The sequence below is a fragment of the Nocardiopsis sediminis genome, assembly GCF_042650565.1.
Taxonomy (GTDB): Bacteria; Actinomycetota; Actinomycetes; order Streptosporangiales; family Streptosporangiaceae; genus Nocardiopsis_B; species Nocardiopsis_B sediminis.
This window is the reverse complement of the sequence record NZ_JBHSBH010000003.1, coordinates 91,684-147,490: the sequence shown is the minus strand read 5'-3', so window position 1 is coordinate 147,490 and position 55,807 is coordinate 91,684. Positions and strand designations below refer to the sequence as shown.

The following is a 55,807-nucleotide window of genomic DNA, read 5'->3' as shown; positions in this document are numbered from 1 at the left end:
CCGCCCGGTTCCGCCGGGGTCCGGCGGCGTACCGCCGGTGCCGGGCGGCCGGTCCCCGCCCGGGGGAAGGTCCTGGTCCATGGCGTCGACCTCCGTCCTGCCCGGCGGCCGACGATTTCGGCACGCGATTTAATCGCTTGATTAAACCATATGATGAAGCCGCGGCGGGCGGCCGCCCGCCCTTCGGACATCGCATGGGGGACACCGTGGCCAAGAGCGCCCCGCACACCAGGCGGAGCAGCGAGGAGACCCGCGACCGCCTCATCACGGCGGCCGGGAAGGTCCTGCGCGCGGAGGGCTACGCCGCGGCGTCGGCGCGGGCCATCGCCGCCGAGGCGGGGGTCAACTCCGCGCTGGTCTTCTACCACTTCGGCGGCGTCGACCAGCTGCTGCTCGCGGCACTGGACCGCTCGTCGGAGGAGCGCATGGCCCTGCACAGCGCCACGGCCGCCCGAGCGACATCGCTGGAGGAGCTGGTCGAGGCGGCGGTGGAGATCTACCGCACCGACCTGGAGGGCGGCTACCTCGCCGAGTTCTGCGAGCTGGTCGCCGCCGCCGTCGCCAACCCCGACCTGCGCGCGGAGATCAACGCGCGCGCCGAGCCCTGGATCGCGCTGATCGAGGAGAACTGGGAACGGGTCCTGGGTGGTTCGCCGCTGGCCCGGCTGCTGCCGGCACGGGAGGTCGCCTACGGCGCGATCACCTACTACCTGGGGGCGAACCTGTTCTCCGTGCTCGACGCCGACCACAGCCGCACCGAGGGCGTGTTCGACCTGGCGGGGCGGCTGGCCCCCCGCGCGAAGCTGCTCACCCTGCGGCTCCCCCGGCGCTCCTCGGGGGCGGGCGGGGTGTAGCGTCGGTCGCGCCGGCGGCCGGGGCATCGGCGCCGGCCGGAACGCCGGGGTGGTCACGTGGCCGGAGCACCGGTGTGGTCACGGCGGGGGCTTCGGGGGCGAGGAGGCGGCCTATGGGCGCGGACGTGCGGGTGGCGGAGGACATCGAGTTCCCCGCGACCGATGACGGGCACCTGTGGGTGGCCGGAGCGGTGATCGTGGACGACAGCGGGCGGGCCTTCGCCCAGCGGCGCTCCCCCGACCGCCGGGTGTTCCCCAACTGCTGGGACGTCGTCGGCGGGCACGTCGAGCCGGGCGAGACCATGGCGGACGCGCTCGCCCGGGAGATCGCCGAGGAGACCGGGTGGCGGCTCACCGCGGTGCTCGCCGAGGTCTACCGGCTCGTGTGGACCCCCGACGACGGCATCGAACGCCACGAGGCCGACTACCTCGTGCGGGTCGAGGGCGACCTGTCGGCCCCGCGGCTGGAGCCCGGCAAGCACACCGAGTTCATGTGGGTCGGCGACGGCGACCTGCACCTGCTGCACGACCACCGCGACCCGGGCGACTACTTCATCGCCGACATCGTCGGCATCGCCCTGCGCCGCGACCGCGAACTGCGCGCCCGACCGGCACCGCGACGGGCGCCGTCACCGGGCGGCGAGCACCGTGCCGATCGCCTCGGGGACGGCGGGCAGCAGCGCCGACGCCGAAATCGGGGCACCGTCGTAGGCCAGCCGGGCCGCCAGGCCGTGGATGTAGGCGCCGCACATCGCCGCCTCGCGCGGGGCGAGCCCGCCCGAGAGCAGCGCGCCGGTCAGCCCCGCGAGCACGTCGCCGCTGCCCGCGGTCGCCAGCAGCGGCGTCCCGGTCGGGTTGGCCACAGCGGGCCGCCCCGGCTCGGCGATCACGGTCGTGGACCCCTTGAGCAGCACGGTGCAGCCGTACTCCTCCGCTGCGCGGACGGCGTGCTCCAGCCGGTTCGCCTCGATGTCGGCCCGGTCGGTCCCACGCAGCAGCCGGGACATCTCGCCCGAGTGCGGGGTGAGCAGGGTGGGCGCGGTCCGCGCGCGCACCAGGTCCGGGCTGCGACCGACCAGGGTCAGCGCGTCGGCGTCGATGAGCACCGGCAGCGTGGTGTCGAGCACGGCCTCCAGCTCCAGGACGGCCATGGGGTGCAGCCCGCGGCCAGGGCCGATCACCCACGCGGCCACCCGCCCCGGAAGGGAGGAGAGCGGGTCCACCGGGTCGAGTTCCGACGCCACCGCCTCGGGCCAGTGGTGCAGCACCTCGGCGACGGCGTCGCGGTGGCCCGCATAGCGGACCATGCCCACGCCCCCGCGCAGCGCCCCGCCGACCGCCAGGACCGCCGCCCCGCGGTAGCGCTGGGAGCCCGCGGCCATGCCCAGGACCCCGCGGCGATACTTGTCGGCCTCACCGCCCGGTTCCGGCAGCAGGGCGGCGATGTCCGCGGCCTGCGGGACCTCCAGCCTGGGGTCGGGCAGCTCCGGGCCCAGCCCGATGTCGGCGAACTCCACGACCCCCGCCCGTTCGGCGCCGGGGTCGACGAAGAGGCCGGGTTTGTGGGTGCCGAAGGTGACGGTGGCATCGGCGCGCACGGCCGCGCCCTCGACGGCCCCGGTGTCGGCGTCGACGCCGCTGGGCAGGTCCACCGCTACAACGGGCGCCGGCGAACTCTCGGCGCAGGCGGCGAGGCCGGAGTGGGGCGCGCGCAGGCCGCCGCGCCCGCCGATGCCCAGCAGGCCGTCGACGATCAGGTCCGCGGCGGCGATCTCGGCTTCGGCGTCGGCGCCCGCCTGCGGCTCCTCGCCGCGCACGAACAGCGCCCGGCCGCCCGCCGCCCGCAGGGCGGCCAGCCCGGCCTCGTGCACCCGCGACCCGGCGATCACCGCACGCACCGACGCGCCCCGGCGCGCGAGGCCCACCCCGGCGTAGAGGGCGTCACCGCCGTTGTCGCCGCTGCCGACCAGGAGGACGACGCGGGATCCGTAGACACGGGGGAGCATCCGGGCGCACACGGTGGTGAGCGCCCCGGCCGCGCGGCGCATCAGGGCGCCATCGGGCAGCCGCGCCATCAGCCGCTGCTCGGCGGCGCGGACCGTGTCGACCGTGTGTGCCTGGCGCACCCGGGCCTCCTCGTGCGTCGTGGCGGCCGATGCGGCCTTCGCCCGCCCCTTCTGAGAGCATGCCCCACACCACTGACGGGCGGAATACGGCCCGCCGAAAACGCACTACAGCCGATCGATCGCCGTCAGGTCGATCTCGATATCGAAGGACACACTGAGCTTCAGCTCCTTGCGGTGGATACCCGTGGCGACATAGGTGCGGGTGACGGAATCCAGCTCGTAGACGTGGACGACCGACTCTCCCTGGTCCTCGACCCGCCAGAAGTGCGGGATCCCCGCCTCGGCATAGAGCTGCGGCTTGCGCACGCGATCGCGTTCGATGGACCCGGGGCTAGCGACACATGGCGTTGCGTATCGGTCGTTCCGTGAAGTCCCGGGCACAGCGCCCCGGGCCGCGGCGTCATCCGAAGATGCCCGGCCGCCATTACCTGCACGAACCCACCGTGGTGGCCCTCAGCGGTACCCCGGGTGGCGTACGGTCGAAGCAGCCCTCCCCCATCGTCGCCCGGGCGAACCCCCGGGCACTGGTTTACTAGCCTGAATGCCACATTCCAGGCACGGACAGCAGCACGGGACTCGCCGCATGACCTCTACGGACGACCGCATCGCGACCGACGACGGGCTGTCGAAGCGTGTCGCGCACCTCCAGAACGCCATGCACAAGCTGGGGGCAGACGTCATCAGGCTGCAAACGCAGCTGACCGACCTGGCAGCGGCCGCCCCGCCACAGCCCGACCCCGATGACTCCACCCCGTTCATCTTCAACATGTCCCGCGACACCTACCGCGGCGAACTCGCCTCGCTGGTGAGCTGGGTGAACGACTTCCTGGTGCCCGTCTACGTCGGCGAGGCCGCCGGCTGGTGCCCGGTGTGGTGGGAGCACCACGAGGCGGTGGGCCGGCTGCACGCGCTGCGGCTGGCCTACGACGAGCTCACCGACACCGCCGCCGTGGGCGCCTCGGGCCCGGGCCGGTGGCACAGCGACCACCTCGACCCGTTCCTGGACCGGGTCTGCTCCGCCAACGGGCCGTTCGCGGCCTGCCTGACCCCCGCCGGCCACGTCGAGCGGCGCCGCCTCGCGCCCGCACGCACGCCCGCCCGCTGATCCGCCTGCGCACACGCTGACCGCGCCCCCGCCGCTCCGAAGCCCGCCGATCGCCGCCCGCTGACCGGCGCCTCAGGTCTTGCGCAGCCGCACCCGGCGGATCCGGTGGTCCTCGCCCTTGTAGAGGACGAGCGTGGCCCGGCCGCGGGTCGGCAGGATGTTCTCCACGAGGTTGACCTCGTTGACGGTGCGCCACGTGTTCAGCGCGAACTCCTTCGCGCGCTCCTCCTCCACCGTGGTCGCGATGGCGTGGAAGTAGGAGCGGGGGTCGGAGAACGCGGTCCGCCGCAGCTCCAGGAACCGGTCCAGGTACCAGGAGCGGATGTGCTCCACCTTGGCGTCGACGTAGATGGAGAAGTCGAAGAAGTCGGCCACCGCCAGCCGCCCGGGCAGCGGGGGCTGGAGCACGTTGATGCCCTCCAGGACCAGGATGTCGGGGCGGTACACGGTCTGGACCGCGCCGGGCAGAATGTCGTAGGCCAGGTGCGAGTAGACGGGGATGTCCATCCGCGGGGCACCGGCCTTGGCCTCCGAGACGAACCGCACCAGCGCCCGCCGGTCGTAGCTCTCGGGGAACCCCTTGCGGTTCATGATCCCGCGGGCCTTCAGCACCTCGTTGGGGTAGAGGAAGTTGTCGGTGCTGACCAGCTCCACGTTGGGGTGGTCGGGCCACTGGGCGAGCAGCGTCCGCAGCAGCCGGGCGGTGGTGGACTTGCCCACCGCGACGCTGCCCGCGACGCCGATGATGAACGGGGCGGGCCGGTCGTCCTCGCCGAGGAACCCCCGCACCGCCGCGTGCCGCTGCCGGGTCGCCTTGACGTAGAGGTTCAGCAGCCGCGACAGCGGAAGGTAGATGTCGCGGACGTCATCGAGCGACGTGGGGTCGGTCGTCCCGCGCAGGACCTCGAGCTCGGCTTCGGTCAGGGCGAGCGGGGTGGAGTCGCGCAGAGCGGCCCATGCCTGCCGGTCCAGCTCCACATACGGCGATGAGACGCCGTTCTTCGTCGTCGCTTGATTGGCCACGTTTGTCCACACTAGACGAGCGCGATCAGCGGACCTCGCACCGCCCCGGAGGCGGACGCGGACCGCGGGACGGCCCGGGGCGAGCGGCGGGCGGGGACGCGGACCCGGAGGGAGGAATCAGACACGCCGGGAGATTTTTTTTCGCGGCGGCCGACGCCTCCGCGGGGGCCGCACCCGGGGCCGCCGATGGCCCCCTGACGTGCGCGGTCTACCCGCCCGCCACCCAGTGGTCTATACCGTTACCTGGGAAAACGACGAATGGTCTGGTTCGGTGGAAGGTCGGAGAACGGCCGATCATTGGCTACGCTGGCGGCCATGTGCGGAATCGTTGGCTACGTCGGGCCGCAACCGGCGCTAGAGGTCGTCGTGAACGGCCTCGCAAGGTTGGAGTATCGCGGATACGACTCCGCGGGGATCGCCGTCCTCTCCGACGGCCGGCTGGAGACCGAGAAGCGCGCCGGCAAGCTCGCCAACCTCCGGGCCGCCCTGGACCAGGCGCCGCGCGCCGCCGACGGCATCGGGATCGGGCACACGCGCTGGGCCACCCACGGCGCGCCCAACGACGTCAATGCCCACCCGCACACCGACGGCGACAACCGGGTCGCCGTGATCCACAACGGCATCATCGAGAACTTCGCCCCGCTCCGCCTGGAGCTGGAGGAGCGCGGCTGCAAGTTCACCTCCGAGACCGACACCGAGGTCTCCGCCCACCTCCTCTCCCAGGAGCTCAAGGCGCAGGGCGACACCCCCGACCTCGCCGCGGCCATGCGCGCGGTCTGCCGCCGCCTGGAGGGCGCGTTCACCCTGGTCGCCATGTCGGTCGACGACCCGGAGCTCGTGGTCGCCGCGCGCCGCAACTCCCCGCTGGTGGTGGGGCGCGGCGAGGGCGAGAACTTCCTCGCCAGCGACGTGGCCGCGTTCATCGCCCACACCCGCGACGCCATCGAGCTCGGCCAGGACCAGGTGGTCGAGCTGCGCCGCGACTCCGTCACCGTGACCGACTACGACGGCAACCCCGCCGACGTGCGCGAGTTCCACGTCGACTGGGACGCTTCGGCCGCCGAGAAGAGCGGCTACGACTACTTCATGCTCAAGGAGATCGTCGAGCAGCCGCAGGCGGTCGCCGACACCCTCCTGGGCCGGGTCGGGGTCGACGGCACGCTGACCCTCGACGAGATGCGGCTCGCACCGTCGGAGCTGCGCGAGATCGAGAAGATCGTGATCATCGCGTGCGGCACGTCGTACCACGCGGGGCTGATCGCCAAGTACGCCATCGAGCACTGGTGCCGCATCCCCTGCGAGGTCGAGGTCGCCAGCGAGTTCCGCTACCGCGACCCGATCCTGGACCGGCAGACCATGGTCATCGCGATCTCCCAGTCGGGCGAGAGCATGGACACCCTGATGGCCGTGCGCTACGCCCGCGAGCAGCGCGCCCGCGTGCTCGCCATCTGCAACGTCAACGGCTCCACGATCCCGCGCGAGTCCGACGGCGTGCTCTACACCCACGCCGGGCCCGAGGTGGGCGTGGCCGCCACCAAGACGTTCCTGACCCAACTGGTGGCCTGCTACCTGGTGGGCCTGTACCTGGCGCAGGTGCGCAGCCTCAAGTTCGGCGACGAGATCAACGCGGTCATCGCCCAGCTGGCGAACATGCCGGCCCAGGTCGAGCGGGTCCTCGCGACCGTCGGCCCGGTCCGCGAGCTGGCGCACTCGCTCGCCGACTCCGGCACGGTGCTGTTCCTGGGCCGCCACGTGGGCTACCCGGTCGCCCTGGAGGGCGCGCTCAAGCTCAAGGAACTGGCCTACATGCACGCCGAGGCGTTCGCCGCCGGCGAGCTCAAGCACGGCCCGATCGCGCTGATCGAGGAGGGCCTGCCGGTGGTGGTCGTGGTGCCGTCCCGCGAGGGCCGCGGCGTGATCCACGACAAGATCGTCTCCAACATCCAGGAGATCCGCGCCCGCGGCGCCCGCACCATCGTGATCGCGGAGGAGGGCGACGAGACCGTCCGCCCGTTCGCCGACGAGCTGATCGAGATCCCCGCCGTCCCCACGCTGCTCCAGCCGCTCGTGGCCACGATCCCGATGCAGGTGTTCGCCTGCGAGCTGGCCCTGGCCAAGGGCAACGACGTCGACCAGCCCCGCAACCTCGCCAAGAGCGTGACCGTGGAGTAGGCGGCCGCCGCAGCAGCACCGACCCGCGAAGGGCGGGCCCGCATCCGCGGGCCCGCCCTTCGCCGTGTCCCCGCTGTGACGCCGATCCCACCCGCCGGCAGCGGGCCGGCAGCGGACCTGCGGGGTGGCCGCATCCGGCCGCCCGCACGCGGACACGGCCGGGCACACGGGTCTTGACTCCGCGGGCGGCGAGGTATCGCATGGTGATCTCCCGGCACGGCGCGGCGCATGAGGCACAGGGATGGTGCGGCCCACCACCGGGGTCCGAGTGAACGGGGCGCGCGATCCGTGCCGCCCCCACCGGCGCCCACGGCGCCCATCCACATGGAAGGACCACCCACATGCCACGACGTCGGCTCCGACACGGCGGCACGGCCCTGGCAGCGCTCCTGCTGGCCGCGGCGCCCGCGACCACGGCGGCCGCGGCCCCCGGCGACGGCATCGGCGACCCCTACTTCCCCTCGTACGGCAACACGGGCTACGACGTCGAGCACTACGACCTGCGGCTGGGCTACACCCCCGACTCCGACCGGCTGACGGGCACCGCCACGCTCGTCGCCGAGGCGACCGAGGACCTCGACTCTTTCAGCCTGGACTTCCTGCTGGACGTCGACTCCGTCCGGGTCAACGGCACCCCGGCCGACTTCGAGCGGAGCGGCGAGCACAAGCTCGTCATCACCCCCGCCCGGCCGGTCGCCGAGGGCGGGCAGCTCACCGTGGTCGTCAAATACGCCGACGTGCCCTCGACCGTGCAGTGGGGCGACGGCTCGGTCACCGGGTGGAACCGCACCCCCGACGGCGCCATCGCGCTCGGCCAGCCCGAAGCCTCCTGGTGGTGGTTCCCCGCCAACGACCACCCGCGCGACAAGGCGACCTTCGACGTCGCGGTGACCGTCCCTGAAGGCACCAGCGCGGTCAGCAACGGCGTCCTCACCGGCGAGACCACCCGCGCCGGGAAGACCACCTACACCTGGCGGCAGGACCGGCCGTCGACCACCTACCTCGCCACCCTGGCCGTCGGGGACTACGAGACCCACGAGGACGAGACCGGCTCCGGGCTGCCCGTCTACAACGCCTACAGCGACGACCTCGGGTCGCTGGCGGGGCCGGCGAAGGCCAGCATCGAGCGCGGCGAGGAGATCGTCGAGTTCCAGGAGGAGACCTTCGGGCCCTACCCCTACAACGCGCTGGGCGGCGTGGTCGCCGGGCAGGCGGCCGACCTCGGCTTCGCACTGGAGACCCAGACCCGGCCGGTCTACAGCCACGCCTTCTTCGAGCGCGGCTCCAACCCCTACGTGGTGGCCCACGAACTCGCCCACCAGTGGTGGGGGGACAACGTGTCGGTGGCCGGCTGGCAGGACATCTGGATCAACGAGGGCTTCGCCAGCTACGCCGAGTGGATGTGGTCGGAGCACGAGGGCGAGGGCACCGCCCAGGAGCTGGCCGACTACACCTACCACCTCTACCCGGAGGACGACCCGTTCTGGGAGGTCGCCCCTGGCGACCCCGGCCCGGAGAACGTCTTCCACTCCGCGGTCTACGACCGCGGCGCCCTGGCGGTCCACGCCCTCCGCCAGGAGATCGGCGACGACGCGTTCAGCGAGCTCCTCATCGCCTGGCAGGAGCAGTACGCGCACGGCAACGCCTCGGTCGAGGAGTTCATCGCCCTGTCCGAGGAGGTCTCCGGCCAGGACCTCGGCGACCTCTACGACACCTGGCTCTACACCCCGGGCCGCCCCGCACTCGACACCGCCGCCGCCGACGCGTCGATCACCACCCGCACCACCCCGAAGGAACCCGCCTCCTGGGAGCGGATCCACGACAACCACGACCTGCTGCACACCACCGCCACGGAGTAGCCCGGCACACCGCGTCGACTGCCGAGAAGCCCAGGTCTCATGGCATGTGACCTGGGCTTCTTGTTGTATTCCGGTGACCGACTTCCGTGTGCCATCAGGGTCTTGCGTGGTGTCATGCGCAAGCGAGTGTGCACGCGCTCTGCATGCGTCAGACTTTCCTGACCTCGATGGCCGGGCCGCAGAGCAGGCTGACGTCCTCGGTGTCGGAGGTGAGGACCGTGACCGGCCCCGGCGCGGAGCGGGCGATGGCTGCGAGAACGGCGTCGATGGCGTACTTGTGGCCGCTGAGGCGGTGGTCGCGCAACAGTGCCGCGGCTTCGTCGGCGACGTTCTTGGTGACGTCATGGACGTCGATCCGAGAGAGCACCCACCGGATGCGGGCGGGATGGATGCGTTCGTAATCCGCCTCAAGGGTGGTCATGGCCGTCGTGGCCACCCGGATGCCTTCTTCCGAGGCCGTCTGGACGAGGGTCACGACGGTTCGGTCCTTGAGGTAGAGCCTGGACAGGCCCTCACAGTCCAGGAAGAGCGTGCCGGGCATCAGGCTGCGGCACCGCCCGAGTCACGCTGATCGTGGCGAAGCACGGCACGGGCCGCTTCGATCTCTTCGCGGGATATCGGCTCGTTATCGGTCTCGAAGTCGGCGACGATCTCGCGGAGCTTGTCCATGGCCACACGCTGCTCCAGAGCCTCGGCCACGTAAGCGGAGAAACCGCCGGGGCCCACATGAGCGCGTACATCCTCAGCGAGGTCTTCGGGGAGGCTGATGGAGTACTTTCTGCTACCACTCATGATTCTGATCCTACCAGTGGTAGGAGAACTGTGCCCCCGAAAAGATGAACGTGCGGCGCGTCCCCCTCAGGGTGCGCCGCACGTTGTCGCTGCGGATAGGGCTCAGCCCTCGGCGGCAGGCCTTAACCCAAGGCCGTGCGCACTACCCCCGCGAGGCGTTCGGCCACCTCGTGGGCGTGGGGTTCAGCGGCGGCCTCTACCATTACGCGGACCATGGGCTCGGTGCCGCTGGGGCGGATCAGGACGCGGCCGGACTCGCCCAGCTCGGCCTCTGCCGCGCGGACCGCATCGGCCAGTTCCTCCGAGGTGGCGGCGCGGGTCTTGTCGACGTCGCGGACGTTGATGAGGACCTGCGGCAGCCGGGTCATGACCTTGGCCAGCTCGCCCAGCGCGAGGCCGCGCCGGCTCATGGCCGACAGCAGGTGCAGCCCGGTGAGCAGGCCGTCGCCGGTCGTGGCGTGGTCGAGCAGCACCACGTGCCCCGACTGCTCGCCGCCCAGGGAGAAGGACCCCTCGCGCATGGCCTCCAGGACGTAGCGGTCGCCCACCGGGGTCTCCACCACGGTGATCCCGGCCTCGCGCATGGCCAGTTTCAGGCCCAGGTTGGACATGACGGTCACGACCAGCGTGTCCTTGGCCAGGCGGCCCGCCTCCTGGAGCTCCAGCGCCAGGATGCCGAGGATCTGGTCGCCGTCGACCACCGAGCCGTCGGCCGCCACCGCCAGGCAGCGGTCGGCGTCGCCGTCGTGGGCGATCCCCGCGTCGGCCCCGTGCCGGCGCACCGCCTCTTGGAGCTCCTCCAGGTGGGTGGAGCCGCAGCCCTTGTTGATGTTGAGGCCGTCGGGGGCGTCGCCGATGGTGATGACGTCGGCCCCCGCGCGGCGCAGCGCCTCGGGGGCGACGGACGACGCCGCCCCGTTCGCGCAGTCGACCACCACGCGCAGGCCGTTCAGCGACTGGCCGAGCGAGGCCACCACGTGGCCGATGTAGCGCTCGGCGCCGTCGCCGGCGTCGGTGACGCGGCCGACCGCCGCACCCACCGCGCCCTCATGGGCGGCCGAGATGGCCTCTTCGATCTCGTCCTCGGCGGAGTCGGCGAGCTTCTGCCCGCCCCGGCCGAAGATCTTGATGCCGTTGTCGGGCGCGGGGTTGTGGCTGGCCGACAGCATGACCCCGAAGTCGGCGTCCAGCTCCGCGGTCAGGTACGCCACCGCCGGGGTGGGCAGCACCCCGAGACGGACGACGTCGACGCCGGCGCCCGCCAGGCCCGCCACAACGGCCGCCTCCAGGAACTCCCCGGAGGCGCGGGGATCCCTGCCCACCACCGCCTTCGGCCGCGCCCCCTCCTCACGCCCCTCGGGGGTGAGGACCCGCGCCGCCGCCGCGGCGAGATCGAGCGCCAGGGTGGCGGTGAGGTCGCGTCCGGCGACCCCCCGGACTCCGTCGGTACCAAACAGCCGAGCCACGGACCATTCGCCCCTTACGTATATGCAGACAGCTAAGCGGACAGCATCGAGTTGAGAAGCCGCGTGCGGTCCGCGGGGCCGCGGCCGTTGTTCCACCCCGGCCCCGCACCATGCGCACCCGGAAACAGCTGTGGCCCGCACAGGCCACCCCCTGAGCGGGGGGACCGGCGGGCCCTAGCCTGCCGCGCGGACCATGATCTGCGCGGATCCCGGCGGGATGGTTACCGCTTGGAGTACTGCGGAGCCTTACGGGCCTTCTTCAGACCCGCCTTCTTGCGCTCGACCTCGCGGGCGTCGCGGGTGAGGTAGCCGGCCTTCTTCAGCGGCGGCCGGTTGTTCTCGGGGTCGAGCCCGGCGAGCGCACGGGCGATGCCGTGGCGCAGCGCGCCGGCCTGGCCGCTGGGGCCGCCGCCGTTGAGGCGGGCGAAGACGTCGTAGGCCCCCTCGAAGCCCAGGGTGACCAGGGGCTCCTTGATGAGCTGCTGGTGCACCTTGTCGGGGAAGTAGTCCTCCAGCGACTTGCCGTTGACCTTCCACTCCCCGGAGCCGGGGGTGATGCGGACGCGGGCGATGGCCTGCTTGCGGCGGCCGGTTCCGGCGCCGGGGCCGGACGCGGTGGGGACGTATCCCTCGACGGCCCCCTCGGGCGTCTGGGTGGTGTACTCAGCGGGGAACTCCTCGGAGTTCTCCTCGAAGTCCTGTGCGGCGGCGTCTTCGATGCCGGTGGGCTCGACCACGGTTCTCCTCGTAATTCCTTGACTCTCGCGAACGCCTAAGCGGGCTGATCGATCTTCTTGATTTCGAACGGCACCGGCTTCTGGGCCTGGTGCGGGTGCTCCGCGCCGGCGTACACCTTGAGCTTCTTGGCCATCTGGCGGCCGAGGGAACCCTTGGGCAGCATGCCCTTGACGGCCTTCTCGACGGCGCGCTCGGGCTGCTTCGCCATCAGTTCGCTGTAGGCGACGGAACGCAGACCGCCGGGGTAGCCCGAGTGCCGGTAGGCCCGCTTCTGCTCCAGCTTGCGACCGGTCAGCGCCACCTTGTCGGCGTTCACGATGATCACGAAGTCGCCGGTGTCGATGTGGGGCGCGTAGTAGGTCTTGTGCTTGCCTCGGAGCAGCGTGGCGACGTGGCTGGCCAGCCGACCGAGCACAAGGTCGCTGGCGTCGATGACGTGCCACTGACGCTGGACATCGTTGGGCTTGGGGCTGTATGTGCGCACGATCGTATGCCTTCGTCTCAGTCGGCGGGGTCCATCCCCGCGAACGGAGATGGAGAACTCGTAATTTCCGGGCCGGCGGTTCGTCGTATGAGGGACGTACCGACGATTGAGTGCGCAGACGGTGATGCGTGATCGGCGCCCAGCGGAAAGCGCGGGAACCCACGGCAACTCAACGCACAACGACGGAGTATCATACCGACCGGAGACACCACAGGTCAAAGCGGCCCATGATCATACTCTGCCTGATCCTGGACCGACCCATAGCGGCACCGCGATCCGTGATTACTCCACTCTCATTATGCCCTGCCCGGTGAGTGGTTTGGCCGGATCACAGAGCCGCCCGCCCGCGGCGGCGGGGCTGGGCCGGGCGGGATCGGCGCAGGGGCACGGGGGTCAGGCCACGGTGCGAACCGGATATCGGGACTTGGGAGATTACCGTCATAGTCGACCACCCGCGTCGAAGCGGGCGCTAAAGTCGGGTGTGAGCATAGCGCGTGCGCGCCGCGGCCTCGCCCGGCGCGCCGCACCCACCGCCCCGGCCCCCGGTGGATCGGCCCGCCCGCCCCCTCCGCCACGGGCGCCTCCCGCGTCGAGCGGATATTCTCGGCCCGCACGGCCGATACCCGGGGTGGGAACGCGCCGCGGCCGGCCGCTTCGGCGGGCCGCCCGCAGTCCGACACCGACGGCCTCAGCTGGAGCCACATGGACGGGTCCCGCCAACGAAGTCCCGGGGGCCGGCCATCGCCCCGCATCCGCACGGCGCCCCTCCCCTGTGAACGGAGGATCCGCGCCCCCGCGGGCACCGATGCCGTGTCCCGCAGCCCGCAGCCACCCCCGAACCGAGGCAATGGACGGTGTAGCGCCCAGTGGTCGCACCCGAGACACCTAGACATCACTCGCCGCCGCCCCGGCGGTAGACCCGGATACCTTGGATTTCGCTAACCGAGCGTGTTGAAGCTATCACACGTGTCTGTCCCAGGATGTGTTCGCCCTCCGGCCGTGACCGGGGGTTCCACGCAAGGAGTCTTCAGATGATCCCAACCACGGCCGCCCTGGCCCCGACGGCCGACCGCAGCGCCAAGGTGACGCCATGAGCCAGGGACCCGACGACTCCACGCACCCCTTCCCCGTGGCCCCGCCGCCCGACCCGGGGCCGGTGCCCCCGCACGGGGGTCCGGCCGACCCCGCCCACGGGGGGCAGGCCCCCTATCCACCGGGACAGGAACACGCCGCCCCCGGCCCCTATACGGTTCCGGGCGCCGCGCCCGCCGGGCCGCACGGCTACGGCGCGCCGCAGGCCCCCTCGGGCCCGCAGTTCCCCCCGCAGGGGCAGGCGGCGGGACCGCACGGACCGGTGCAGCAGGGAACCCCGGGCGCGCCGCCCGCGGCGGCCTACCCGCAGGGGCGCACGCCCACCGGCGGGCAGTACCCCGTGGCGGGCCCCACCGGGAGGCAGCCCCCGCTGCACTCGCCCACCGGCGGCCAGTACCCGATGACCGCGCCGCCCGCCCGGCAGCAGCCGGGGGGCCCGCAGGGGCCCTACACGCCGCAGCCCGCCCCCCAGGGACAGCCCACCGGCGGCCACCCCCCGATGCCGCCGGCAACCGGTGCGCCCTCATACCCCGCGGCCGCACCCGCCGAAGCCCCGTGGTCCCCGGCCGGGCAGCAGCCCGCCGGCGCCCCCGACCCCAACCAGTACCAGGTGGGCGCGTCGTCGGGCGGCCAGCAGCCCCCCATGGGCCACCCGGGCGCCGGCCAGGACCCCATGGCCCCTCCCTCCGCCACGGGCGGGCAGCAGCCCTACGGCGCCCCCGGGCAGCAGCAGGGCGTCCCCCAGCCCCCGGCCTACGGCGGCCCGAGCCCGGCGAACGGGCAGCCGGCCTACCCCGGTGGCCCCTATGGGGCCCAGGCACCGGGGCCGGTCCAGCCGCCGCAGGCGGCGCCCCCGGCCACCGGGACGGGCCCGCAGGGCCCCTACCCCGGGCCCGGCGGGCCGGGCCACGCCCAGCAGGGCGGGTACCCCGGACACACGCCCGACCCCGGCCGGCCGGGCCTGCCCGCCGCGCCGCTCCCCATCGGGGCGGCCCCGGCGACCGGCCCGCAGCAGCCGCCCCCGGGCACGCCGACGGGCGCACCGACCTACCCCGGCGCGACCCCCACAGGCGGGCAGCAGCCGATGGGCGGGCCCGCCGGCGCACCGGCCGCCTACCCCGGCGGGCCCATGGGCGGGCACCCGCCCATGGGCGGTCCCACGGGGGGCCAGTACCCCATGGGCGGCACCACGGGCGGACAGCAGCCCATGGGCGGCCCGGGCACCATGGGCGGCGCCCCCACCGGCGGGCAGCAGCCCATGGGCGCGCCCTGGCCGTCGGCCGACCCGCACCAGCCGCTCCAGGGCCGCATCGTGCAGCCCGGCACGGCCGTTCCCGACTCCGTCGAGGACGCGCCCATGTTCCCGCCCGATGCCGGGGCGGCCACCCAGAACATGAACGCCGTCGTCGACGACGGCGCCACCCAGGCCATCCCGCCGGTGTCCGCCGAATACGGCGGCCGGCAGATGTTCCGCGACGAAGCGCCGCGCGGCGGCGACGCCACGGCCCAGTTCGACCTGGCGGGCATGGAGGACTACACCCGCCCGCCCGGCCCCGGCCCCAAGCGCGAGTCCCGCGGCGGGCTGAGCACCACCACGAAGGTGCTGATGGGCGTCGGCTTCGTGGTGCTGCTCCTAGCCGGCGGCGGCGGAGCGTTCTGGGTGGCCACCAGCGGGGGTCCCGGTGGCTCCGCGGTCGCTGGGGGCGACGCCCCCAGCGCACCCGAAGCGCTCGAATCCGGCGATCTCTTCCCCGGCGACGTCGAGGTCGGGGGCCAGCCCTACACGCTGGCCATCACCGACGACACCACCGACTGCGACACCGTCGCCCACGGCGACTACGGCCAGGTGCTCGCCGACAACGACTGCCGGCAGATCGTCCGCGCGACCTACGTCAACGAGGACGCCACCCGGGCGGTCACCGTCGGCATCGCGGCCATGGGCACGCCGGAGGACGCCGGTGCGGCGCTCGAGGCGCAGGACCCCGGCGCCGGCGAGTGGTTCGCCGGCCTCTCCGGCCAGGAGGGCACCGGGGCCGAGCGCATGGCCTTCGCGGCCGGCCACGGCTCCGGCGGGCAGTGGGGCCCCTACCTGGTGTACTCCCTGGCCGCCAACAGCGACGGCCGCGCCGCAGCGGGCCAGGCCGACGAACTGTCCGAACTCAGCGACGGCTTCGTCGAGATCCCGATGGAGCCGCTGGCCGCGCAGTCCGGCTGACCCCCCGGCCCGGGGCACCGCCCCGGGCCGGGCACCGCCGTCGCACTCACCGGGACCCCCGCTCTGCGGGGGTCCCGGTGGTGTGTCCGGCCCCGCTCACACCCCCGGGAGGGTGCGGACGCGGCGGGTGGCGGTGGCGCGGGCGGCGAGGTCGGTGTCGGCGGGGTAGCGGATCTCCTCCAGGGTGAGGCCGTGCGGGGGAACGACGTGGACCGCGGAGTCGCGCACGCCGGCGGTCAGCACCTTGCGCGGCCAGTCCGGGCCGCGGCGGCCGTCGCCCACCGCCAGCAGCGCCCCCACCAGGGCACGCACCATGTTGTGGCAGAACGCGTCGGCCTGAACGGTGCCCGCATACAGGTGGTCGCCCTCACGCTCCCACGACAGCCGCAGCAGCTCCCGGATGGTCGTCGCACCCTCGCGCCTGCGGCAGAACGCCGCGAAGTCGTGCTCGCCGATCAGCTCGGCCGCGGCGGCGTTCATGCGGTCGATGTCCAGCGGGCGCTTGTGCCACAGGACGTCGTGCCGGCGCAGCGGGTCGACCCCGCCGGGGGCGTCGCTGACCCGGTAGACATAGCGGCGGAACATCGGGGAGAACCGCGCGTCGAAGCCCTCCGGGGCGCGCCCCACCGACCGCACCCGGACATCGGCGGGCAGCACCCCCGCCAGCCGGCGCAGCAGCCGCTCCCCCTCGGCCTCCCACACCTCCCCCGGAAGGTCCACGTGCGCCACCTGGCAGCGCGCGTGCACGCCCGCGTCGGTGCGGCCCGCGACGGTCAGCTGCGCCGCGTCCACGCGCAGGACGCGCGCCAGCGCCGCCTGCACCTCGCCCTGGACCGTCCGCCGCCCCGGCTGCTCGGCCCAGCCGGAGAACCCCGTGCCGTCGTAGCCGATGTCCAGCCGCACCCGGACCGTTCCGGCCCCGCTCATGTCCCCACCCCTCTACGACAGAGTGCCCGACCCCCATGAGGGGATCGGGCACCGGATGACCACGACGCGAAGGCTACTTGTCCTCGCCCTTGTCCTCACTGGTCTCCGCGGCCGGGGTGTCACCCTCGGCCTTCTCGTCGGCGGCTTCGGCGACCGGGGCGGCGGCGGTGTCCTCCGCCGTCTCCTCGGCCTGCTCCGCGGCGGGGGCCGGGGCCTCCTCGGCGGGGGCGGCCGCCGCACGCGGCGCGGCCGGGGTGGCCGGGCCTGCCTCGACCAGCTCGATCACGGCCATGGGCGCGTTGTCACCCTTGCGCGGACCGATCTTGGTGATCCGGGTGTAGCCGCCCGCGCGGTTCTCGTAGCGGGGGCCGATCTCGGTGAACAGCTCGTGCACGACCGACTTGTCCGCGATCTTGGTCATCACCTGGCGGCGGGCGTGCAGGTCGCCGCGCTTGCCCAGGGTGATGAGCTTCTCCGCGTAGGGGCGCAGGCGCTTGGCCTTGGCCTCCGTGGTCTTGATGCGGCCGTGCTGGAACAGCGAGGTCGCCAGGTTCGCCAGAATGTGCCGCTCATGAGCCGGGCCGGAACCCAGGCGAGGCCCCTTCGTTGGCGTGGGCATGGTGTCGTTCTCCTAGGGGTGCCGGTCCCCGGCGTGTTTTCCCATAGCGCCGGGGACCTTGGGCGACGAAGGTCTTCTAGTACTGCTCGGTCTCGACGAAGGACTCGTCCTCGTCGTCGGAACCGTAGGAGTCGGCCGCGCTGCTCGGGTCGAATCCGGGCGGGGAGTCCTTCAGCGACAGCCCCATGTCGATGAGCTTCTGCTTGACCTCTTCGATCGACTTCGCACCGAAGTTGCGGATGTCGAGCAGGTCCTGCTCCGAGCGTGCGACCAGTTCGCCGACGCTGTGGATGCCCTCGCGCTTGAGGCAGTTGTAGGACCGCACCGTGAGGTTCAGGTCCTCGATCGGCAGAGCGAGGTCGGCGGCCAGCGCGGCGTCCGTGGGCGACGGGCCCATGTCGATGCCCTCGGCGTCGACGTTCAGCTCGCGCGCCAGGCCGAACAGCTCGACCAGCGTCTTGCCGGCGCTCGCGACGGCGTCGCGGGGGCGGATGCTCGGCTTGGTCTCGATGTCCACGATCAGCCGGTCGAAGTCCGTGCGCTGCTCGACACGGGTGGCCTCGACCTTGTAGGTGACGCGCAGAACCGGCGAGTAGATCGAGTCGATCGGGATGCGCCCGATCTCCTGACCCGGCTGCTTGTTCTGGGTCGCCGACACGTAGCCGCGGCCGCGCTCGACCGTCAGCTCCATCTCCAGCTTGCCCTTGCTGTTGAGCGTCGCGATGTGCAGGTCGGGGTTGTGCACCTCGACCCCCGCCGGCGGCGCGATGTCCGCGGCGGTGACGACGCCCGGTCCCTGCTTGCGCAGGTACATGAGCACCGGCTCATCGTGCTCGGAGCTGACGACCAGCCCCTTGAGGTTCAGGATGACCTCGGTGACGTCCTCCTTGACGCCGGGCACGGTCGTGAACTCGTGCTCGACGCCCTCGATGCGGATGCTGGTGACAGCGGCACCGGGGATGGAGGACAGCAGGGTGCGGCGCAGGGAGTTGCCGATCGTGTACCCGAAGCCCGGCTCGAGGGGCTCGACGACGAACTTCGAGCGGAACTCCGAGATCGATTCCTCGGTGAGCGTTGGACGCTGAGCGATCAACATGGTCCGTGATTCCTTTCCCACGGCCGCCCGCTATTTGACGGCCACTGGACGGCCCCGCGGTCGCGGGGCCTCATCATCGTGCTATCCGGTCTCTACCCGGCCGCGCGGGCCAGCCGACATCGGCGGCGGACCCGCGTGGCGGCGCGGCGTGTGCTCGGTCAGACCCGGCGGCGCTTCGGCGGGCGGCAGCCGTTGTGCGGGACCGGGGTGACGTCCTGAATGGAGCCGACCTCGAGCCCGGTGGCCTGGAGCGAGCGGATGGCGGTCTCGCGGCCGGAGCCGGGGCCCTTGACGAAGACGTCCACCTTGCGCACCCCGTGCTCCTGCGCGCGGCGGGCCGCGGCCTCGGCGGCCATCTGCGCGGCGAACGGGGTGGACTTGCGCGAACCCTTGAAGCCGACCTGCCCGGAGCTCGCCCACGAGATCACCGCGCCGGTGGGGTCGGTGATGCTCACGATCGTGTTGTTGAACGTGCTCTTGATGTGAGCATGCCCGTGGACGATGTTCTTCTTTTCCTTGCGGCGCACCTTGCGTGCGGCGCCCTGACGGCCCTTAGGCGGCATACCTCAAAACTCCCAAGATCATCGGTCCGTTGGCGTTCCGGACACTGGCGTTGCGTCCGGACGGACTACTTCTTGCCGGCCTTCTTCTTACCGGCCACGGTCTTCTTCTTGCCCTTGCGGGTGCGCGCGTTGGTCTGCGTCCGCTGACCGTGGACCGGGAGGCCGCGGCGGTGCCGGATGCCCTGGTAGCACCCGATCTCCATCTTGCGGCGGATGTCGGCCTGGACCTCGCGGCGGAGGTCACCCTCGACCTTGTAGTTGGCGTCGATCCAGTCGCGCAGGCTGACCAGCTCGTCCTCGGAGAGCTGGTGGACACGGGTGTCGGGGTTGACGCCCGTGTTCTTCAGGGTCTCGATGGCGCGGGTGCGCCCGATCCCGAAAACGTAGGTGAGAGCGATCTCCACCCGCTTGTCGCGGGGGAGGTCGACGCCGGCAAGGCGTGCCATGTGGGCGAACTCCTTCGTGCTTGTGCGGAGGTCTCACCCGTCCCACTGTCCTCTCGTCGCCCAATCGACGAGGCCCCGGCCTCCGACCGGGGGTGGTCCCCTCCCGCAGGGAGAGGATCGGAACGGGTCTCTTCATCTTCCGCCGGGGGCGCTGTGGCCGCGCGGCGGTCCTGCTGTCGCGAAGTCGGCGTCAGCCCTGACGCTGCTTGTGACGCGGGTCCGAGCAGATGACCATGATCCGGCGGTTGCGGCGGATCACTCGGCACTTCGCGCAGATCTTCTTGACGCTCGGCTTGACCTTCATGGTGGCTCCGGACTCAGCCGTCACCGTGGCCGCCGACAAGGCCGGCCGCGCGTGACGGACTACTTGTAGCGGTAAACGATGCGCCCGCGCGTGAGGTCGTACGGGCTCAGCTCCACGACGACGCGGTCGTCGGGGAGGATACGGATGTAGTGCATCCGCATCTTGCCGCTGATGTGGGCAAGGACCTTGTGCCCGTTGTCGAGCTCCACTCGGAACATGGCGTTGGGTAGGGACTCGATAACGGAGCCCTCGATCTCGATGGCGCCGTCTTTCTTTGCCATATCCTCCACGCTTCGGGATCACCCCCGCCTGCGCGGGGTAACAACGAGTCAGGGGCCGACGTAAGGCGGCCCCGGACCTTTGAGCTGGGTTTCGAACACTGACACTGAGAAATCAGGTCAACTGCGACAGCATACGCCGAGAGCGAGGCGCATGCGAGCAAAGGCAGCCTGACCCAACAGCCCGAGTGTGGGCATCGCCATCTTACCCGCCCCGCGTCACCACTTCCGACGCGCCGCCGCCGGCGAGGCCGGGATCACCTGTGGCCGTCGGTGCGGCGGTCGGTCGCGCCCACCGCCAGGGTGATGAAGCCCATCACGATCCCCCACGGGCCGAGCACCCACAGGAACCACGGGTAGGTGGCCCCCTCGGCCAGGTAGAGGATCAGCCAGATCGTGAAGCAGAGGGTGTTGACCCCGGCCCACAGCCCCCACGGGATGAGCAGGGCGGGGTCGCGCAGCAGCGGGGGCTGGTCGCCCCGCGCGGCCGGGCGGGCGGGTTCGTCGGGCGGGAGGTCGGCGAGGTCGCGCTCGGGCAGGTCCTCGGTGAGCGGGGCGAGGTCGCCGTGGGTGCGCGCCTTGTAGGCGCTCTCCAGGCGGCCGCTGAACTCCTCGCTGTCGAGCCTGCCATGGGCGAAGTGCTCCTGGAGCAGCTTGGCCACACGGTCGCGGTCGGAGTCCGAGGCCCTGATCTCAGGCGATTGCTCGGACATCGCCCACCTTCCTCACCGATGTCGTGTCGGGCCGGACGGCCGCACGGTCCATCGTAAGGGGTTCCTCACCCCGTGCCATGGGGTCCGGCTCAAGGGGGCGCTCGAACGGTGCGCGCTCAGAACCCGGGGTCGGGCAGGCCCATGGCGGCTATCTTGTCGCGGTTCTCGGTGCGCGCGGTGAGCACCCGCGGGCCCTCGGCGGTGATGGCGACCGTGTGCTCGAAGTGCGCCGAGCGCTTGGAGTCGCGGGTGACGACCGTCCAGCCGTCGTCGAGCTGGAGCACGTGCCGGGTGCCCAGGTTGGCCATCGGCTCGATCGCCAGGCACATCCCCTCGACCAGCTCCAGCCCGCGGCCGCGCTTGCCGTGGTTGAGGACGTGCGGCTCCATGTGCATCTCGGTCCCGATGCCGTGGCCGCCGTACTCCTGGACGTTGCCGTAGCGGCCCTGGGAGCGCATGTGGCCGTCGATGGCGTACCCGATGTCGCCCAGGCGGTTGCCGGGGCGCAGCTGCGCGATCCCCTGCCACATGGCCTCTTCGCACACCTCCATCAGCCGACGGTCGTCCTCGGACGGGTCGCCGACGGCCACCGTGATCGCGGAGTCGCCGTGCCAGCCGTCGAGGATGGCGCCGCAGTCGATGGAGATGAGGTCGCCGTCGGCCAGCACCCGTTCGGCGCTGGGGATGCCGTGGACGACCTCCTCGTTCACCGAGGCGCAGATGGAGCCGGTGAAGCCGTGGTAGCCCTTGAAGGACGGCACGGCGCCCGCTGCGCGGATGCTGCGTTCGGCGATGGTGTCGAGGTCCAGCGTGCTGATCCCCGGGCGCACCGCGGCGCGCAGCTCATCGAGGGTGCGGGCGACGATCTGCCCCGCCGCCCGCATCTTCTCGATCTCCGCCGAGGTCTTCAGCTGGATCTCGGGTTCGGCTTTCCGGAACATCAGGAGGCGCGCCCCAGCGCCGCCTTCGCCCGCGCGGTGACGTCCTTGACGTCGCCCACGGCGGCGATGGTGACCAGGATGCCCTCGCTCTCGTAGAACTGCACGAGAGGCGCGGTCTGCTCGCGGTAGACGTCCAGCCGGTGCCGGATCGTCTCCTCCTTGTCGTCCTCGCGCTGGAACAGCTCGCCGCCGCAGGAGTCGCAGACGCCGTCGGTCTTCGGCGGATCGAAGACGACGTGCTGGGCGTGCCCGCAGTTGCGGCAGGAACGCCGGCCGGAGAGCCGCTTGACGACCTCCTCCTCGTCGACCCGCAGTTCGAGCACGACGTCGAGGCGGGTGCCGAGGTCGTCGAGCATCTTCTTCAGGGTCTCGGCCTGGGCCACATTGCGCGGGAAGCCGTCGAGCAGGAAGCCGCGCTGGGCGTCCTGCTGTGCCAGGCGGTCGCGCACCATGGCGTTGGTGACCTCGTCGGGGACGAGGTCACCGGCGTCCATGTAGGACTTGGCCTGCTTACCGAGCTCGGTGCCACCGCTCACGTTGGCCCGGAAGATGTCGCCCGTGGACACCTTCGGGATGGACAATTCTGACGCCAGGATCTGGGCCTGGGTGCCTTTTCCGGCCCCAGGCGGTCCCACCAATACGGCACGCACTATCGCAGAAAACCTTCGTAGTTCCTCTGCTGGAGGTGACTCTCGATCTGCTTCACCGTGTCCAGCCCGACACCGACCATGATCAGGATGCTCGTGCCGCCGAAGGGAAAGTTCTGGGACGCGCCGGACGCGCCCATCGCGATCATCGGAAGCAGAGCGATCACACCCAGGTACAGCGAACCAGGGGTCGTCAGCCGGGTCAGGACGTAGTCGAGGTACTCGGCGGTCGGACGCCCCGGACGGATACCCGGGATGAACCCACCGTACTTCTTCATGTTGTCGGCCACTTCAGTGGGGTTGAAGGTAATGGCCACGTAGAAGAAGGCGAAGCCGATGATGAGGACGAAGAAGGTCGCCATGTACACCGGGTGCGAGCCGCTGACGAAGTACTCGTTGAGGAACCGCACCACCGCGTTGTCGGAGTCCTGCCCGAGGAGGCCGACACCGAGCTGCGGCAGGTAGAGCAGCGAGGACGCGAAGATCACCGGGATGATGCCGGCCTGGTTGACCTTCAGCGGGATGTAGGTGGAGCTGCCGCCGTACATGCGCCGGCCCACCATGCGCTTGGCGTACTGCACCGGGATACGGCGCTGCGCCTGCTCCATGAAGACCACGCCGGCGATGAGCACCAGGCCCGCGATGCAGATCAGCGCGAAGACCCAGGTCTCCTGCTCCTGGTACATCGTGGCGATGGACGAGGGGAACATGGCGATGACCGTGGTGAAGATCATCAGCGACATGCCGTTGCCGACGCCGCGCTCGGTGATGAGCTCGCCGAACCACATGATGACGCAGGTGCCCGCGGTCATGGTGAAGACGATGGTGACCAGGGTGAGGATGTCCTGGTTGGGCATGTACGCCGACACCGGGATCTGGTTCTGGAACAGCTGGCCGGTGCGGGCCATGGCGACGATGCTCGTGGATTGCAGAACGGCCAGGGCGAGGGTCAGATAACGCGTGTACTGCGTGATCTTCGACTGCCCCGCCTGCCCCTCCTTCTTCAGCGCTTCGAGGCGCGGGATCACCACGGTGAGCAGGTTGATGATGATGCTCGCCGTGATGTAGGGCATGATGCCCAGGGCGAAGACGGCGAGCTGGAGGAGCGCGCCGCCGCTGAAGAGGTTGACCAGCGCGTAGACACCGGTGGTGTCCGCGTTCTGCACGGCTTCGAGCTGATCCCTGATCGCCGCGGAGTCGATGCCCGGTGCCGGGATGACCGACCCGAGCCGGTAGATGGTCAGGATGAACAGCGTGAACAGCAGCTTGTTACGCAGGTCAGGCGTGCGGAACGCACGGACGAACGCACCTAGCACGTCTCCTCCTGCGAGGCTTCGGCGGCGGAACCGGTTCGAGACATCGCGGCCGATCCTGAATCGTCGTAGAGCGTCAGCGCCGGGCGTCCGCCCGGTGCTCGGAAGTCATCGGTGAAGCAGTATCGCACTGTAACAGTGATTCGGCGGGTAAGCAGGATCACGTGGGTAACAACCGGTACCCGCCCGATCGCACCCGCACACCGTCCCCGCAGGGAACAGCGCAGACGTCGAAACCGGCCGGAACCGGCGCGGACCGCCCCGCATATGGCGCAGGGGCGCCCGCCGGCATCCCCACCTCGTGGGTACTGCCTGCGGACGCCCCTGCAACGCCACGTCGAACCGGCCCTACAGCTCGGTGACGGTGCCGCCGGCGGCCGTGATCTTCGCCTTGGCCGACTCGGAGAACGCGTTCACGCTCACCTGGACGGCCACCGAGATCTCGCCGGTGCCCAGCACCTTGACGAGCTCGTTCTTGCGGACCGCGCCCTTGGCGACGAGCCCCTCGACGGTGACCTCGCCACCCTCGGGGTAGAGCTCGCTCAGCTTGTCCAGGTTGACGACCTGGTAGACGGTCGTGAACCGGGCGTTGCTGAAGCCCTTGAGCTTGGGGACCCGGCGGATGAGCGGCATCTGGCCGCCCTCGAAGCCGACGGGCACGGTGTTGCGAGCCTTGGTGCCCTTGGTACCGCGACCCGCGGTCTTGCCCTTGGACGCCTCGCCGCGACCCTTGCGGATCTTGGCCTTGTTGGCGCCCGGGGCGGGCCGCAGGTGGTGGAGCTTGAGCAGCTCGTCGGGGTTGTAGTCGCTCATTCGCTGACCTCCTCGACAGTCACGAGGTGCGCGACGACGTTGATCTGCCCGCGGACCTCGGGGCGGTCGTCACGGACGACCGAGGTGCCGATCCGGCGCAGACCGAGGGACTGCAACGTCTCGCGCTGCTTGCGCACCCCGCCGATCTTGGAACGGACCTGCGTGATCTTCAGCTTCGCCATGGTCAGGCCCCCGCCTTCGCTTCCGCACGGGCCCGGAGCATGGCCGCCGGAGCGACGTCCTCGATCGGCAGGCCGCGGCGGGCCGCGATCTCCTCGGGACGGTTGAGCCCCTTGAGCGCCGCGACGGTCGCGTGCACGATGTTGAGCGGGTTGGACGAGCCGAGCGACTTGCTCAGCACGTCGTGGATGCCCGCGCACTCCAGCACCGCGCGCACCGGACCGCCGGCGATGACACCGGTACCGGGGGCGGCGGGACGCAGGAGGACGACGCCGGCGGCGTCCTCACCCTGGACCCGGTGGGTGATGGTGCCCTGGATGCGGGGGACGCGGAAGAAGTTCTTCTTCGCCTCCTCGACACCCTTGGCGATGGCCGCGGGGACTTCCTTGGCCTTGCCGTAGCCGACGCCCACCATGCCGTTGCCGTCGCCGACGACGACCAGCGCGGTGAAGCTGAAGCGCCGACCACCCTTGACGACCTTGGCGACCCGGTTGATGGTCACGACCTTTTCGATGTACGAGACACCCTTGTCTGCGGCGCCGCCGCGGCGATCGTCACGGCGGTCACGCCGCTCGCCACCGGCGCCGCGGCGCGGAGCTGCGGCCATCAGTGGTTCCTCTTCCCGTCGATGTTCATATCGCTAGAACTCCAGCCCGGCGTCACGCGCACCCTGGGCGAGCGCCGCGATACGGCCCTGGTACCGGAACCCGCCGCGGTCGAACACGACGGCGGTGATGCCGGCGTCCTGGGCGCGCCGCGCCAGGAGCTCGCCGACCTTCTGCGACTTCTCGGACTTCTTGCTGTCGTCGGTGCGCACGGACGGGTCGAGGGTCGAGGCGGACACCAGGGTGTGGCCCTTGGTGTCGTCGACGATCTGCGCGACCATGTGCTTGGACGAGCGGGTGACGACCAGGCGCGGACGCTGCGCCGTACCCGAGATCTTCTTGCGGACCCGCAGGTGCCGCCGCGCACGGGAAGCCGTGCGCGATGCCGTCCCCTTGCGGACCGGCGTCGAGCTCTTGCCCATGCTACTTACCAGCCTTTCCGGCCTTGCGGCGGATGTGCTCGCCCTGGTAGCGCACGCCCTTGGCCTTGTAGGGGTCGGGCTTGCGCAGACCGCGGATGTTGGCGGCGACCTGGCCCACAAGCTGCTTGTCGATGCCGTCCACGTGCAGCAGGGTCGGCTTCTCGACGCGGAAGGTGATGCCGTCCGGCGGCTCCACCACGACGGGGTGGCTGTAGCCCAGCGAGAACTCCAGGTTGGAGCCGCGCGCCTGGACACGGTAACCGACACCGTGGATCTCCAGGGTCTTGCTGTAGCCCTTGGACACGCCCTCGATGAGATTCGCGATCAGCGCGCGGGTCAGCCCGTGCAGCGAGCGGTTCTCGGGCTTGTCGTCCGGACGCGCCACCTGGAAGGTGCCGTCGTCCAGGGAGACGGTGATCGGAGCGGCGACGGTGTGCTTCAGTTCGCCCTTCGGCCCCTTGACGGTGACGTCTTGCCCGTTAATCGTGACTTCGACGCCCTTGGGGACCGAGATCGGCAGTCGACCGATACGCGACATGCGGAAATCTCTCCCTTTACCAGACGTAGGCGAGGACTTCGCCGCCCACGCCGCGCTTCTTGGCCTGCTTGTCCGTCATCAGGCCGCCGGACGTCGAAATGATGGCCACGCCGAGGCCGCCCAGGACCCGCGGAAGGTTGTCCTTCTTCGCGTAGACCCGGAGACCGGGCTTGGAGACCCGGCGGACGCCGGCGATGGAACGCTCACGCGTGGGCCCGTACTTCAGGTCGACGACGAGGTTCTGGCCCACGGGGGCCTCCTCGGTGCGCCAGCCCTGGACGTAGCCCTCCTGCTGGAGGATCTCGGCGATGTGCGCCTTGATCTTGGAATACGGCATGGTCACGGTGTCGTGATACGCCGAATTCGCGTTACGCAGACGCGTGAGCATGTCTGCGATCGGGTCGGTCATCGTCATGGCCGATTGGCCCTTCCTCACCGCGGTTTCCCCAAGGGCAGGCCATTCCCTCATGGCCTGGTCCCGCGCGCCAGGCGCGGATTCCTCTAGGACCTACGGCGTGGTCGTGGGCACCGTGCGGGGTGTTCCGCACCGTGCCCGGTCGGTTCTTGTGGTTCGCGGCGGTGTCCTACCGGCCGCTTCGATGTTGCGGTCGCGCCATGGCGGGGCTATGGCGGCGACCCCAAGCCGGGGCCGGCCGCGGATGACCGCGGCCGGCCCTGCCGGCGGCTACCAGCTCGACTTGGTGATGCCCGGCAGTTCGCCCCGGTGCGCCATTTCGCGGAAGCAGATACGGCACAGGCCGAACTTCCGGAAGACGGCGCGCGGACGGCCGCACCGCGAGCAACGAGTATACGCGCGAACAGCGAACTTGGGCTTCCTGTTCGCCTTGGCGATCAGCGCCTTCTTAGCCATCGTCGATCCCCCTAGGCTTCCTTGAAGGGGAAACCGAGCCGCTTGAGCAGGCTGCGCCCCTCATCGTCGTTGGTCGCCGTGGTGACGACAGTGATGTCCATGCCCCGCTGGCGGTCGACCTTGTCCGGGTCGATCTCGTGGAACATGACCTGCTCGGTCAGGCCGAAGGTGTAGTTGCCGCGGCCGTCGAACTGCTTCGGGGAAAGCCCGCGGAAGTCGCGGATCCGGGGCAGCGCCAGCGAGAGCAGGCGGTCGAGGAACTCCCACATCCGGTCGCCGCGCAGCGTGACGCTGGCCCCGATCGGCTGGCCCTCGCGCAGCTTGAACTGCGCGATGGAGTTCTTCGCCCGGTTGATCTTCGGCTTCTGCCCGGTGATCGCCGACAGGTCGGCGATCGCGCCCTGGATCAGCTTGGCGTCGCGCGCGGCCTCACCGACACCCATGTTGACCACGATCTTCGTCAGACCGGGGACCTGCATGATGTTGCCGATGCCGAACTCGTCGCGCAGCCCGGCGATGATCTCGGTGCGGTACTTCTCCTTGAGCCGCGGCAGCGCCGGGGCGGCGGTGTCAGTGGTGACCGTCATCAGATGTCCTTACCGGTACGGCGGGAGACCCGAACCTTGGTTCCGTCTTCCTCGAAGCGGTAACCGACACGGGTGGGCTTGCCGTCCTCCACGAGCGCGACATTGCTCACGTGGATGGGGCCCTCCTTGGTGACGACCTCACCCTGCTGGCCGCCCGCCGGGTTGGCCTTCTTGTGCTTCTTGATGAGGTTGACGCCCTCGACGACGACACGCTGCTCCTTGGGAATGGCCCGCAGGACCTTCCCGGTCGCACCCTTGTCCTTGCCGGCGATGACGATGACCTCGTCGTCCTTTTTGACCTTCATCGCCTAAAGCACCTCCGGCGCCAGCGAGATGATGCGCATGTACTTCTTGTCCCGCAGCTCGCGCCCGACCGGGCCGAAGATGCGGGTGCCCCGCGGATCCCCACCGTCCTTGATGAGCACGGCGGCGTTCTCATCGAAGCGGATGTAGGAGCCGTCGGGCCGGCGGCGCTCCTTGGTGGTGCGCACGATAACGGCCTTGACGACATCGCCCTTTTTCACGCCCGCGCCGGGAAGGGCGTCCTTCACCGTCGCCACGATGGTGTCGCCGATGCCCGCGTAGCGCCGACCCGAGCCGCCGAGGACACGGATGGTCAAGATCTCCTTGGCCCCCGTGTTGTCGGCGACCTTGAGTCGCGACTCCTGCTGAATCACGTCTGCTCCTGATATGTGCGCGCGAACTCACTCCGCTCGCGCGCTAGGTGGTCTCACCCCCCGGCGACCGATCTCCACGAACCGGCCGCCGGACGGGGGTCTACTTAGCCTTCTCCAGGATCTCCACGACGCGCCAGCGCTTGGTCGCGGACATCGGACGGGTCTCCATCAGGCGGACCCGGTCACCGATCCCGCAGGAGTTCGCCTCGTCGTGGGCCTTGTACTTGGTGGTGCGGCGGATGACCTTGCCGTACAGCGCGTGCTTGACGCGGTCCTCCACCTCGACAACGACGGTCTTCTCCATCTTGTCGCTGACGACCAGGCCCTCGCGGACCTTGCGGTAGTTGCGCTCCTGGTCGCGGGTCAGAGCCTTCTCTTCGCTCATTCGGCTGCTTCCTTCGTCTCCTCAGCCGACGCCAGCGGCATGATGCCCAGCTCGTGCTCGCGCATGACCGTGTAGATCCGCGCGATCTCGCGCTTGACCGTGCGCAGCCGGTTGTGGTTGTCGAGCTGCCCGGTGGCGGCCTGGAAGCGGAGGTTGAACAGCTCTTCCTTCGCCTCCTTGAGCTTGGTGACCAGGTCCTCCTGGGACTCGGTCCGCAGCTCCTGGGCGGTCAGGGACTTCGCCATCACGCCTCCACTTCGCGCTTCACGAACTTGCACTTCATAGGGAGCTTGTGCATCGCACGCCGCAACGCCTCCTTGGCGATGGGCTCCGGCACACCCGAGAGCTCGAACATCACGCGGCCCGGCTTGACCGGGGCGACCCACCACTCGGGGGAGCCCTTACCGGAACCCATGCGGGTCTCGGCCGGCTTCTTGGTGATGGGGCGGTCCGGGAAGATGTTGATCCAGACCTTGCCGCCGCGCTTGATGTGGCGGGTCATGGCGATACGAGCGGACTCGATCTGCCGGTTGGTGACGTAGGCGGACTCCAGTGCCTGGATCCCGTACTCACCGAAGTTGACCTTGGTGCCACCCTTGGCGCGCCCGCTCAAGGACGGGTGGTGCTGCTTGCGGTGCTTGACCTTGCGGGGAATGAGCATCGGTCAGCTCCCCTCGTTCCCGGACTTCTCGCCGCCCTGGCCGGCCTCGGCCGACGCGGGCTTGCCTTCGGCCTGCTGGTTCTGGCCACCGGGCTGACCGCCGCGGCGACGCCGCTGCGGGCGCTCGCGCCGCTGGCCGCCGCCACCGCCGCCGCCCGGCGCGCGCTGGGCGGCCTGGGCCGCCTCGCGCTCGGCGCGGGTCGCGGGGGCGTCTCCCTTGTAGATCCAGACCTTCACACCGATGCGGCCGAACGTCGTGCGGGCCTCGAAGAACCCGTAGTCGATGTCGGCGCGCAGGGTGTGCAGGGGCACGCGGCCCTCGCGGTAGAACTCCGAGCGCGACATCTCGGCGCCGCCGAGACGGCCGCCGCACTGGATGCGGATGCCCTTGGCGCCGCTCTTCATCGCGCTCTGCATCGCCTTGCGCATGGCCCGGCGGAACGCGACCCGGCTCGACAGCTGCTCCGCCACACCCTGGGCGACGAGCTGGGCGTCGGTCTCGGGGTTCTTGACCTCGAGGATGTTGAGCTGGACCTGCTTCTTGTTGGTCAGCTTCTCCAGGTCCGCGCGGATGCGGTCGGCCTCCGAGCCGCGGCGGCCGATGACGATGCCCGGCCGGGCGGTGTGGATGTCGACGCGGACGCGGTCACGGGTGCGCTCGATCTCGACCTTGGAGATCCCGGCGCGCTCCATGCCACGGTTCAGCATCCGGCGGATGGCCACGTCTTCCTTGACGTAGTCCTTGTACATCTTGTCGGCGTACCACCGGGTCTTGTAGTCGGTGGTGATGCCGAGCCGGAACCCGTGCGGGTTGACCTTCTGCCCCACTATCGGGTCCTTTCCTTCGTCTTCTTGGACGAGGCGCCCGCGCTTTCGCGCGGCTCAACGACCACGGTGATGTGGCTCGTCCGCTTGGTGACGCGGAAGGCGCGGCCGAAGCCCCGCGGGCGGATGCGCTTCAGGGTCGGACCCTCGTCCACCCACGCGCTTCCGACGATCAGCGTCTCGCGGTCCAGCTTGTCGTTGTGCTCGGCGTTGGCGATGGCGCTCGCGAGCACCTTGCCCACCGGTTCGCTCGCCGCCTGGGGCGCGAACCGGAGCACCGCCTGTGCCTCGTCAGCGGGCAACCCGCGAATAAGGTCCACCACCCGGCGGGCCTTTCGGGGCGTAACACGGACGAACCGTGCCTGTGCCCTCGTTCCCATCGCTTTTCCCTCGCTCACGGAATTCATCACCCCCACACACCGCGGGGGTATTGGCTTCTACTCCTACTGCAACCGCTAACGGCGGCTACGGCGGTCTTCCTTGACGTGGCTCCGGAAAGTGCGCGTGGGAGCGAACTCGCCGAGCTTGTGGCCGACCATCGACTCGGACACGAACACCGGGACGTGCTTGCGACCGTCGTGGACGGCGATCGTGTGGCCGATCATCTCGGGGATGATCATGGACCGCCGCGACCACGTCTTGATGACGTTCTTGGTGCCCTTCTCGTTCTGCCCTTCCACCTTCTTGATGAGGTGGTGGTCGACGAAGGGACCCTTCTTAAGGCTACGTGGCATCAGACGTGCTCCTTACCGCTTCTTCTTGCTACGCCGACGCACGATGAGCCGGTCACTGCCCTTGTTCGGCTTGCGGGTACGCCCCTCGGGCTTGCCCCACGGGCTGACCGGGTGACGGCCACCCGAGCTCTTGCCCTCGCCACCGCCGAGCGGGTGGTCGACCGGGTTCATGGCGACACCGCGGACGGTCGGGCGCTTGCCCTTCCACCGCATGCGGCCGGCCTTGCCCCAGTTGATGTTGGACTGCTCGGCGTTGCCGACCTGGCCGACGGTCGCGCGGCAGGTGACCTCGACCTGGCGCATTTCGCCGGAGGGCATGCGCAGCGTGGCGTAGGCGCCCTCCTTGGCCAGCAGCTGGATCTGCGTGCCGGCGGAGCGGCCCAGCTTGGCGCCGCCGCCCGGCTTCAACTCGACCGCGTGCACGAACGTACCCGTGGGGATGTTGCGCAGCGGGAGGCAGTTGCCCGGCTTGATGTCGGAGGTCGGCCCGTTCTCGACGCGGTCGCCCTGCTTGAGGCCGGCCGGAGCGAGGATGTAGCGCTTCTCGCCGTCGATGTAGTGGAGCAGCGCGATCCGCGCGGTGCGGTTCGGGTCGTACTCGATGTGGGCGACCTTGGCGGGGATGCCGTCCTTGTCGTGGCGGCGGAAGTCGATCACGCGGTAAGCGCGCTTGTGACCCCCACCCTGGTGGCGAGCGGTGATACGGCCGTGGCCGTTCCGCCCGCCCTTGGAGTGGAGCGGACGCACCAGGGACTTCTCGGGCTCCGAGCGCGTGATCTCGACGAAGTCGCTCACGCTGGAGCCGCGACGACCCGGTGTCGTCGGCTTGTACTTACGAATGCCCATCTTCTTCGCGCATTCCTTTACGTGATACTCGGTGTGAAGCGGTCGTGCGGGCGCGGGGCGCCGCGGATCAGACGCCGAAGATGTCGATCCGGTCGCCGTCCCGCAGGCTCACGATCGCGCGCTTGGTGTCGGGACGCTTCCCGAAACCGAACCGCGTGCGCTTGCGCTTGCCCTGACGGTTGATCGTGTTCACGCTGGTGACCTTCACCTCGAAGATCTTCTCCACCGCGATCTTGATCTGCGTCTTGTTGGCATCGGGCTGCACCAGGAACGTGTACTTGTTCTGGTCCATGAGCCCGTAGCTCTTCTCGGAGATCACCGGTTCGATGATGATGTCCCGAGGGTCGGGGATCCTCACTGGTCGTCCTCCTCAGACGTCTCAGCCTGCGAGGTGCCGGTGGCGTGCGCCACGAACTCGTCGTAGCCGGCCTCGGTGAAGACCACGTCGTCCGCGTAGAGGACGTCGTAGGTGTTCACCTGGTCGGCGTCCAGGACGTGCACCTCGGGGAGGTTGCGCAGCGCCAGGCGGTTCGCCTCGTCGGCGCGCTCCAGGACGACCAGCACCTTGGTGGAGTCGGTGACCTGGCGGAGCGCCTTCAGGGCGGTCTGGGTGCGCTTGGTCGTGGTGTCCTCGGCGACGAAGGCGCTGATGACGTGCACACGGCCGTGGCGGGCCCGGTCGGACAGGGCGCCGCGGAGGGCGGCGGCCTTCATCTTCTTGGGCGTGCGCTGCGAGTAGTCGCGCGGCTTGGGGCCGTGCACGGTGCCGCCGCCGGTGAACTGCGGGGCGCGGGTCGAACCCTGGCGGGCGCGGCCGGTGCCCTTCTGGCGGTAGGGCTTCTTGCCACCGCCGCGGACCTCGCCGCGGGTCTTGGTGGAGTGCGTCCCCTGGCGGCCGGCGGCCTCCTGCGCGACGACGACCTGGTGGATCAGCGGGATGCTGACCTTCTGCTCGAAGATCGACGCCGGGAGCTCGACGCTCCGCCCGGCCGCGCCCTCGGGGTTCTTGACCTCGATGGTCGCCATGGTTACTTCTCCCCCTTCGCGGCCGTGCGGACGAGCACCAGACCGCCGTTGGGGCCGGGCACCGCGCCCTTGACGAGGATGAGGCCCTTCTCGGCGTCCACGGCGTGGACGGTGAGGTTCTGGATGGTCTTGCGCACGTTGCCCATGCGCCCCGCCATCCGCAGGCCCTTGAACACGCGGCCGGGCGTGGCGCAGCCGCCGATGGAACCGGGCGAGCGGTGCTTGCGCTGGGTACCGTGCGTGGCGCTGAGGCCGCGGAACCCGTGGCGCTTCATGACGCCGGCGAAGCCCTTGCCCTTGCTCTTGCCCGTGACGTCGACCTTCTGGCCGGCCTCGAACGAGTCGGCGGTGACCTCCTGGCCGAGCGTGTACTCGGTGGCGTCGGAGGTGCGCACCTCGACGTAGTGGCGGCGCGGGGTCAGGTCGTGCTTGCGCAGGTAGTCGCCGAGCGGCTTGTTGACCTTGCGCGGGTTGATCTGCCCGTAGCCGAGCTGGACGGCGGTGTAGCCGTCGGTCTCCGGAGTGCGGACGCGCGTCACGACGCACGGACCGGCCTTCAGGACCGTCACGGGCACGATCTTGCCCGAGTCGTCGAAGACCTGGGTCATGCCGAGCTTCTCGCCCAGGACTCCCTTGATCTGCTTGGTGGCCATGTCTGTGCGTCCCTTAAAGCTTGATCTCGATGTCGACGCCGGCCGGAAGGTCGAGCCGCATGAGCGAGTCGACGGTCTTCGGCGTCGGGTCGATGATGTCGATCAGCCGCTTGTGCGTGCGCATCTCGAAGTGCTCGCGCGAGTCCTTGTACTTGTGCGGCGAGCGGATGACGCAGTAAACGTTCTTTTCCGTCGGCAACGGCACCGGGCCAGCGACCTGCGCGCCGGTCCGCGTCACGGTCTCGACGATCTTTCGAGCCGAGCTGTCGATGACCTCGTGGTCATAGGCCTTGAGCCGAATGCGGATCTTCTGTCCCGCCATGGTGGCCTTTTCGTCCTTCGCTTAGTGTCCGTAGAGGCGCCGTGCCAGTTGACCGGCCCTGTGCCCGCAGGGGGATGCCCTTGTCTCTTCGAGGCCCTATTCACCTGAGAAACCACTACAGGGCTGTCCCCTGAGGTGCATCACCGCTACAGAGCCCGATGACGTCGTTCATGGTGTGGCGGCCGGGCCGGCATGCGGCCCGACCGCCACCCAGGGACGGTTCCGGGGTCGCCCCCGGCGCCGTCCCTGCGCGCTCGTGCTACTTGATGATCTTGGTAACGCGGCCCGCGCCCACGGTCCGGCCACCCTCGCGGATGGCGAACTTCAGGCCGTCCTCCATGGCGACCGGCTGGATCAGGTTGACGGTCATCTCGGTGTTGTCACCGGGCATGACCATCTCCGTGCCCTCCGGCAGCGTCACGACGCCGGTGACGTCGGTGGTGCGGAAGTAGAACTGCGGACGGTAGTTGTTGAAGAAGGGCGTGTGGCGGCCACCCTCGTCCTTGGACAGGATGACGACCTGCGCCTCGAACTCCGTGTGCGGGGTCGTGGTGCCCGGCTTGATGACGACCTGGCCGCGCTCGACGTCCTCGCGCTTGGTGCCGCGCAGGAGCAGGCCGACGTTGTCGCCCGCCTGGCCCTGGTCGAGCAGCTTGCGGAACATCTCGACGCCGGTGACCGTGGTGGTCTGCTTCTCGTCCTTGATACCGACGATGTCGACGGTCTCGTTGACGTTGATGACACCGCGCTCGATGCGGCCGGTCACGACGGTGCCGCGGCCGGTGATCGAGAAGACGTCCTCGATCGGCATCAGGAACGGCTTGTCGATGTCGCGCTGCGGCTCCGGGATGCTCTCGTCCACGGCGTTCATCAGCTCGAGCACGGAGTTGCCCCACTCGGCGTCGCCCTCGAGCGCCTTGAGCGCCGAGACCTTGACGACCGGGACGTCGTCGCCCGGGAACTCGTACTCGCTGAGGAGCTCGCGCACCTCGAGCTCGACCAGCTCGAAGATCTCCTCGTCGTCGACCATGTCGGCCTTGTTCAGCGCGACGACGATGTAGGGAACGCCGACCTGGCGGGCCAGGAGCACGTGCTCCTTGGTCTGCGGCATCGGGCCGTCGGTCGCGGCCACCACCAGGATGGCGCCGTCCATCTGCGCCGCACCGGTGATCATGTTCTTCACGTAGTCGGCGTGCCCGGGGCAGTCGACGTGCGCGTAGTGGCGCGCCTCGGTCTGGTACTCGACGTGGGCGACGGAGATGGTGATACCGCGCTCGCGCTCCTCAGGAGCGTTGTCGATGTCCTCGAACGGCGTGAAGGGGTTGAGGTCCGGGTGCGCGTCGTGCAGGACCTTGGTGATAGCCGCGGTAAGGGTGGTCTTACCGTGGTCAATGTGACCGATGGTGCCGATGTTGACGTGCGGCTTGGTCCGCTCGAACTTGGCCTTCGCCACTGGATTTCTCCTAGACGTACAGGGTTGCTAGCTGACTTTGGTTACGTGTCGCGGTTATTCGCCGCGGGCCTTCGCCACGATCTCTTCTGCGACGTTGGACGGGACCTCCGCGTAGGAGTCGAACACCATCGTGTAGTTGGCTCGACCCTGCGTGCGGCTGCGCAGGTCACCCACGTAGCCGAACATCTCCGACAGGGGCACCTGGGCCTTGACGACCCGCGCGCCGGCGCGCTCGTCCATGGACTGGATCTGCCCGCGCCGACTGTTGAGGTCGCCGATCACGTCTCCCATGTAGTCCTCGGGAGTCGTGACCTCGACCGCCATGACCGGCTCCAGCAGGACGGGCTTCGCCCTGCGGGCCGCGTCCTTGAACGCCATGGAGCCGGCGACCTTGAACGCGAGCTCCGAGGAGTCGACATCGTGGTAGGCGCCGTCCTGGAGCGTCACCTTCACGCCGACCAGCGGGTACCCAGCGAGCACGCCGAACTCGGCGGCCTCCTGGCACCCGGCGTCGACGGAGGGGATGTACTCCCGCGGGATCCGGCCGCCGCTGATGTTGTTGACGAACTCGTAGCCGGCGCTGTCGCCATCGGCATCGGCCACGATGGGCTCGAGGTCGATGATGACGCGGCCGAACTGGCCGGAGCCACCCGTCTGCTTCTTGTGGGTGTACTCGACCTTCTCGACCTTCTTGCGGATGGTCTCGCGGTAGGCCACCTGCGGCTTGCCGATGTTGGCCTCGACCTTGAACTCGTCGCGCATGCGGTTGACGAGCACCTCAAGGTGCAGCTCGCCCATACCGGAGATCACGGTCTGGCCGGTCTCCTGGTCGGAGGACACCTGGAAGGAGGGGTCCTCCTCGGCCAGGCGCTGGATCGCGGTGCCCAGCTTCTCCTGGTCGCTCTTGGTCTTGGGCTCGATGGCGACCTCGATGACCGGGGCCGGGAAGGTCATCGACTCCAGCACGATCGGCTGCGCGGGGTCGCACAGCGTCTCGCCGGTGGTCGTGTCCTTCAGGCCCATGACGGCGATGATGTCGCCGGCGCCCACCTGCGGGATCTCGGTGCGCTTGTTGGCGTGCATCCGGTAGATCTTGCCGATGCGCTCCTTGCGGCCCTTCACGCTGTTCAGGACCTGCGAGCCGGCCGTCAGCACACCGGAGTAGATGCGCAGGTAGGTCAGCTTGCCCAGGTGCGGGTCGCTCATGATCTTGAACGCCAGCGCGGAGAGGGGCTCCTCTTCGCTGGGCCGGCGGACCAGGTCGGGCGCCTCGGTCTCGTCCTTGGGGTCGTGGCCGGCGATGGCCTCGACGTCCAGGGGCGAGGGGAGGTAGGCGACGACCGCGTCGAGCAGGGGCTGGACGCCCTTGTTCTTGAACGCGGTGCCGCACAGCACCGGGATGGCGGTGCCGGCGATCGCCACGCGCCGGATGGCGGGCACGACCTGCTCGACGGTGGGCTCGACGCCCTCCAGGTAGAGCTCCATGATCTCGTCGTCGGCCTCGGCCAGCGTCTCGATCATCTTGTCGTGCGCCTCACGGGCGGCGTCGGCGTGGGTGTCGGGGATGTCGATCGTGTCGTACATCTCGCCCTTGGTGGCCTCGTCGCTCCAGACGTAGGCCTTCATGCGGACGAGGTCGATGACACCCTTGAAGTCGCCTTCGGCACCGATCGGCAGCTGGATCGCCAGCGGGGTGGCGCCCAGTCGGTCGGTGATCATGTCGACGCAGCGCTGGAACTCCGCGCCGATCTTGTCCATCTTGTTGACGAAGCAGATCCGCGGAACGCCGTAGCGGTCCGCCTGGCGCCACACCTGCTCGGACTGGGGCTCGACCCCTTCCTTGGCGTCGAACACCGCGACCGCGCCGTCGAGCACGCGCAGGTTCCGCTCGACCTCGATGGTGAAGTCGACGTGGCCCGGCGTGTCGATCAGGTTGATCGTGTGGTCGTCCCAGTGAGTGGTGGTCGCGGCGGACGTGATCGTGATGCCGCGCTCCTGCTCCTCTTTCATCCAGTCCATGGTGGCTGCGCCCTCATGGACCTCACCGATCTTGTAGTTCACACCGGTGTAGAAGAGGATCCGCTCGGTCGTGGTGGTCTTGCCCGCGTCGATGTGCGCCATGATCCCGATGTTGCGGACCCTGGCAAGGTCAAGAGCAGTGGTAGCCATCTGGCTCGTCTTCTCTCGGTCTCTCGTATCGATTCAGCCGCGGGGGTTACCAGCGGTAGTGGGCGAAGGCCTTGTTGGACTCCGCCATCTTGTGGGTGTCCTCGCGACGCTTGACGCTGGCGCCGAGACCGTTGCTGGCGTCGACCAGCTCGTTCATCAGGCGCTCGGTCATGGTCTTCTCGCGGCGCTGGCGGGAGTAGCTGACCAGCCAGCGCAGAGCCAGGGTGGTGCTGCGGGACGAACGGACCTCGACCGGCACCTGGTAGGTGGCGCCACCGACACGGCGGCTGCGCACCTCGAGGGCGGGCTTCACGTTGTCCAGCGCACGCTTCAGCACGACGAGCGGGTCCTGGCCGCTCTTCTCACGGGCGCCCTCGAGGGCGTCGTAGACGATGCCCTGGGCGATGGAGCGCTTGCCGTCGAGCAGCACCTTGTTGATCAGTGAGGTGACCAGCGGCGATCCGTAGACCGGGTCGGTGATCAGCTGGCGCTTCGGCGCCGGGCCCTTGCGCGGCATGCTTACTTCTCCTTCTTCGCGCCGTAACGGCTGCGCGCCTGCTTGCGGTTGCGGACGCCCTGGGTGTCGAGCGAGCCACGGACGATCCGGTAACGGACACCGGGCAGGTCCTTCACACGGCCGCCGCGCACGAGCACGATGGAGTGCTCCTGGAGGTTGTGCCCGATGCCGGGGATGTAGGCCGTGACCTCGATCCCGCTGCTGAGCTTCACACGGGCGACCTTGCGCAGAGCGGAGTTCGGCTTCTTGGGCGTAGTGGTGTAGACACGCGTGCACACACCACGACGCTGCGGACTCCCCTTCAGCGCCGGGGTCTTGTTCTTCGAGACCTTGTCCTGTCGGCCCTTTCGGACCAGCTGCTGGATGGTGGGCACCGCGTCTCCGTCTTTCTCGTGACCTACGCCGGTTCTGTTAGCCGTTAGCCGATGTCGCTGCTGACCTGCTGTTCCTCTGGTTCCCGCCGACCCCCGTATCCGGGCGTGTCGCGCTCTACCTGAAGCATGGCGGAACCGATCGAGCCCGGCCGCGGTGGCCGAAACATCTTGGGAGGAGGTTTACGCGCCGCTCTCACTCGCCGCCCGGCGTACGGGTCCGACCTAACAGCGCGCGCGTATGACCCGTCGACTCACGGGCACGAAGTTGAAGAGTACCGAACCGGCGAGAGCCGGTCAAAACGACAGCGGCCGCCCATGGTACCCGTGCTTCGCATCCTCGATCCGTCGAAGGCCACTACATAGTGTACGCGGTCCCAAGGGATGCCCAAACGAAATTCAGGAGAACCCGGGTGGGAGAGCGTCCGTCTCCGGCCACCGCCCGATGGCACCTGGTCGCCCGGCCCGGGTATTCGTTGGTGCAGGCGTGGACGACGGCTTCGTCGCGCCCGTCGGGGGTCACGCCGTCGTCGTTGGGCATGCCGTCCTCGGTGAAGAGGACGAGGACGCCGCGCATCACCGGATCCGTCGGGTGGCCACCTTCACATTCGACCGTGGGGGTGGGATCGGGGCGAGGCGGCCGGACGCTCGACCCCGCTCCACCGACCGGGCTCAGGACGTCGGCCGCGCCGGCGGAGCCTTCGCCGCTGCGATGGCCGCGGCCACGCCGTCGAGGACGAGTTCCAGGCCGAACGCGAAGTCGGGGTCCTCGGCTCCGGCGGCCGGCTGCTCCGCGGGTGCCTCGAAGACATCCGACGCGAAGAGGGCCGCGGCGTCGGGGAAGCGCTCCGGGTCGACGAGGCGGGCGAGCGACCTGCCGTAGTCCCGCTCGACCTGCGCCTGGTCCAGGCCGGTCCCCCGCCGGCCCTCCTCCATCTGGCGCGCCATCGAGCTCATGGTGCGCACGTACCCGGAGAGCACGGACACGATGCCCACCTTGTCGCCCCAGCCGAGCCCGGTGCCGCGCAGGGCGCGCAGGCCCGCGTCGAGCCAGGCGACCGCGTTGGGGCCGCTCGGCGGGCCGGAGACCGGGAGGTCGGCCAGCCACGGGTGGCGCACGAACCGTTCCCGCAGCGCGAAGGCCCACTGCCGGGTGCCCTCGCGCCAGTCGCCGGGGGCGGGGCCGGACTCCGGGGGCGTGCCCTCAGCGGCGTCGCCCATGAGGACCAACAGCTCGTCCTTGGATCCGACGTGGCGGTAGAGCGACATCGCCGTGTAGCCCAGCTCCTTGGCGACCTTCGCCAGCGACACCCCCGACAGGCCTTCGCGGTCGGCCACGGCGACGGCCGCGCCGACGATGCGGTCGATGCCGAGCTCGGCGGGGCGGCCGACGGGCGCCGCCGCCGGCAGCCGCCACAGCCGCCCCAGCTCGGCGGGCACGTCGTCCTGGGCCATGCGCACACGCTACCGCGCCGGGCACGGGCCCGTTCTCGCCGTACGTCGGCCTTCCCCGCTTGCATTACTTTAGTTTCGCTCATAAATTAACACCATCAGCCGACAGGAGGATCCGTGTCCGTCGACGACCACATCCACGCCCCGCGTCCCGGAGCGGGGGCCCAGGGCCCCGCCGCCCATCGGCGGCTGCTGCTGTGGACCGCCACCATCGGCATCGGCATCGGCATCGCGGGCGGCCTGCCGATGGGCCTGTTCAGCGCCGGATGGCTGCACGCCGACGTCCCCGCGGCGGGGACGATCAAGTACCTGTACGAGGCGTCCGGCCAGTTCGGCGGCGTCGGCTACGTGGCACTGTTCGGGCTGATCGCACTGGCCCTGTCGAAGCGCCGCCCGGCCCGGCGGCCGGGCGTGGTCGTCGATGCGCTCACCGCGCTGGGGCAGCGCTCGCTGAGCGGCTACCTGGTCCAGTCGGTCGCGTGGGTGGTGCTGGTGTCTCCGTTCGCCCTGGCACTGGGGGACTCTCCCGGCAGCATCGCCTTCATCGCGGCCGGCTGCGCGGTAGGCGTCTGGGTGGCCACGGTGGTCGCCGCCTACTTGATGCACCGCCGATCCCTCCGCGGTCCCGCCGAGGTGCTCTTGCGCCGGCTCACATACGGCCGCAGGGGGTGACCGGCCGACCGGAGGTGTGCGTCCCCGGAAGCACGGGGCCGCTGGGGACGCACACAGTCGGAGCGGGATCAGCCGGCCGCCGCGCCGGGGAGGGCCGGGTCGGGGGGCTCGGCGCCGCCGACGATGCCGGAGTAGGCGTCGGCCTGGAGGGTGAACAGGTAGCGGTAGCGGCCGTCGGGCAGGGCCATCAGCTCTTCGTGGGTGCCCTGCTCGACCACGCGGCCGCGGTCGAGCACGTAGATCCGGTCGGCCATCCGCACCGAGGCCAGGCGGTGGGTGATGAGCAGCACCGTGGTGTCCTGCGCGGCGGCGTGCAGGGTGTCGAACAGCCGCTTCTCGGCCTTGGCGTCCAGCGCCGCCGTCGGCTCGTCGGCGATCACGAGATCCGCACGCCGGTAGAGGCCACGGGCCGCGGCGATGCGCTGCTTCTGCCCCCCGGACAGGTCCGCACCCCCGACGAACCGCTTGTCCAGGAGGGTTTCGAGGCCGTCGTCCAGCTCGCCGACGACTGCGTCGGCGCCGCTGAGCCGCATCGCCCGCAGCAGGCGCCGGTCGTCGGTCTCGGCCGACATGGTGATGTTGCGGCGCGCGGACAGCGGCCACTGCGTGTAGTCCTGGCTGATCAGCCCGATCCGGTCGCGCAGCTTCTCGGGGTCGAGGGCCGTGGTGTCGGCCCCGTTCCAGGCGATCGTCCCCTGCTGCGGGAGGTAGAGGCCGGCCAGGAGCCGGGCGAGGGTGCTCTTTCCGGAGCCGTTCTCCCCGACCAGGGCGACGATCTCCCCTTTGCGCAGGACGATGTCCACCCCGCGCAGCACGGGCCGCTCCTGGTCACCGGGGTAGGCGAAGACGACGTCGCTGGCGGTGAGCTCGTTCAGCTCCCCCGGGTCCACCCCGGACGACGGTGCGGGCAGCCGGGTGCGGGCCTGGTGGCAGAACTCCAGGAAGTCGTTGAAGAACAGCGCGGACTCGTAGCAGAAGTTCACCGAGTACAGCAGCTGGGCGAGCGAGCCCTGCCCCTGGCGGATCGCCAGCACGGCGGTGCCGGCCACCGACAACGGCATGCTCCCCGACAGCAGCAGCGCCCCGAGCGCGACATAGGTGGCCACCGCGGCGAGCCCGCCCGCGGCGTCGCCGGCCACCCGCACCCGGGTCTGGCGCAGGGCCACCGCCAGCAGCACGGCGCGCACGTGGTCGGCGATGGCGGTGTACTCGGCGAGCAGGAAGGTCCGCATGTTGTAGGAGCGCAGCTCGGCCGCCGACTGGCGTTCGGCCATGAGCGCGCCGATGATGTACTGGCGCCGCCGGGTGGTGGTGAGTTCCCGGATCCGGGTATAGCGCAGCCGGGCGGCCCGGGCGGCGGCCCAGCCGTCGGGCACGACCGTGAGCACGAGCAGCCCGAGCAGCAGCGGGTGCAGCACGGTCAGCACGCCGGCGACGGCCATCAGGCTGATCGCGCCGTTCAGGATGTCGATCGCGCACGTCACCGTCCGCGCGACCTCCCCGACGCCGCGGTCGCGGGCCCGGTACATCGCGTCGGCGAGGTCGGAGTCGTCGAACGCCTCCAGGTGCATGCGCGAGGTGAGGTCGAACAGCTCCAGCTCGGCGGCCCGCTCCACCTGGGGTTCCAGCCGGGCCTGCGCCCAGCCGGCGCCGACGCTGAGGGCGCCGCGGACCAGGGCGGCCCCGGCGACCATCAGGAGGGCGGGTAGCGCGTCGCGGACGCGGTCGGGGGTGGGGCCGGCGGCGAACAGCTCCTCCAGGACGCCGGAGACGGCCAGCAGCCCGGCGGCGCTGGCCACCCCGGCCCCCAGGTTCAGCCCGACGGTGGCGAAGGTGTCGATGCGGCTGGCACGCCAGGCCCGGCCTAAGGCCAGGGCGATCATCGCGGGCAGGCGGGTGGCCACCACCCAGAAGGACGCGGCCTCCAGTTCGTGGACCCAGGGGTTGTAGCGGCTGGCTTTGACTTCGGGCTGCTCGGGCGCTGGACGGGCGGTGCGGCGGCGCAGGCGCATACGGGCTCCAGTGGCATGTCCGGGGACAGGGAACACGCGTTCGAGGATGACGAAGGAGAGTGTAGGCGCGCGATGACAGCGCGTCATCAGGTGTAGGCGGGCCGGACTCTGACCGCCTTCGCCCGATTGCTCCCCCGGGGATGCGCCACTTGCCGCTCGGCGGCGCCGCGCCACCTGCGGGTGCGGTTTCCGGCGACCGCGAACCCCCGTTCGGATCCCGACCGGATCGATCCACCCCCAGGACTTGTCAGGACATCCCTGACACATCTATCGTTCCGTCAGGATAACCCTGACAACAAGGGAGACGGCCATGACGAACCCCCCTGCCGGGCCACGGTGCTCTTTCTGCGGCAAACCCGCCCCCGAGGTGGACCAGCTGGTGGCCGGGCCCGGCGTCCAGATCTGCAATGAGTGCGTCGGCCTGGCCGTGTCGGTCATCGACGCGCACCGCGACAAGCCGGCCCCCGCCCCCATGCCGCTGTGGACCTCGATGGCCGACGAAGAGATGCTCCACCACATCCCCCGCGTCGCGGCGGTAGCCGACCAGGTCGAAGCCGACCTGCGCGCCTGGGTCGCCGAACTGCGCTCCCGCGGAGTCACCTGGGCAAGAATCGGCGGAGCATTGGGCGTCTCCCGCCAGTCCGCCTGGGAGCGCTTCTCCGGCGAAGAGTGACCGTGGGCCGGCAACGAGCGGGCGGCACCGGAGGCCGCGGCCGGAAACGACGGTGCCCGGTACGGCCGAGGCCGCACCGGGCACGCGTGGTGTCCGTCGATCGTGTCCGTCAGAGAAGGAACATGGAGACGGCGCCGCCGATCGCTCCGACGACGGTGAGCCCGAGGCTGATCCAGGCCAGGACCGTGCCGATCGTGACCAGGTTGCCGCCCTCCAGTTCGCCGTTGGACCGGCGGATCGCGCGCCGCGCGCCCGAGCCGACGACCAGCGCCGCGATGGCGGTGAACAGGCCGATCAGCGGGACGAAGCCGGCGATGCCGAGCCACAGCGTGGCCGAGGCTCCCGGAGCGTTCTCAGGGCCCCAGTAGTCGACGTTGTCGTAGCCCGGGTAGTCGCCGCCCTCGTCCCCGCCGGGCGGGCCGTCGAACCCGGGGAACTCGTCGGCGACGGCATCGCGGCCGCGGCGGTTCCGCTGCCCGGCCGCGTCCTGCGGCCCCGAGGGGCCGTCGTAGCCCGGCTCGCCGCCCTCGCCCGGCCGGCCGTAGCCGTCCGGTCCGTACCCCTGGTCGGGAGCGCCGTACCCGTCCGCCGGTCCGCCGTAGCCGTCACCCGGACCGCCATAGCCGTCCGCAGGAACGCCGTACCCCTCCTCGGGACGGCCGTAGCCCTGCCCCGGGCCCTGCGGGCCGTACCCCTGGTCGGGGCCGCGGTCGTCGAACCCGCGGGGGTCGCCGTGGCCGGGTCCCCCACCGGCCACAGCGGAGTAGCCGTCCCCGGCGTACCCCTGCCCGAACCGGTCGCCGGGGTCACCGTAGCCGGGAGCGCCCGGGCCGTTCGGCGGTTCATAGCCGCCCCCGGGGCCGCCCGTGTAGGCCGGCTGCACGCCGGAGTCGTAGCCGTTGTCGACGAACCCGGTGCGCCCGTCATCGGCGAGCGGACCGCCATAGGCGCTCGGGTCGTACTCGCCGGGCCGGCCGGGGCCACCGAAATCGGTGCCCGCGCCGTAGCCCCCGGGCTCGGCCCCGGAACCGTAGGCCCCGGCATCGCCGTGACGGGGCCCGCCGCCCAGCTCGTCGGGGATCGCGGGCATGGCCTGGGTCCCCTCCCCCGGATCCGGGTAACCGGGCTCCTGGCGGGCATCCCACGGAGCGGGCTCCTGCCCGGCCCTCGCCGGGTAGCCGCCATACAGGGCGTCGTCGCGGCCGGCCCGGTTGTCGGGCCCCAGTTCGTCGGAGACCGCCGGGATGGCCTGCGTGCTGTCCCACCCCGGGCGGCCGAAGTCCGCCTGGCCGGGCGCGTCGCCGAGACCGTCGGCGGCACGCTCCCACGACGGTGTTCCGCCGCCGAGCCGGTCGGCGAAGTCGCCGCCCTCGCCCGGCCCGATGCCGGACCCCGCGGGCCGGGGGTCGTCGAACGCCCCACCGAAGTCGTGCGTGGTGTGCTCGGGGGAGCCGTCTCGTCGTTTCTGTTGTGCCTTGATCGCGGCTTCGCGGACGCTTTGGGGCAGCCGGGGGTCGTCGCGGCTGAACGCCCAGGTGTTCCCGCTGCCCGTGCCCAGGTCACCGGTCTGCTCGCTGGCGGGGCGCGCCGGGGTGCGCGGCCCGCCCGAGGAGGCGGGCTCGTCGGACAGCGGAGCGTCGGGCCCCGCACTGTCCCAGCCGGACCCCGGATAGGCGCGCGAGACGTCGTCGTGGCCGCCGGGCCCGCCCCGGGACTCGGCGGGGGTGGCCGGTTCGGCCGGGGCGCCAAGGTAGGACCGGCCGATCGGATCGGCCAGCGGATCCCCGCCCGGCCCATCGAGCGGCCCAGGGGCCGGCCGTGGGGCCGCGGAGAGTTCGTCGCCGTAGCGGTCGGGGCCGTCGTAGCGCGGCTGGGCCCCCCAGCGTTCGCCGCTCTCGGAGGCAGGGCCGGGGCCACCGCCCCACGAGGGCATGGATCCTCCGGCGCCGGGGGCGAGGGGATCGCGAGAGGGGTCGCCGACCGGCCGATCCAGCGGGCCGCCCAACGGATCTCCCGCCGGGGCGTCGTAGGGGCGCGCCTGCCCGGGCCCCCCATAAGAGCCGCGGTCGGCACCGCCATCGCCGAAACCACCGGAACCGTCGGCAGAGGACGCGCTCGCCCAGGGCTCGGTGGCGGGATCCCGCCGGAAACCGTCGTCCGCCCGCGGCCCGCGCCCGGACGAGGGCTGACCAAGCGGGTCGGCGAGCGGATCGGCGAGGGGGTCGGAGGAGCCCGGACCCGCCGAGCCCGGGGCGCTACCGTACGGCTCGCCGCCGTACGGGCCCGCTCCTCCGGGACCGCCGGAGGCGGCGTGCGCCGCCGATGCGTCCCACGCCGGGGTGCCCAGGGGACCGCCCGAGCCGACAGAGCCGGAAGAGGGCCCGTCCCACTCCGGACGCGGACCCGCCCCCGAGCCGGCGGAGGCCGGGGCACCGAAGTCGGACGCGCCACGGTAAGCGTCGCCACCACTCAGACCGGGGTCTCCCGAACCCCGCCCATCGGAGAAGCCACCAGGGCCGCCCGAGCCGACGGAGCCCGCATCGGGCGCATCCCACTCCGGACGCGAGCCCGTCCCCGGACCACTCGAACCCGGCCCGCCGGAGAAGCCGCCAAGGTCACCCGATCCGGCGGAGCCGGAGCCCGGCCCGCCGAGGTCGGACCCGCCGCCGTAAGCATCGCCACCGCGCAGACCGGAGCCGGCCGAACCCGGCGCCTCGGAGAAGCCACCGGGACCACCCGAGCCGACCGAGCCCGACCCGGACCCGTCCCACTCGGGACGCGAGCCCGTTCCCGGACCGCCCGGAGCACCCGGGCCACCGGGACCACCGGCTCCCGGCCCGTCGGGGAAGCCCCCCGGGCCGCCGGGCCCGCCGGCGGCCGCCCCGCGGTAGGGCTCTCCGCTGTAGGGTCCCTGAGGCTCATGGCGCCCCGCGGGGTCGCCGGGTGCCGCCGTTCCCGGTCCGGCGAGGGGGTCGGCGTCGGCCGTGGAGCTGAACGGCGCGGTCTCGGGCGCGGGGTCGTACCCGCCGCCCGAGGAGATGTCATAGGAGGGGGTGGCTCCGGGGGAGCCAAGAGGGGCGGCGAGGGGATCGCGTCCGTATCCGGGGGCGGGGGAGTCGGCCCGGCCGGATGCGCCGGGGTGCCGGTCCTGCGGGCCGTTCCCCGGGCCCGCAGGGTCGTCACGGCCGGGGCGGTCGGGCGCGCCGGGGCCGGCCGCGCGGTCCCCCGGCCGCGCGCCCTCGCCGAAGCCCGGGTAGCCTCCGGTCCCGCCGCTCCGCGCTTCGGCGCCCCCGCCGAGGGCGGACGCCGGCCAGCCGCCCGTGGGCGCGCGGTACACGCCCGCCGCCGGGTCGGCCGGCGCCGGGTCGCCCTCGGGGCGCGGCCGCTGTCCCAGCGGGTCGTCGGACCCGGCAGCGGTACGCGGCGCTCCGCTGTCGCCGCGAGCGGGGCCCGCGAGCGGGTCGGGGTACGACGGGCTCGCGGCGAACGGCTCGGTCGCCGGGGATCCCGGGGCTCCCGCGTGAAAGCCCGGGTTCGGACCCGCTGAGCCCCCGGGACTCCCCGGCCCCCCCGGAACCGCACCGGGAAAGCCCGGGTTCGGGGACGCCGGAGCGCCGGGTTCTCTGCTCGCCACACCCGGGTCGCGGCCCGGCGCGCCCGGAGCCGCGGAATCCGGCCCCATCGCCGGCCCGGACGCCGGATCTGCGCCGATGTAGGGGCGTCCCGCCGCGGGCTGCTGCGCCTCGGGCCCCTGGGGCCCGGTGCCGCCGCCCAGCGGGAGCGCGTCGGTGGTCTCCCCGGTGGCGGGCGCGCCGAGGCCGCTCAGCGCCGCCGGGTAGGGCTCGGCCATCCCCGGCCGCTCGCCGCCCATTCCCGGGAAGCCGCCCGTGGCCGGGAACCCGCCGAAGGGGTTGCCCGCGGGCCGCCCGGCGGCACCGCCACCTGGCACGCCGCCCTGCTCCTGCCGCTCGTCCTGGCCGTCCCGGCCGTCCGGCTCTGTGCGGGAGCGGTCTCCGGCCGGAGTGAACCACGAGCCCTGCTGCTGCCGGGGCTCGTCGTCGTCACCGGACGACCCGAACCGCGCTCCCCCGTTGTCCGTCACTGTTCTCGTTCTCCCGACCGCGCGTGAGCGCTCAAGTCCCCATCCGTCTACGAGTATGCCGACCGTCAAAGACGAACGGCGGTAGTTCCACCCCACTTGGGGTGGAACTACCGCCGTCGTCAGGTCAACGCTCCGATCCCACCGGTGATATTCGTGTCACCGGTTATACGGGCCGAAGTCATACTCCTCCAGCGGGACGGCCTCGCCGGACCCCTGACCGAAGGTGTACTCGCTCGGCTCCTCGTAGCCCGAAACGGAGTACATCGATGCCTTCGCCTCCTCGGTCGGCTCCACCCGGATGTTGCGGTACTGCGGCAAGCCGGTACCGGCCGGGATGAGTTTACCGATGATGACGTTCTCCTTGAGGCCGACCAGCGGGTCGCTCTTGCCGTGAATGGCGTTCTCGGTGAGCACCCGGGTGGTCTCCTGGAAGGAGGCGGCCGACAGCCACGACTCGGTGGCCAGCGACGCCTTGGTGATGCCCAGGAGCACCGGGCGGCCGGCGGCCGGCTGGCCGCCTTCGGCCACGACGCGGCGGTTGATCGCCTCGAACTTCGGGCGCTCGACCATCTCGCCGGGCAGCAGCTCGGTGTCGCCGGACTCCAGGATGTTCACCCGCTTGAGCATCTGCCGCACGATGATCTCGATGTGCTTGTCGTGGATCGAGACACCCTGCGACTTGTAGACCTCCTGCACCTCCGACACCAGGTGCTGCTGCACCGCGCGCGGGCCCTGGATGCGGAGCACCTCGTGCGGGTTGATCGCGCCCTGGATGAGCTGCTGGCCGACGGAGACGTGCTCGCCCTCGCCCACGAGGAGCTGCGCCCGCATGGGCACCGGGTAGGCGATCTCCTCGGAACCGTCGTCCGGGATGAGCACGATCTTGCGGCTCTTCTCGGTGTCGTCGATCCGGATCCGGCCGTCGAGCTCGCTGATCGGGGCCACACCCTTGGGGATGCGGGCCTCGAACAGCTCGGTGACACGCGGCAGGCCGTGGGTGATGTCCTGGCCGGCCGAGCCGCCCATGTGGAAGGTCCGCATGGTCAGCTGGGTGCCGGGCTCACCGATGGACTGCGCCGCGATGATGCCGATGGCCTCGCCGACGTCCACCGGCTTGCCGGTGGCCATGGAGCGGCCGTAGCAGGTGGTGCAGACGCCGATCTTGGCCTCGCAGGTGAGCGAGCTGCGCACGCGCACCCGCTCGACGCCGGCGGCGACCAGCTTGTCGATCATCTGCTCGGAGGTGTCGGTCAGCGCCGGGGCCAGCACCTGGCCGTCGACGACGACGTCCTCGGCGATGGTCCGGCCGAAACCGGTGTTCTCGACGTTGTGCTTGCGCACGACCACACCGGCGGCGTTCTTCTCGCCGATGTCGTGCCACAGCGACCGGTCGGTGCCGCAGTCGATCTCGCGGACGATGACGTCCTGCGCGACGTCCACCAGGCGCCGGGTGAGGTACCCGGAGTCGGCGGTGCGCAGCGCGGTGTCGGCCAGGCCCTTGCGCTGGCCGTGCGTGGAGATGAAGTACTCCAGCACGGACAGGCCCTCGCGGTAGGAGGACTTGATCGGCCGCGGGATGGTCTCGCCCTTGGTGTTGGAGACCAGGCCGCGGATACCGGCGATCTGGCGGACCTGCATCGGGTTGCCTCGGGCGCCGGACTGGACCATCATCCACACCGGGTTCTCGGCGGGGAAGTTGTCCTCCATCTCCTTGGCGACCTCGTTGGTGGCCTTGGTCCAGATCTCCGTGAGCTCCTGGCGGCGCTCGTCGTCGGTGATCAGACCGCGGTCGTACTCGCGCTGGATCTTGTCGGCCTGGCGCTCGTAGCCCTCGAGGATCTCCTGCTTGCGCGGCGGCGCCAGCACGTCGTTGATACCGATGGTCAGCCCCGAGCGGGTGGCCCAGTGGTACCCGGCGTCCTTGAGCGCGTCCAGGGTGGTCGCGACGTGGACCTTCGGGTAGTTCTCGGCCAGCTCGTTGACCAGGGCGGACACCTGCTTCTTGCCCACCTGGTAGTTGACGAACGGGTAGTCGGTCGGCGTGGTCTCGTTGAAGAGGTAGCGGCCGAGCGTGGTCTCGAGGACGTAGGACTCCCCGGGCTCCACGTTGTCCGGGCGCACCCAGTCGCGCGGCGGCGGGGCGTCGCCCTCGACGCGCAGCCGGATCTTCGCCTGGAGGTCGAGGTCGCCGAGGTCGTAGGCCATGATCGCCTCAGCGGGCGTGCGGAACGCCCGGCCCTCGCCCTTGGCACCCTCCTTGAGGGTGGTCAGGTAGTAGAGCCCGATGATCATGTCCTGGGTGGGCATGGTCACCGGCTTGCCGTCGGACGGCTTGAGGATGTTGTTCGTGGCCAGCATCAGCAGCCGCGCCTCGGCCTGGGCCTCGGCGGACAGCGGCAGGTGCACCGCCATCTGGTCACCGTCGAAGTCCGCGTTGAACGCGGTGCACACGAGCGGGTGGATCTGGATGGCCTTGCCCTCGACCAGCTGCGGCTCGAACGCCTGGATGCCCAGGCGGTGCAGGGTCGGCGCACGGTTGAGCAGCACCGGGTGCTCGGTGATGACCTCTTCGAGGACGTCCCACACCACGGGGCGCGACCGCTCGACCATCCGCTTGGCGCTCTTGATGTTCTGCGCGTGGTTGAGGTCGACCAAGCGCTTCATCACGAACGGCTTGAACAGCTCCAGCGCCATCTGCTTGGGCAGGCCGCACTGGTGCAGCTTCAGCTGCGGGCCGACGACGATGACCGAACGGCCGGAGTAGTCGACGCGCTTGCCCAGCAGGTTCTGCCGGAACCGGCCCTGCTTGCCCTTGAGCATGTCGGACAGCGACTTGAGCGGGCGGTTGCCCGGGCCCGTGACCGGCCGGCCCCGGCGGCCGTTGTCGAACAGCGCGTCGACGGCCTCCTGGAGCATGCGCTTCTCGTTGTTCACGATGATCTCGGGCGCGCCGAGGTCGAGAAGCCGCTTGAGCCGGTTGTTGCGGTTGATGACCCGGCGGTACAGGTCGTTGAGGTCCGAGGTGGCGAACCGGCCGCCGTCGAGCTGCACCATGGGGCGCAGGTCCGGCGGGATGACCGGGATGCAGTCCAGGACCATGCCCATGGGGCTGTTGCGGGTGTTGAGGAACGCCGAGACGACCTTGAGCCGCTTGAGCGCGCGGGCCTTCTTCTGGCCCTTGCCGCTGCGGATGGTCTCGCGCAGCTTCTCGGCCTCGGCGTCGAGGTCGAAGTTGGCGAGCCGCTCCTGGATGGCCTGGGCGCCCATGCCGCCGCGGAAGTACTTCCCGAAGCGGTCCCGCATCTCGCGGTAGAGCATTTCGTCGCCCTCGAGGTCCTGGACCTTGAGGTTCTTGAACCGGGTCCAGACCTCTTCGAGGCGGTCGATCTCGCGCTGCACGCGGTCGCGGATCTGGCGCATCTCGCGCTCGGCGGACTCGCGGACCTTGCGCCGCGCGTCGCCCTTGGCGCCCTGCTCCTCGAGCTCGGCGAGGTCGGCCTCGAGCTTCTTGTGCCGCTCCTCGACGGTGGAGTCGCGGCGCTGCTCCATGTGCTGGCGCTCGACCGAGATGTGCGCCTCGAGGGACTGGAGGTCGCGCTCGCGGGCCTCGGAGTCGACCCAGGTGACCATGTACGCCGCGAAGTAGATGATCTTTTCCAGATCCTTCGGGGCGAGGTCCAGCAGGTACCCCAGGCGGCTGGGCACGCCCTTGAAGTACCAGATGTGGGTCACGGGCGCGGCCAGCTCGATGTGGCCCATGCGCTCGCGCCGCACCTTGGCGCGGGTGACCTCGACGCCGCAGCGCTCACAGATGATGCCCTTGAAGCGGACCCGCTTGTACTTACCGCAGTAGCACTCCCAGTCGCGGGTGGGGCCGAAGATCTTCTCGCAGAAGAGCCCGTCCTTCTCCGGCTTCAGGGTTCGGTAGTTGATGGTTTCCGGCTTCTTGACCTCGCCGTGCGACCACTGGCGGATGTCGTCGGCGGTCGCGAGGCCAATTCGCAGCTCGTCAAAGAAGTTGACGTCGAGCACTTATTTCGTCCCCTGCTCTTGAAGATCGCGGAAAGTCAGACCTCTTCGACACTGCTCGGCTCGCGCCGACCCAGGTCGATTCCCAGTTCTTCCGCCGCACGGAAAACGTCCTCATCCGTGTCGCGCATCTCGATGGACATACCGTCGCTGGACAGCACCTCCACGTTCAGGCAGAGCGACTGCATCTCCTTGATGAGCACCTTGAACGATTCGGGGATGCCCGGTTCGGGGATGTTCTCGCCCTTGACGATGGCCTCGTAGACCTTCACCCGGCCCAGAACGTCGTCGGACTTGATCGTGAGGAGCTCCTGGAGGGCGTAGGCGGCGCCGTAGGCCTCCAGCGCCCACACCTCCATCTCGCCGAAGCGCTGCCCGCCGAACTGCGCCTTACCGCCCAGCGGCTGCTGGGTGATCATCGAGTACGGGCCGGTGGAGCGCGCGTGGATCTTGTCGTCGACGAGGTGGTGCAGCTTCAGGAAGTAGGTGTAGCCCACCGCGATCGGCTCGGCGAAGGGCTCGCCGGTGCGGCCGTCGAACAGCCGCGCCTTGCCCTCCTCGTTGACCAGCCGGATGCCGTCCTCATTGGGCAGGCTGGAGCCGAGCAGGCCGCCGATCTCGTCCTCGCGCAGGCCGTCGAAGACCGGCGTGGCGACCTTGGTGCCGGCGGGGATGTCGTCGGCGCCGATGGCGCGCATCGCCTTCTTCCACTCGGCGTCGTCGCCGTCGACCTTCCAGCCGTTCTGGGCCAGCCAGCCGAGGTGGATCTCCAGGATCTGGCCGACGTTCATCCGGCCGGGCACGCCCAGCGGGTTGAGGACGATGTCGACCGGCGTGCCGTCCTCCATGAACGGCATGTCCTCCTGCGGGAGGATCTTGGCGATGACGCCCTTGTTGCCGTGGCGGCCGGCGAGCTTGTCGCCGTCGGTGATCTTGCGCTTCTGCGCCACGTACACGCGGACCAGCTCGTTGACGCCGGGCGGCAGCTCGTCGCCTTCGTCGCGGCTGAACACGCGCACGCCGATGACCTTGCCGGACTCGCCGTGCGGCACCTTCAGGGAGGTGTCGCGGACCTCGCGGGCCTTCTCACCGAAGATCGCGCGCAGCAGCCGCTCCTCGGGGGTCAGCTCGGTCTCGCCCTTGGGGGTGACCTTGCCGACGAGGATGTCGCCGTCGACGACCTCGGCGCCGATCCGGATGATGCCGCGGTCGTCGAGGTCGGCCAGGACCTCCTCGCTGACGTTGGGGATCTCCCGGGTGATCTCCTCGGGGCCCAGCTTGGTGTCGCGGGCGTCGACCTCGTGCTCCTCGATGTGGATCGAGGACATGACGTCGTCCTGCACCAGGCGCTGGGAGAGGACGATGGCGTCCTCGTAGTTGTGGCCCTCCCACGACATGTACGCCACGAGCAGGTTCTTGCCCAGCGACATCTCGCCCTGGTCGGTCGAGGGGCCGTCGGCGAGGACCTGGTTCTCCTCGACCCGCTGGCCTTCGTCGACGATGGGGCGCTGGTTGAAGCAGGTGCCCTGGTTGCTGCGGCGGAACTTGCCGAGGCGGTAGGTCTTGCGCGTGCCGTCGTCGGCCATGACCGTGACGTAGTCGGCGGTGACGTCCTCGACGACGCCCGCCTTCTCGGCCAGGACGACCTCGCCGGCGTCGGTGGCGGCACGGTACTCCATGCCGGTGCCGACCAGCGGGGACTCGGCGAGCAGCAGCGGCACCGCCTGGCGCTGCATGTTGGAGCCCATGAGCGCGCGGTTGGCGTCGTCGTGCTCCAGGAACGGGATCATGGCGGTCGCGACCGACACCATCTGGCGCGGCGAGACGTCGATGTAGTCGACCTCGCCCGCGGCGACGGCCTCGAACTCCCCGCCCTTGCGACGGACCAGGACGCGGTCCTCGGCGAAGGTGCCGTCGGGGTTGACCGGCGTGTTCGCCTGGGCGATGACGAAGCGGTCCTCTTCGTCGGCCGTGAGGTAGAAGATCTCCTCGGTCACGCGGCCGTCGGCGACCTTGCGGTACGGGGTCTCGACGAACCCGAAGGAGTTCACCCGGCCGTACCCGGCCAGCGACCCGATCAGGCCGATGTTGGGGCCTTCAGGGGTCTCGATCGGGCACATGCGGCCGTAGTGCGACGGGTGGACGTCGCGGACCTCGAACCCGGCGCGCTCACGCGACAGGCCGCCCGGGCCCAGCGCGGACAGCCGCCGCTTGTGGGTCAGGCCCTCCAGCGGGTTGGTCTGGCCCATGAACTGCGACAGCTGGCTGGTGCCGAAGAACTCCTTGATGGAGGCGACGACCGGCCGGATGTTGATCAGGGTCTGCGGCGTGATCGCCTCGACGTCCTGGGTGGTCATGCGCTCGCGGACCACGCGCTCCATGCGCGCCAGGCCCAGGCGGACCTGGTTCTGGATCAGCTCGCCGACGGTGCGCAGGCGGCGGTTGCCGAAGTGGTCGATGTCGTCGGTCTCGATCGGGCGGGAGCCGTGGGGGGTCTCCAGCTCGTCCTCGCCGGCGTGCAGGCGCACGATGTAGTCGATCGTGGCGACGATGTCGTCCTCGGTCAGCGTGCCCTGCGTGTACTCGGCCTCGACGCCGAGCTTCTTGTTGATCTTGTAGCGGCCGACCTTGGCGAGGTCGTAGCGCTTCGGGTTGAAGTACAGGTTCTCCAGGAGCGCCTGCGCGGACTCCTTCGTCGGCGGCTCGCCCGGACGCAGCTTGCGGTAGATGTCCAGCAGCGCGTCGTCGGTGCCCGCGGTGGGGTCCTTCTCCAGGGTGTTGCGGATGGACTCGTACTGGCCGAACCGCTCCAGGATCTGGTCGGTGGTCCAGCCGAGCGCCTTCAGCAGCACGGTGACGCCCTGCTTGCGCTTGCGGTCGATGCGGACCCCGACGAAGTCGCGCTTGTCGACCTCGAACTCCAGCCAGGCGCCGCGCGACGGGATGACCTTGCAGCCGAAGAGGTCCTTGTCGGACGTCTTGTCGACCGTGCGGTCGAAGTAGACGCCCGGCGAACGGACGAGCTGCGACACGACGACACGCTCGGTGCCGTTGATGATGAACGTGCCGGTGGCGGTCATGAGCGGGAAGTCGCCCATGAACACGGTCTGGCTCTTGATCTCACCGGTGTCGTTGTTGATGAACTCCGCCGTGACGAACATCGGGGCGGAGTAGGTCATGTCCTTGTCCTTGCACTCCTCTGCGGAGTACTTGGGCGGCTCGAAGCGGTGGTCGCGGAACGAAAGCGACATCGTGCCCGAGAAGTCCTCGATGGGACTGATCTCCTCGAAGATCTCTTCGAGGCCGGACTGCTCCGGAACGTCCTTGCGGCCGGCGTTACGGGCCGCCTCTACTCGGGTACTCCACTTCTCGTTGCCGAGCAGCCAGTCGAACGACTCGGTCTGCAAGGCGAGAAGGTTGGGGACCTCAAGTGGTTCCTGAATACGAGCGAAGGAAACGCGGTTCGGACCAAGGGCGTTAGCGGAGGCGTTGCGCGAGGCTGCCAACAGGGGTCCTTCCGAAGGCTTGTGGCGGTTGATGCGCGCGCACGCCAGACGTCCCTTGATGCGCGAAGAGAAGCCGAGGCAGGTCGGAGACTCTAGGGTGCGGAGTGGGCCGAGACAACGATGAATCGGGCTCCACGCACGGACACCGGCACAGGGAACGTCAAAGGGCAGCGCAAAAGGGCAGTGTAGCCGAATACTACACCGCTGTCCAACAACGCCCCCCGGAGTCAGTCACGACACCACGCAGCATCGCTCCAACAGCCGAATCCGTCAAGCCCAGGCCGCCCGTATCGGGGCATTCCGCCGTCGTGAGAGGTCCCACAGACCCCTCGGGGTGTGAGCCACCCGACATAGGGGAAAGATCCTTGGGTCCAGGGCCCGCCACCCCCCGCGCCCCAGGCCATCCCGGGACGCAGGGCCGTGCCACCGCGCCGGCCGCGTCACGCGCCGAGCCTCCTCAGCAGGTCCGACCACGCCCGCACGCTCTCAGCGGCGGCCTCGTCGACCGCCTCAGCGCCTGCGAGCCCGCCGGGCTCCGCATCCGTGGACCACACCGTCATCGCGCCACTCCCTCATCGTCGGAAACCGGTGACACGGGAGTGATACCACCGCGCACCCGGCCTCGTCCGGGAAATCCCCGGAGACGGCGAAAGGCGGCCACCCCAAGTGTGGGGTGGCCGCCCGGAAAGCGCCTATCGAGGCTGCTCTCGCTCCTACTTCAGGGTGACGGTGGCGCCGGCGCCCTCGAGGGCGGCCTTGGCCTTCTCGGCGGCGTCCTTGGCGACACCCTCCAGCAGCGGCTTGGGGGCGTTGTCGACCAGGTCCTTGGCCTCCTTGAGGCCCAGGCTCGTGAGGCTGCGGACCTCCTTGATGACCTGGATCTTCTTGTCGCCCGCGCCCTCGAGGATGACGTCGAACTCGCTCTGCTCCTCG

The 55,807-nt window shown here is 70.5% G+C and carries 58 protein-coding genes and 1 pseudogene (1 of these 59 cut by a window edge); 8 read left to right on the top strand and 51 right to left on the bottom strand.

From position 1 onward, the window contains the following. Positions 1–81 carry the beginning of a hypothetical protein gene (locus ACFOVU_RS02100; protein WP_378529540.1) on the bottom strand. The gene continues 963 nt to the left of window position 1, outside the view, so the window shows 81 of its 1,044 coding nt (coding positions 1–81); the start codon lies at positions 79–81; its stop codon lies beyond the left edge, outside the window. A 113-nt stretch (positions 82–194) separates the two neighbouring features. On the opposite strand from ACFOVU_RS02100, the gene ACFOVU_RS02095 reads away from it, so the two are divergent. Continuing rightward, entirely contained in the window at positions 195–854 is a 660-nt protein-coding gene (locus ACFOVU_RS02095; RefSeq protein WP_378529539.1) for a TetR family transcriptional regulator, read from the top strand. A 113-nt stretch (positions 855–967) separates the two neighbouring features. Continuing rightward, positions 968–1,453 (top strand): annotated as a pseudogene (locus ACFOVU_RS02090) (NUDIX hydrolase); the annotation flags it as partial. A gap of 30 nt (positions 1,454–1,483) precedes the next feature. On the opposite strand, the gene ACFOVU_RS02085 reads toward ACFOVU_RS02090, so the two are convergent. Together ACFOVU_RS02085 and ACFOVU_RS02080 are read right to left on the bottom strand one after the other, a co-directional pair. Beyond that, positions 1,484–2,980: an NAD(P)H-hydrate dehydratase gene (locus ACFOVU_RS02085; RefSeq protein WP_378529538.1), complete on the bottom strand. Its 1,497-nt coding sequence runs from the start codon at positions 2,978–2,980 to the stop codon at positions 1,484–1,486. Between the two features lie 105 nt (positions 2,981–3,085). After that, a complete protein-coding gene (locus ACFOVU_RS02080) occupies positions 3,086–3,361 on the bottom strand; it encodes a Uma2 family endonuclease (RefSeq protein ID WP_378529537.1) in 276 nt (91 codons plus the stop codon). Between the two features lie 202 nt (positions 3,362–3,563). On the opposite strand from ACFOVU_RS02080, the gene ACFOVU_RS02075 reads away from it, so the two are divergent. Continuing rightward, the gene (locus ACFOVU_RS02075; protein ID WP_378529536.1) at positions 3,564–4,085 is read left to right on the top strand and encodes a DUF4913 domain-containing protein; all 522 of its coding nucleotides are present in this window, start codon (positions 3,564–3,566) and stop codon (positions 4,083–4,085) included. A gap of 72 nt (positions 4,086–4,157) precedes the next feature. Here the strand turns inward: ACFOVU_RS02075 and coaA are convergent, their stop codons facing one another. After that, positions 4,158–5,063, bottom strand: coding sequence for a type I pantothenate kinase (gene coaA / locus ACFOVU_RS02070; RefSeq protein ID WP_378529955.1), 906 nt, complete (start codon positions 5,061–5,063; stop codon positions 4,158–4,160). 360 nt (positions 5,064–5,423) lie between these two features. Between coaA and glmS the strand changes: the two genes are divergently transcribed. Next, on the top strand, positions 5,424–7,280 hold the full coding sequence (gene glmS / locus ACFOVU_RS02065; protein ID WP_378529535.1) for a glutamine--fructose-6-phosphate transaminase (isomerizing): 1,857 nt from the start codon (positions 5,424–5,426) through the stop codon (positions 7,278–7,280). Between the two features lie 341 nt (positions 7,281–7,621). Continuing rightward, a complete protein-coding gene (locus ACFOVU_RS02060) occupies positions 7,622–9,139 on the top strand; it encodes a M1 family metallopeptidase (protein ID WP_378529534.1) in 1,518 nt (505 codons plus the stop codon). A gap of 148 nt (positions 9,140–9,287) precedes the next feature. Here the strand turns inward: ACFOVU_RS02060 and ACFOVU_RS02055 are convergent, their stop codons facing one another. From ACFOVU_RS02055 to rplM, 5 genes are all read right to left on the bottom strand, one after another. Then, positions 9,288–9,680 carry a type II toxin-antitoxin system VapC family toxin gene (locus tag ACFOVU_RS02055; RefSeq protein WP_378529533.1) on the bottom strand — a complete coding sequence of 131 codons (393 nt, stop codon included), beginning with the start codon at positions 9,678–9,680 and terminating at the stop codon, positions 9,288–9,290. Continuing rightward, positions 9,680–9,931: a CopG family transcriptional regulator gene (locus ACFOVU_RS02050; protein ID WP_378529532.1), complete on the bottom strand. Its 252-nt coding sequence runs from the start codon at positions 9,929–9,931 to the stop codon at positions 9,680–9,682. The genes ACFOVU_RS02055 and ACFOVU_RS02050 overlap by 1 nt, the downstream gene beginning before the upstream one ends. A gap of 122 nt (positions 9,932–10,053) precedes the next feature. Further along, the gene (gene glmM / locus ACFOVU_RS02045) at positions 10,054–11,397 is read right to left on the bottom strand and encodes a phosphoglucosamine mutase (RefSeq protein ID WP_378529531.1); all 1,344 of its coding nucleotides are present in this window, start codon (positions 11,395–11,397) and stop codon (positions 10,054–10,056) included. 221 nt (positions 11,398–11,618) lie between these two features. Further along, complete coding sequence (gene rpsI, locus ACFOVU_RS02040) at positions 11,619–12,134, bottom strand: 30S ribosomal protein S9 (RefSeq protein WP_378529530.1); 516 nt, start codon at positions 12,132–12,134, stop codon at positions 11,619–11,621. Between the two features lie 35 nt (positions 12,135–12,169). Beyond that, complete coding sequence (gene rplM, locus ACFOVU_RS02035) at positions 12,170–12,619, bottom strand: 50S ribosomal protein L13 (RefSeq protein WP_378529529.1); 450 nt, start codon at positions 12,617–12,619, stop codon at positions 12,170–12,172. 1,090 nt (positions 12,620–13,709) lie between these two features. Here rplM and ACFOVU_RS02030 point away from each other — a divergent pair. Next, positions 13,710–15,926, top strand: coding sequence for a hypothetical protein (locus ACFOVU_RS02030; protein WP_378529528.1), 2,217 nt, complete (start codon positions 13,710–13,712; stop codon positions 15,924–15,926). Positions 15,927–16,022: 96 nt separating this feature from the next. On the opposite strand, the gene truA is transcribed toward ACFOVU_RS02030, so the two are convergent. From truA to ACFOVU_RS01845, 37 genes are all read right to left on the bottom strand, one after another. Beyond that, a complete protein-coding gene (gene truA, locus ACFOVU_RS02025; RefSeq protein WP_378529527.1) occupies positions 16,023–16,853 on the bottom strand; it encodes a tRNA pseudouridine(38-40) synthase TruA in 831 nt (276 codons plus the stop codon). 73 nt (positions 16,854–16,926) lie between these two features. Continuing rightward, complete coding sequence (rplQ, locus tag ACFOVU_RS02020) at positions 16,927–17,472, bottom strand: 50S ribosomal protein L17 (protein WP_378529526.1); 546 nt, start codon at positions 17,470–17,472, stop codon at positions 16,927–16,929. A 76-nt stretch (positions 17,473–17,548) separates the two neighbouring features. After that, positions 17,549–18,568 carry a DNA-directed RNA polymerase subunit alpha gene (locus tag ACFOVU_RS02015; protein ID WP_378529525.1) on the bottom strand — a complete coding sequence of 340 codons (1,020 nt, stop codon included), beginning with the start codon at positions 18,566–18,568 and terminating at the stop codon, positions 17,549–17,551. Between the two features lie 158 nt (positions 18,569–18,726). Continuing rightward, complete coding sequence (gene rpsK / locus ACFOVU_RS02010) at positions 18,727–19,131, bottom strand: 30S ribosomal protein S11 (protein WP_179645417.1); 405 nt, start codon at positions 19,129–19,131, stop codon at positions 18,727–18,729. 65 nt (positions 19,132–19,196) lie between these two features. Continuing rightward, positions 19,197–19,577 carry a 30S ribosomal protein S13 gene (rpsM, locus tag ACFOVU_RS02005; RefSeq protein WP_378529524.1) on the bottom strand — a complete coding sequence of 127 codons (381 nt, stop codon included), beginning with the start codon at positions 19,575–19,577 and terminating at the stop codon, positions 19,197–19,199. 190 nt (positions 19,578–19,767) lie between these two features. Then, a complete protein-coding gene (rpmJ, locus tag ACFOVU_RS02000; RefSeq protein WP_082206327.1) occupies positions 19,768–19,881 on the bottom strand; it encodes a 50S ribosomal protein L36 in 114 nt (37 codons plus the stop codon). A 59-nt stretch (positions 19,882–19,940) separates the two neighbouring features. Then, positions 19,941–20,162, bottom strand: a complete 222-nt coding sequence (infA, locus tag ACFOVU_RS01995) for a translation initiation factor IF-1 (protein ID WP_017593374.1) — start codon at positions 20,160–20,162, stop codon at positions 19,941–19,943. Positions 20,163–20,416: 254 nt separating this feature from the next. Beyond that, a complete protein-coding gene (locus ACFOVU_RS01990) occupies positions 20,417–20,872 on the bottom strand; it encodes a DUF1707 SHOCT-like domain-containing protein (protein WP_378529523.1) in 456 nt (151 codons plus the stop codon). 116 nt (positions 20,873–20,988) lie between these two features. Then, a complete protein-coding gene (gene map / locus ACFOVU_RS01985; RefSeq protein ID WP_378529522.1) occupies positions 20,989–21,813 on the bottom strand; it encodes a type I methionyl aminopeptidase in 825 nt (274 codons plus the stop codon). Then, a complete protein-coding gene (locus ACFOVU_RS01980) occupies positions 21,813–22,451 on the bottom strand; it encodes an adenylate kinase (protein ID WP_378529521.1) in 639 nt (212 codons plus the stop codon). Before ACFOVU_RS01980 ends, map begins: the two co-directional genes overlap by 1 nt. An 11-nt stretch (positions 22,452–22,462) precedes the next feature. Beyond that, positions 22,463–23,776 (bottom strand): preprotein translocase subunit SecY, encoded by a 1,314-nt coding sequence (gene secY / locus ACFOVU_RS01975; protein ID WP_378529520.1) that lies wholly within the window; start codon positions 23,774–23,776, stop codon positions 22,463–22,465. Positions 23,777–24,121: 345 nt separating this feature from the next. Further along, positions 24,122–24,586 (bottom strand): 50S ribosomal protein L15, encoded by a 465-nt coding sequence (rplO, locus tag ACFOVU_RS01970; protein ID WP_378529519.1) that lies wholly within the window; start codon positions 24,584–24,586, stop codon positions 24,122–24,124. Further along, positions 24,583–24,768: a 50S ribosomal protein L30 gene (gene rpmD, locus ACFOVU_RS01965; protein WP_378529518.1), complete on the bottom strand. Its 186-nt coding sequence runs from the start codon at positions 24,766–24,768 to the stop codon at positions 24,583–24,585. The genes rplO and rpmD overlap by 4 nt, the downstream gene beginning before the upstream one ends. 2 nt (positions 24,769–24,770) lie before the next feature. After that, on the bottom strand, positions 24,771–25,373 hold the full coding sequence (gene rpsE, locus ACFOVU_RS01960; protein WP_378529517.1) for a 30S ribosomal protein S5: 603 nt from the start codon (positions 25,371–25,373) through the stop codon (positions 24,771–24,773). A 33-nt stretch (positions 25,374–25,406) separates the two neighbouring features. Next, positions 25,407–25,793, bottom strand: a complete 387-nt coding sequence (rplR, locus tag ACFOVU_RS01955) for a 50S ribosomal protein L18 (protein WP_378529516.1) — start codon at positions 25,791–25,793, stop codon at positions 25,407–25,409. A gap of 1 nt (position 25,794) precedes the next feature. Next, complete coding sequence (gene rplF / locus ACFOVU_RS01950; protein ID WP_378529515.1) at positions 25,795–26,331, bottom strand: 50S ribosomal protein L6; 537 nt, start codon at positions 26,329–26,331, stop codon at positions 25,795–25,797. Between the two features lie 16 nt (positions 26,332–26,347). Continuing rightward, positions 26,348–26,746 (bottom strand): 30S ribosomal protein S8, encoded by a 399-nt coding sequence (gene rpsH / locus ACFOVU_RS01945; protein WP_378529514.1) that lies wholly within the window; start codon positions 26,744–26,746, stop codon positions 26,348–26,350. 270 nt (positions 26,747–27,016) lie between these two features. Continuing rightward, on the bottom strand, positions 27,017–27,202 hold the full coding sequence (locus ACFOVU_RS01940; RefSeq protein ID WP_184079638.1) for a type Z 30S ribosomal protein S14: 186 nt from the start codon (positions 27,200–27,202) through the stop codon (positions 27,017–27,019). A gap of 11 nt (positions 27,203–27,213) precedes the next feature. Then, complete coding sequence (gene rplE / locus ACFOVU_RS01935; RefSeq protein ID WP_378529513.1) at positions 27,214–27,789, bottom strand: 50S ribosomal protein L5; 576 nt, start codon at positions 27,787–27,789, stop codon at positions 27,214–27,216. Further along, positions 27,789–28,094, bottom strand: coding sequence for a 50S ribosomal protein L24 (rplX, locus tag ACFOVU_RS01930; RefSeq protein ID WP_378529512.1), 306 nt, complete (start codon positions 28,092–28,094; stop codon positions 27,789–27,791). The genes rplE and rplX overlap by 1 nt, the downstream gene beginning before the upstream one ends. Before the next feature lie 3 nt (positions 28,095–28,097). Then, positions 28,098–28,466 carry a 50S ribosomal protein L14 gene (gene rplN / locus ACFOVU_RS01925; protein ID WP_067964586.1) on the bottom strand — a complete coding sequence of 123 codons (369 nt, stop codon included), beginning with the start codon at positions 28,464–28,466 and terminating at the stop codon, positions 28,098–28,100. A gap of 100 nt (positions 28,467–28,566) precedes the next feature. Then, on the bottom strand, positions 28,567–28,851 hold the full coding sequence (rpsQ, locus tag ACFOVU_RS01920; RefSeq protein WP_378529511.1) for a 30S ribosomal protein S17: 285 nt from the start codon (positions 28,849–28,851) through the stop codon (positions 28,567–28,569). Beyond that, a complete protein-coding gene (gene rpmC / locus ACFOVU_RS01915) occupies positions 28,848–29,096 on the bottom strand; it encodes a 50S ribosomal protein L29 (protein WP_378529510.1) in 249 nt (82 codons plus the stop codon). The genes rpsQ and rpmC overlap by 4 nt, the downstream gene beginning before the upstream one ends. Then, entirely contained in the window at positions 29,096–29,512 is a 417-nt protein-coding gene (gene rplP / locus ACFOVU_RS01910) for a 50S ribosomal protein L16 (RefSeq protein ID WP_378529509.1), read from the bottom strand. The genes rpmC and rplP overlap by 1 nt, the downstream gene beginning before the upstream one ends. Before the next feature lie 3 nt (positions 29,513–29,515). Continuing rightward, positions 29,516–30,340, bottom strand: a complete 825-nt coding sequence (gene rpsC, locus ACFOVU_RS01905) for a 30S ribosomal protein S3 (RefSeq protein ID WP_378529508.1) — start codon at positions 30,338–30,340, stop codon at positions 29,516–29,518. After that, positions 30,340–30,717, bottom strand: a complete 378-nt coding sequence (gene rplV, locus ACFOVU_RS01900; RefSeq protein WP_378529954.1) for a 50S ribosomal protein L22 — start codon at positions 30,715–30,717, stop codon at positions 30,340–30,342. The genes rpsC and rplV overlap by 1 nt, the downstream gene beginning before the upstream one ends. A 75-nt stretch (positions 30,718–30,792) precedes the next feature. Next, positions 30,793–31,071, bottom strand: a complete 279-nt coding sequence (rpsS, locus tag ACFOVU_RS01895; protein WP_378529507.1) for a 30S ribosomal protein S19 — start codon at positions 31,069–31,071, stop codon at positions 30,793–30,795. A 12-nt stretch (positions 31,072–31,083) separates the two neighbouring features. Then, positions 31,084–31,917 carry a 50S ribosomal protein L2 gene (rplB, locus tag ACFOVU_RS01890; RefSeq protein WP_378529506.1) on the bottom strand — a complete coding sequence of 278 codons (834 nt, stop codon included), beginning with the start codon at positions 31,915–31,917 and terminating at the stop codon, positions 31,084–31,086. A 67-nt stretch (positions 31,918–31,984) separates the two neighbouring features. Next, positions 31,985–32,275 carry a 50S ribosomal protein L23 gene (rplW, locus tag ACFOVU_RS01885; RefSeq protein ID WP_378529505.1) on the bottom strand — a complete coding sequence of 97 codons (291 nt, stop codon included), beginning with the start codon at positions 32,273–32,275 and terminating at the stop codon, positions 31,985–31,987. After that, positions 32,272–32,943, bottom strand: a complete 672-nt coding sequence (gene rplD, locus ACFOVU_RS01880; RefSeq protein WP_378529504.1) for a 50S ribosomal protein L4 — start codon at positions 32,941–32,943, stop codon at positions 32,272–32,274. The genes rplW and rplD overlap by 4 nt, the downstream gene beginning before the upstream one ends. A 2-nt stretch (positions 32,944–32,945) precedes the next feature. Beyond that, complete coding sequence (gene rplC, locus ACFOVU_RS01875; RefSeq protein ID WP_378529503.1) at positions 32,946–33,596, bottom strand: 50S ribosomal protein L3; 651 nt, start codon at positions 33,594–33,596, stop codon at positions 32,946–32,948. Between the two features lie 13 nt (positions 33,597–33,609). After that, positions 33,610–33,918 carry a 30S ribosomal protein S10 gene (gene rpsJ, locus ACFOVU_RS01870; RefSeq protein ID WP_013156110.1) on the bottom strand — a complete coding sequence of 103 codons (309 nt, stop codon included), beginning with the start codon at positions 33,916–33,918 and terminating at the stop codon, positions 33,610–33,612. Between the two features lie 259 nt (positions 33,919–34,177). Beyond that, entirely contained in the window at positions 34,178–35,371 is a 1,194-nt protein-coding gene (gene tuf / locus ACFOVU_RS01865) for an elongation factor Tu (protein ID WP_378529502.1), read from the bottom strand. A 54-nt stretch (positions 35,372–35,425) separates the two neighbouring features. Further along, a complete protein-coding gene (gene fusA, locus ACFOVU_RS01860) occupies positions 35,426–37,540 on the bottom strand; it encodes an elongation factor G (protein ID WP_378529501.1) in 2,115 nt (704 codons plus the stop codon). 46 nt (positions 37,541–37,586) lie between these two features. Continuing rightward, a complete protein-coding gene (gene rpsG, locus ACFOVU_RS01855; RefSeq protein WP_378529500.1) occupies positions 37,587–38,057 on the bottom strand; it encodes a 30S ribosomal protein S7 in 471 nt (156 codons plus the stop codon). Between the two features lie 2 nt (positions 38,058–38,059). Next, on the bottom strand, positions 38,060–38,431 hold the full coding sequence (rpsL, locus tag ACFOVU_RS01850) for a 30S ribosomal protein S12 (RefSeq protein WP_067964557.1): 372 nt from the start codon (positions 38,429–38,431) through the stop codon (positions 38,060–38,062). Between the two features lie 669 nt (positions 38,432–39,100). Beyond that, on the bottom strand, positions 39,101–39,883 hold the full coding sequence (locus ACFOVU_RS01845; protein ID WP_378529499.1) for a TetR/AcrR family transcriptional regulator: 783 nt from the start codon (positions 39,881–39,883) through the stop codon (positions 39,101–39,103). A 114-nt stretch (positions 39,884–39,997) separates the two neighbouring features. On the opposite strand from ACFOVU_RS01845, the gene ACFOVU_RS01840 reads away from it, so the two are divergent. Then, positions 39,998–40,552 carry a DUF418 domain-containing protein gene (locus ACFOVU_RS01840; protein WP_378529498.1) on the top strand — a complete coding sequence of 185 codons (555 nt, stop codon included), beginning with the start codon at positions 39,998–40,000 and terminating at the stop codon, positions 40,550–40,552. 68 nt (positions 40,553–40,620) lie between these two features. On the opposite strand, the gene ACFOVU_RS01835 is transcribed toward ACFOVU_RS01840, so the two are convergent. Next, entirely contained in the window at positions 40,621–42,564 is a 1,944-nt protein-coding gene (locus tag ACFOVU_RS01835) for an ABC transporter ATP-binding protein (protein ID WP_378529497.1), read from the bottom strand. 310 nt (positions 42,565–42,874) lie between these two features. Between ACFOVU_RS01835 and ACFOVU_RS01830 the strand changes: the two genes are divergently transcribed. Next, positions 42,875–43,237, top strand: a complete 363-nt coding sequence (locus ACFOVU_RS01830; protein WP_378529496.1) for a ClpX C4-type zinc finger protein — start codon at positions 42,875–42,877, stop codon at positions 43,235–43,237. A gap of 109 nt (positions 43,238–43,346) precedes the next feature. On the opposite strand, the gene ACFOVU_RS01825 is transcribed toward ACFOVU_RS01830, so the two are convergent. The 4 genes from ACFOVU_RS01825 to rplL form a co-directional block, all read right to left on the bottom strand. Further along, positions 43,347–45,170, bottom strand: a complete 1,824-nt coding sequence (locus ACFOVU_RS01825; RefSeq protein ID WP_378529495.1) for a hypothetical protein — start codon at positions 45,168–45,170, stop codon at positions 43,347–43,349. A 2,325-nt stretch (positions 45,171–47,495) separates the two neighbouring features. Next, positions 47,496–51,371 carry a DNA-directed RNA polymerase subunit beta' gene (locus ACFOVU_RS01820; protein WP_378529494.1) on the bottom strand — a complete coding sequence of 1,292 codons (3,876 nt, stop codon included), beginning with the start codon at positions 51,369–51,371 and terminating at the stop codon, positions 47,496–47,498. A gap of 35 nt (positions 51,372–51,406) precedes the next feature. Beyond that, positions 51,407–54,874, bottom strand: coding sequence for a DNA-directed RNA polymerase subunit beta (gene rpoB, locus ACFOVU_RS01815; RefSeq protein ID WP_378529493.1), 3,468 nt, complete (start codon positions 54,872–54,874; stop codon positions 51,407–51,409). A gap of 713 nt (positions 54,875–55,587) precedes the next feature. After that, a partial coding sequence (rplL, locus tag ACFOVU_RS01810) for a 50S ribosomal protein L7/L12 (RefSeq protein WP_378529492.1) occupies positions 55,588–55,807 on the bottom strand: 220 nt, incomplete at its 5' end.

Excerpts from the sequence above, each read along its gene's own strand:
- ACFOVU_RS02095 (WP_378529539.1), top strand. The coding sequence starts at position 195 with ATGGGGGACACCGTGGCCAAGAGCGCCCCGCACACCAGGCGGAGCAGC.
- ACFOVU_RS02075 (WP_378529536.1), top strand. The coding sequence starts at position 3,564 with ATGACCTCTACGGACGACCGCATCGCGACCGACGACGGGCTGTCGAAG.
- glmS (WP_378529535.1), top strand. The coding sequence starts at position 5,424 with ATGTGCGGAATCGTTGGCTACGTCGGGCCGCAACCGGCGCTAGAGGTC.
- ACFOVU_RS02060 (WP_378529534.1), top strand. The coding sequence starts at position 7,622 with ATGCCACGACGTCGGCTCCGACACGGCGGCACGGCCCTGGCAGCGCTC.
- ACFOVU_RS02055 (WP_378529533.1), bottom strand. The coding sequence starts at position 9,680 with ATGCCCGGCACGCTCTTCCTGGACTGTGAGGGCCTGTCCAGGCTCTAC.
- ACFOVU_RS02050 (WP_378529532.1), bottom strand. The coding sequence starts at position 9,931 with ATGAGTGGTAGCAGAAAGTACTCCATCAGCCTCCCCGAAGACCTCGCT.
- ACFOVU_RS02030 (WP_378529528.1), top strand. The coding sequence starts at position 13,710 with ATGAGCCAGGGACCCGACGACTCCACGCACCCCTTCCCCGTGGCCCCG.
- truA (WP_378529527.1), bottom strand. The coding sequence starts at position 16,853 with ATGAGCGGGGCCGGAACGGTCCGGGTGCGGCTGGACATCGGCTACGAC.
- rplQ (WP_378529526.1), bottom strand. The coding sequence starts at position 17,472 with ATGCCCACGCCAACGAAGGGGCCTCGCCTGGGTTCCGGCCCGGCTCAT.
- ACFOVU_RS02015 (WP_378529525.1), bottom strand. The coding sequence starts at position 18,568 with ATGTTGATCGCTCAGCGTCCAACGCTCACCGAGGAATCGATCTCGGAG.
- rpsK (WP_179645417.1), bottom strand. The coding sequence starts at position 19,131 with ATGCCGCCTAAGGGCCGTCAGGGCGCCGCACGCAAGGTGCGCCGCAAG.
- rpsM (WP_378529524.1), bottom strand. The coding sequence starts at position 19,577 with ATGGCACGCCTTGCCGGCGTCGACCTCCCCCGCGACAAGCGGGTGGAG.
- rpmJ (WP_082206327.1), bottom strand. The coding sequence starts at position 19,881 with ATGAAGGTCAAGCCGAGCGTCAAGAAGATCTGCGCGAAGTGCCGAGTG.
- infA (WP_017593374.1), bottom strand. The coding sequence starts at position 20,162 with ATGGCAAAGAAAGACGGCGCCATCGAGATCGAGGGCTCCGTTATCGAG.
- ACFOVU_RS01990 (WP_378529523.1), bottom strand. The coding sequence starts at position 20,872 with ATGTCCGAGCAATCGCCTGAGATCAGGGCCTCGGACTCCGACCGCGAC.
- map (WP_378529522.1), bottom strand. The coding sequence starts at position 21,813 with ATGTTCCGGAAAGCCGAACCCGAGATCCAGCTGAAGACCTCGGCGGAG.
- rplO (WP_378529519.1), bottom strand. The coding sequence starts at position 24,586 with ATGAGCGACTACAACCCCGACGAGCTGCTCAAGCTCCACCACCTGCGG.
- rpmD (WP_378529518.1), bottom strand. The coding sequence starts at position 24,768 with ATGGCGAAGCTGAAGATCACGCAGGTCCGTTCCAAGATCGGCGGGGTG.
- rpsE (WP_378529517.1), bottom strand. The coding sequence starts at position 25,373 with ATGGCCGCAGCTCCGCGCCGCGGCGCCGGTGGCGAGCGGCGTGACCGC.
- rplR (WP_378529516.1), bottom strand. The coding sequence starts at position 25,793 with ATGGGCAAGAGCTCGACGCCGGTCCGCAAGGGGACGGCATCGCGCACG.
- rplF (WP_378529515.1), bottom strand. The coding sequence starts at position 26,331 with ATGTCGCGTATCGGTCGACTGCCGATCTCGGTCCCCAAGGGCGTCGAA.
- rpsH (WP_378529514.1), bottom strand. The coding sequence starts at position 26,746 with ATGACGATGACCGACCCGATCGCAGACATGCTCACGCGTCTGCGTAAC.
- ACFOVU_RS01940 (WP_184079638.1), bottom strand. The coding sequence starts at position 27,202 with ATGGCTAAGAAGGCGCTGATCGCCAAGGCGAACAGGAAGCCCAAGTTC.
- rplE (WP_378529513.1), bottom strand. The coding sequence starts at position 27,789 with ATGACGGTCACCACTGACACCGCCGCCCCGGCGCTGCCGCGGCTCAAG.
- rplX (WP_378529512.1), bottom strand. The coding sequence starts at position 28,094 with ATGAAGGTCAAAAAGGACGACGAGGTCATCGTCATCGCCGGCAAGGAC.
- rpsQ (WP_378529511.1), bottom strand. The coding sequence starts at position 28,851 with ATGAGCGAAGAGAAGGCTCTGACCCGCGACCAGGAGCGCAACTACCGC.
- rpmC (WP_378529510.1), bottom strand. The coding sequence starts at position 29,096 with ATGGCGAAGTCCCTGACCGCCCAGGAGCTGCGGACCGAGTCCCAGGAG.
- rplP (WP_378529509.1), bottom strand. The coding sequence starts at position 29,512 with ATGCTCATTCCCCGCAAGGTCAAGCACCGCAAGCAGCACCACCCGTCC.
- rplV (WP_378529954.1), bottom strand. The coding sequence starts at position 30,717 with ATGGGAACGAGGGCACAGGCACGGTTCGTCCGTGTTACGCCCCGAAAG.
- rpsS (WP_378529507.1), bottom strand. The coding sequence starts at position 31,071 with ATGCCACGTAGCCTTAAGAAGGGTCCCTTCGTCGACCACCACCTCATC.
- rplB (WP_378529506.1), bottom strand. The coding sequence starts at position 31,917 with ATGGGCATTCGTAAGTACAAGCCGACGACACCGGGTCGTCGCGGCTCC.
- rplD (WP_378529504.1), bottom strand. The coding sequence starts at position 32,943 with ATGGCGACCATCGAGGTCAAGAACCCCGAGGGCGCGGCCGGGCGGAGC.
- rplC (WP_378529503.1), bottom strand. The coding sequence starts at position 33,596 with ATGGCCACCAAGCAGATCAAGGGAGTCCTGGGCGAGAAGCTCGGCATG.
- rpsJ (WP_013156110.1), bottom strand. The coding sequence starts at position 33,918 with ATGGCGGGACAGAAGATCCGCATTCGGCTCAAGGCCTATGACCACGAG.
- fusA (WP_378529501.1), bottom strand. The coding sequence starts at position 37,540 with ATGGCTACCACTGCTCTTGACCTTGCCAGGGTCCGCAACATCGGGATC.
- rpsG (WP_378529500.1), bottom strand. The coding sequence starts at position 38,057 with ATGCCGCGCAAGGGCCCGGCGCCGAAGCGCCAGCTGATCACCGACCCG.
- ACFOVU_RS01845 (WP_378529499.1), bottom strand. The coding sequence starts at position 39,883 with ATGGCCCAGGACGACGTGCCCGCCGAGCTGGGGCGGCTGTGGCGGCTG.
- ACFOVU_RS01835 (WP_378529497.1), bottom strand. The coding sequence starts at position 42,564 with ATGCGCCTGCGCCGCCGCACCGCCCGTCCAGCGCCCGAGCAGCCCGAA.
- ACFOVU_RS01830 (WP_378529496.1), top strand. The coding sequence starts at position 42,875 with ATGACGAACCCCCCTGCCGGGCCACGGTGCTCTTTCTGCGGCAAACCC.
- ACFOVU_RS01825 (WP_378529495.1), bottom strand. The coding sequence starts at position 45,170 with ATGCCCTCGTGGGGCGGTGGCCCCGGCCCTGCCTCCGAGAGCGGCGAA.